54 protein-coding genes and 7 pseudogenes are annotated in these 57,141 nt (G+C 63.9%); 42 read left to right on the top strand and 19 right to left on the bottom strand.

Going from position 1 to position 57,141, the window contains the following annotated elements:
• Positions 1–432: 432 nt before the first annotated feature.
• The 6 genes and pseudogenes from I1A62_RS00865 to I1A62_RS00840 all read left to right on the top strand — a co-directional run.
• Positions 433–1,497 (top strand): 2,3-butanediol dehydrogenase, encoded by a 1,065-nt coding sequence (locus I1A62_RS00865; protein WP_219453504.1) that lies wholly within the window; start codon positions 433–435, stop codon positions 1,495–1,497.
• Positions 1,498–2,165: 668 nt separating this feature from the next.
• Entirely contained in the window at positions 2,166–2,693 is a 528-nt protein-coding gene (locus tag I1A62_RS00860) for a DoxX family protein (RefSeq protein ID WP_219453503.1), read from the top strand.
• Positions 2,694–2,794: 101 nt separating this feature from the next.
• A complete protein-coding gene (locus I1A62_RS00855) occupies positions 2,795–3,607 on the top strand; it encodes a mycofactocin-coupled SDR family oxidoreductase (RefSeq protein ID WP_219453502.1) in 813 nt (270 codons plus the stop codon).
• Positions 3,608–3,736: 129 nt separating this feature from the next.
• Positions 3,737–4,372: a GTP cyclohydrolase I FolE gene (gene folE, locus I1A62_RS00850; protein WP_219453501.1), complete on the top strand. Its 636-nt coding sequence runs from the start codon at positions 3,737–3,739 to the stop codon at positions 4,370–4,372.
• A 321-nt stretch (positions 4,373–4,693) separates the two neighbouring features.
• Positions 4,694–5,570: pseudogene (locus tag I1A62_RS00845) on the top strand (IS5 family transposase).
• Between the two features lie 145 nt (positions 5,571–5,715).
• A pseudogene (locus tag I1A62_RS00840) lies at positions 5,716–5,941 on the top strand (DUF808 domain-containing protein); the annotation flags it as partial.
• Between the two features lie 758 nt (positions 5,942–6,699).
• On the opposite strand, the gene I1A62_RS00835 reads toward I1A62_RS00840, so the two are convergent.
• Positions 6,700–7,542, bottom strand: coding sequence for an alpha/beta hydrolase (locus I1A62_RS00835; protein WP_219453500.1), 843 nt, complete (start codon positions 7,540–7,542; stop codon positions 6,700–6,702).
• Positions 7,543–8,006: 464 nt separating this feature from the next.
• Here I1A62_RS00835 and I1A62_RS00830 point away from each other — a divergent pair, with 464 nt between their 5' ends.
• From I1A62_RS00830 to I1A62_RS46960, 12 genes and pseudogenes are all read left to right on the top strand, one after another.
• Positions 8,007–9,281, top strand: a complete 1,275-nt coding sequence (locus I1A62_RS00830) for an amidohydrolase family protein (protein WP_219453499.1) — start codon at positions 8,007–8,009, stop codon at positions 9,279–9,281.
• 161 nt (positions 9,282–9,442) lie between these two features.
• Positions 9,443–11,839, top strand: a complete 2,397-nt coding sequence (locus I1A62_RS00825; RefSeq protein WP_219453498.1) for a CoA transferase — start codon at positions 9,443–9,445, stop codon at positions 11,837–11,839.
• Complete coding sequence (locus I1A62_RS00820; RefSeq protein ID WP_219453497.1) at positions 11,836–13,080, top strand: CaiB/BaiF CoA-transferase family protein; 1,245 nt, start codon at positions 11,836–11,838, stop codon at positions 13,078–13,080. Before I1A62_RS00825 ends, I1A62_RS00820 begins: the two co-directional genes overlap by 4 nt.
• A 176-nt stretch (positions 13,081–13,256) precedes the next feature.
• Positions 13,257–14,093 (top strand): mycofactocin-coupled SDR family oxidoreductase, encoded by an 837-nt coding sequence (locus I1A62_RS00815; protein WP_219453496.1) that lies wholly within the window; start codon positions 13,257–13,259, stop codon positions 14,091–14,093.
• Positions 14,094–14,281: 188 nt separating this feature from the next.
• On the top strand, positions 14,282–15,619 hold the full coding sequence (gene dctP, locus I1A62_RS00810; protein WP_219453495.1) for a TRAP transporter substrate-binding protein DctP: 1,338 nt from the start codon (positions 14,282–14,284) through the stop codon (positions 15,617–15,619).
• A gap of 17 nt (positions 15,620–15,636) precedes the next feature.
• A complete protein-coding gene (locus I1A62_RS00805; protein ID WP_219453494.1) occupies positions 15,637–16,221 on the top strand; it encodes a TRAP transporter small permease subunit in 585 nt (194 codons plus the stop codon).
• Between the two features lie 163 nt (positions 16,222–16,384).
• Positions 16,385–17,776: a TRAP transporter large permease gene (locus I1A62_RS00800; protein WP_219453493.1), complete on the top strand. Its 1,392-nt coding sequence runs from the start codon at positions 16,385–16,387 to the stop codon at positions 17,774–17,776.
• A gap of 258 nt (positions 17,777–18,034) precedes the next feature.
• Positions 18,035–19,987 carry an MFS transporter gene (locus tag I1A62_RS00795; RefSeq protein ID WP_219453492.1) on the top strand — a complete coding sequence of 651 codons (1,953 nt, stop codon included), beginning with the start codon at positions 18,035–18,037 and terminating at the stop codon, positions 19,985–19,987.
• Positions 19,984–20,556 carry a TetR/AcrR family transcriptional regulator gene (locus I1A62_RS46975; RefSeq protein ID WP_219453491.1) on the top strand — a complete coding sequence of 191 codons (573 nt, stop codon included), beginning with the start codon at positions 19,984–19,986 and terminating at the stop codon, positions 20,554–20,556. Before I1A62_RS00795 ends, I1A62_RS46975 begins: the two co-directional genes overlap by 4 nt.
• Positions 20,557–20,833, top strand: a pseudogene (locus I1A62_RS46970) (putative immunity protein); the annotation flags it as partial.
• Positions 20,834–20,866: 33 nt separating this feature from the next.
• Positions 20,867–21,187: a hypothetical protein gene (locus I1A62_RS46965; RefSeq protein WP_374710703.1), complete on the top strand. Its 321-nt coding sequence runs from the start codon at positions 20,867–20,869 to the stop codon at positions 21,185–21,187.
• Between the two features lie 113 nt (positions 21,188–21,300).
• Positions 21,301–21,696, top strand: a pseudogene (locus I1A62_RS46960) (protein kinase); the annotation flags it as partial.
• 471 nt (positions 21,697–22,167) lie between these two features.
• On the opposite strand, the gene I1A62_RS00775 reads toward I1A62_RS46960, so the two are convergent.
• Positions 22,168–23,385 carry a cytochrome P450 gene (locus tag I1A62_RS00775; RefSeq protein WP_219453490.1) on the bottom strand — a complete coding sequence of 406 codons (1,218 nt, stop codon included), beginning with the start codon at positions 23,383–23,385 and terminating at the stop codon, positions 22,168–22,170.
• 520 nt (positions 23,386–23,905) lie between these two features.
• On the opposite strand from I1A62_RS00775, the gene I1A62_RS00770 reads away from it, so the two are divergent.
• A complete protein-coding gene (locus I1A62_RS00770) occupies positions 23,906–25,579 on the top strand; it encodes an FAD-dependent oxidoreductase (RefSeq protein WP_219453489.1) in 1,674 nt (557 codons plus the stop codon).
• An 837-nt stretch (positions 25,580–26,416) separates the two neighbouring features.
• On the opposite strand, the gene I1A62_RS00765 is transcribed toward I1A62_RS00770, so the two are convergent.
• Both I1A62_RS00765 and I1A62_RS00760 read right to left on the bottom strand, forming a co-directional pair.
• The gene (locus I1A62_RS00765) at positions 26,417–27,457 is read right to left on the bottom strand and encodes an NAD(P)-dependent alcohol dehydrogenase (RefSeq protein ID WP_219453488.1); all 1,041 of its coding nucleotides are present in this window, start codon (positions 27,455–27,457) and stop codon (positions 26,417–26,419) included.
• 107 nt (positions 27,458–27,564) lie between these two features.
• Positions 27,565–28,029, bottom strand: coding sequence for a MerR family transcriptional regulator (locus I1A62_RS00760; protein WP_219453487.1), 465 nt, complete (start codon positions 28,027–28,029; stop codon positions 27,565–27,567).
• A 189-nt stretch (positions 28,030–28,218) separates the two neighbouring features.
• Here I1A62_RS00760 and I1A62_RS00755 point away from each other — a divergent pair, with 189 nt between their 5' ends.
• Both I1A62_RS00755 and I1A62_RS00750 read left to right on the top strand, forming a co-directional pair.
• Entirely contained in the window at positions 28,219–28,665 is a 447-nt protein-coding gene (locus tag I1A62_RS00755; RefSeq protein ID WP_219453486.1) for a hypothetical protein, read from the top strand.
• 536 nt (positions 28,666–29,201) lie between these two features.
• Positions 29,202–29,870 carry an NADPH-dependent F420 reductase gene (locus I1A62_RS00750; RefSeq protein ID WP_219454978.1) on the top strand — a complete coding sequence of 223 codons (669 nt, stop codon included), beginning with the start codon at positions 29,202–29,204 and terminating at the stop codon, positions 29,868–29,870.
• Between the two features lie 296 nt (positions 29,871–30,166).
• Here the strand turns inward: I1A62_RS00750 and I1A62_RS45575 are convergent, their stop codons facing one another.
• Genes I1A62_RS45575 through I1A62_RS00740 form a run of 3 tightly spaced genes read right to left on the bottom strand, consistent with a single transcriptional unit; the run spans position 30,167 to position 31,875 of the window.
• Positions 30,167–30,532, bottom strand: a complete 366-nt coding sequence (locus I1A62_RS45575; protein WP_257890321.1) for a hypothetical protein — start codon at positions 30,530–30,532, stop codon at positions 30,167–30,169.
• A complete protein-coding gene (locus I1A62_RS45570) occupies positions 30,501–30,902 on the bottom strand; it encodes a hypothetical protein (protein ID WP_257890320.1) in 402 nt (133 codons plus the stop codon). The genes I1A62_RS45575 and I1A62_RS45570 overlap by 32 nt, the downstream gene beginning before the upstream one ends.
• A gap of 10 nt (positions 30,903–30,912) precedes the next feature.
• Complete coding sequence (locus tag I1A62_RS00740; protein ID WP_257890319.1) at positions 30,913–31,875, bottom strand: helix-turn-helix domain-containing protein; 963 nt, start codon at positions 31,873–31,875, stop codon at positions 30,913–30,915.
• Between the two features lie 16 nt (positions 31,876–31,891).
• Here I1A62_RS00740 and I1A62_RS45565 point away from each other — a divergent pair, with 16 nt between their 5' ends.
• Positions 31,892–32,344, top strand: coding sequence for a winged helix-turn-helix domain-containing protein (locus tag I1A62_RS45565; RefSeq protein ID WP_257890318.1), 453 nt, complete (start codon positions 31,892–31,894; stop codon positions 32,342–32,344).
• Positions 32,345–32,800: 456 nt separating this feature from the next.
• Positions 32,801–33,046: a hypothetical protein gene (locus I1A62_RS00730; protein WP_219453484.1), complete on the top strand. Its 246-nt coding sequence runs from the start codon at positions 32,801–32,803 to the stop codon at positions 33,044–33,046.
• A 224-nt stretch (positions 33,047–33,270) separates the two neighbouring features.
• Here the strand turns inward: I1A62_RS00730 and I1A62_RS45560 are convergent.
• Positions 33,271–33,366 (bottom strand): annotated as a pseudogene (locus I1A62_RS45560) (DUF4193 family protein); the annotation flags it as partial.
• 181 nt (positions 33,367–33,547) lie between these two features.
• On the opposite strand from I1A62_RS45560, the gene I1A62_RS00725 reads away from it, so the two are divergent.
• The 3 genes from I1A62_RS00725 (at position 33,548) to I1A62_RS00715 (ending at position 36,189) form a co-directional block, all read left to right on the top strand.
• Positions 33,548–33,895: a hypothetical protein gene (locus tag I1A62_RS00725; RefSeq protein ID WP_219454974.1), complete on the top strand. Its 348-nt coding sequence runs from the start codon at positions 33,548–33,550 to the stop codon at positions 33,893–33,895.
• Positions 33,896–34,549: 654 nt separating this feature from the next.
• Entirely contained in the window at positions 34,550–34,720 is a 171-nt protein-coding gene (locus I1A62_RS00720; protein ID WP_219453483.1) for a hypothetical protein, read from the top strand.
• 185 nt (positions 34,721–34,905) lie between these two features.
• Positions 34,906–36,189, top strand: coding sequence for an IS256 family transposase (locus tag I1A62_RS00715; RefSeq protein ID WP_219453482.1), 1,284 nt, complete (start codon positions 34,906–34,908; stop codon positions 36,187–36,189).
• A gap of 60 nt (positions 36,190–36,249) precedes the next feature.
• On the opposite strand, the gene I1A62_RS00710 is transcribed toward I1A62_RS00715, so the two are convergent.
• Positions 36,250–36,864 carry a hypothetical protein gene (locus tag I1A62_RS00710; RefSeq protein WP_219453481.1) on the bottom strand — a complete coding sequence of 205 codons (615 nt, stop codon included), beginning with the start codon at positions 36,862–36,864 and terminating at the stop codon, positions 36,250–36,252.
• A 433-nt stretch (positions 36,865–37,297) separates the two neighbouring features.
• On the opposite strand from I1A62_RS00710, the gene I1A62_RS00705 reads away from it, so the two are divergent.
• Positions 37,298–37,615 (top strand): hypothetical protein, encoded by a 318-nt coding sequence (locus I1A62_RS00705; RefSeq protein ID WP_219453480.1) that lies wholly within the window; start codon positions 37,298–37,300, stop codon positions 37,613–37,615.
• 85 nt (positions 37,616–37,700) lie between these two features.
• Here the strand turns inward: I1A62_RS00705 and I1A62_RS00700 are convergent, their stop codons facing one another.
• The 4 genes and pseudogenes from I1A62_RS00700 to I1A62_RS45555 all read right to left on the bottom strand — a co-directional run bounded on the left by I1A62_RS00700 (position 37,701) and on the right by I1A62_RS45555 (position 40,593).
• Complete coding sequence (locus tag I1A62_RS00700) at positions 37,701–37,994, bottom strand: DUF4193 domain-containing protein (protein WP_219453479.1); 294 nt, start codon at positions 37,992–37,994, stop codon at positions 37,701–37,703.
• 183 nt (positions 37,995–38,177) lie between these two features.
• A complete protein-coding gene (locus I1A62_RS00695) occupies positions 38,178–39,137 on the bottom strand; it encodes a phosphatidylserine/phosphatidylglycerophosphate/cardiolipin synthase family protein (protein WP_219453478.1) in 960 nt (319 codons plus the stop codon).
• 273 nt (positions 39,138–39,410) lie between these two features.
• Entirely contained in the window at positions 39,411–39,932 is a 522-nt protein-coding gene (locus tag I1A62_RS00690) for a hypothetical protein (protein ID WP_219453477.1), read from the bottom strand.
• Between the two features lie 191 nt (positions 39,933–40,123).
• Positions 40,124–40,593, bottom strand: a pseudogene (locus tag I1A62_RS45555) (N-formylglutamate amidohydrolase).
• 248 nt (positions 40,594–40,841) lie between these two features.
• Here I1A62_RS45555 and I1A62_RS00685 point away from each other — a divergent pair.
• The 4 genes from I1A62_RS00685 to I1A62_RS00670 all read left to right on the top strand — a co-directional run bounded on the left by I1A62_RS00685 (position 40,842) and on the right by I1A62_RS00670 (position 42,798).
• A complete protein-coding gene (locus I1A62_RS00685) occupies positions 40,842–41,012 on the top strand; it encodes a hypothetical protein (protein WP_219453476.1) in 171 nt (56 codons plus the stop codon).
• A gap of 240 nt (positions 41,013–41,252) precedes the next feature.
• A complete protein-coding gene (locus tag I1A62_RS00680) occupies positions 41,253–42,128 on the top strand; it encodes a hypothetical protein (protein WP_219453475.1) in 876 nt (291 codons plus the stop codon).
• A gap of 9 nt (positions 42,129–42,137) precedes the next feature.
• A complete protein-coding gene (locus I1A62_RS00675; protein ID WP_219453474.1) occupies positions 42,138–42,341 on the top strand; it encodes a hypothetical protein in 204 nt (67 codons plus the stop codon).
• A gap of 91 nt (positions 42,342–42,432) precedes the next feature.
• Positions 42,433–42,798: a hypothetical protein gene (locus tag I1A62_RS00670; protein WP_219453473.1), complete on the top strand. Its 366-nt coding sequence runs from the start codon at positions 42,433–42,435 to the stop codon at positions 42,796–42,798.
• Positions 42,799–43,116: 318 nt separating this feature from the next.
• Here the strand turns inward: I1A62_RS00670 and I1A62_RS00665 are convergent, their stop codons facing one another.
• From I1A62_RS00665 to I1A62_RS00655, 3 genes are all read right to left on the bottom strand, one after another.
• Entirely contained in the window at positions 43,117–44,133 is a 1,017-nt protein-coding gene (locus I1A62_RS00665; RefSeq protein ID WP_219453472.1) for a hypothetical protein, read from the bottom strand.
• A 96-nt stretch (positions 44,134–44,229) separates the two neighbouring features.
• Positions 44,230–44,664, bottom strand: coding sequence for a hypothetical protein (locus tag I1A62_RS00660; protein WP_219453471.1), 435 nt, complete (start codon positions 44,662–44,664; stop codon positions 44,230–44,232).
• A gap of 629 nt (positions 44,665–45,293) precedes the next feature.
• Entirely contained in the window at positions 45,294–46,097 is an 804-nt protein-coding gene (locus I1A62_RS00655) for a phosphoadenosine phosphosulfate reductase family protein (protein ID WP_219453470.1), read from the bottom strand.
• 195 nt (positions 46,098–46,292) lie between these two features.
• On the opposite strand from I1A62_RS00655, the gene I1A62_RS00650 reads away from it, so the two are divergent.
• Positions 46,293–46,502, top strand: coding sequence for a hypothetical protein (locus I1A62_RS00650; RefSeq protein ID WP_219453469.1), 210 nt, complete (start codon positions 46,293–46,295; stop codon positions 46,500–46,502).
• A complete protein-coding gene (locus tag I1A62_RS00645) occupies positions 46,499–47,164 on the top strand; it encodes a hypothetical protein (RefSeq protein ID WP_257890317.1) in 666 nt (221 codons plus the stop codon). The genes I1A62_RS00650 and I1A62_RS00645 overlap by 4 nt, the downstream gene beginning before the upstream one ends.
• Before the next feature lie 528 nt (positions 47,165–47,692).
• Here the strand turns inward: I1A62_RS00645 and I1A62_RS00640 are convergent.
• Complete coding sequence (locus I1A62_RS00640; protein ID WP_257890316.1) at positions 47,693–48,199, bottom strand: hypothetical protein; 507 nt, start codon at positions 48,197–48,199, stop codon at positions 47,693–47,695.
• 233 nt (positions 48,200–48,432) lie between these two features.
• On the opposite strand from I1A62_RS00640, the gene I1A62_RS00635 reads away from it, so the two are divergent.
• From I1A62_RS00635 to I1A62_RS00620, 4 genes are all read left to right on the top strand, one after another.
• Entirely contained in the window at positions 48,433–48,879 is a 447-nt protein-coding gene (locus I1A62_RS00635) for a hypothetical protein (protein ID WP_257890315.1), read from the top strand.
• Positions 48,876–49,730, top strand: a complete 855-nt coding sequence (locus I1A62_RS00630) for an RAMP superfamily CRISPR-associated protein (RefSeq protein WP_219453468.1) — start codon at positions 48,876–48,878, stop codon at positions 49,728–49,730. Before I1A62_RS00635 ends, I1A62_RS00630 begins: the two co-directional genes overlap by 4 nt.
• A complete protein-coding gene (locus I1A62_RS00625) occupies positions 49,727–50,464 on the top strand; it encodes a hypothetical protein (protein WP_257890314.1) in 738 nt (245 codons plus the stop codon). Before I1A62_RS00630 ends, I1A62_RS00625 begins: the two co-directional genes overlap by 4 nt.
• Positions 50,465–50,692: 228 nt before the next feature.
• The gene (locus I1A62_RS00620) at positions 50,693–51,766 is read left to right on the top strand and encodes a hypothetical protein (RefSeq protein WP_219453467.1); all 1,074 of its coding nucleotides are present in this window, start codon (positions 50,693–50,695) and stop codon (positions 51,764–51,766) included.
• 23 nt (positions 51,767–51,789) lie between these two features.
• On the opposite strand, the gene I1A62_RS00615 is transcribed toward I1A62_RS00620, so the two are convergent.
• Positions 51,790–52,233, bottom strand: a complete 444-nt coding sequence (locus I1A62_RS00615) for a hypothetical protein (protein WP_219453466.1) — start codon at positions 52,231–52,233, stop codon at positions 51,790–51,792.
• 58 nt (positions 52,234–52,291) lie between these two features.
• On the opposite strand from I1A62_RS00615, the pseudogene I1A62_RS00610 reads away from it, so the two are divergent.
• Positions 52,292–53,392, top strand: a pseudogene (locus I1A62_RS00610) (IS630 family transposase).
• 192 nt (positions 53,393–53,584) lie between these two features.
• On the opposite strand, the gene I1A62_RS00605 reads toward I1A62_RS00610, so the two are convergent.
• Entirely contained in the window at positions 53,585–54,535 is a 951-nt protein-coding gene (locus I1A62_RS00605) for a DUF2971 domain-containing protein (RefSeq protein WP_219453465.1), read from the bottom strand.
• A gap of 275 nt (positions 54,536–54,810) precedes the next feature.
• Between I1A62_RS00605 and I1A62_RS00600 the strand changes: the two genes are divergently transcribed.
• The 4 genes from I1A62_RS00600 to I1A62_RS00585 are packed head-to-tail and all read left to right on the top strand — an operon-like array spanning position 54,811 to position 56,571.
• Complete coding sequence (locus I1A62_RS00600) at positions 54,811–55,527, top strand: hypothetical protein (RefSeq protein WP_219453464.1); 717 nt, start codon at positions 54,811–54,813, stop codon at positions 55,525–55,527.
• Positions 55,524–55,892, top strand: coding sequence for a DUF3846 domain-containing protein (locus I1A62_RS00595; protein WP_219453463.1), 369 nt, complete (start codon positions 55,524–55,526; stop codon positions 55,890–55,892). Before I1A62_RS00600 ends, I1A62_RS00595 begins: the two co-directional genes overlap by 4 nt.
• 20 nt (positions 55,893–55,912) lie before the next feature.
• Positions 55,913–56,284: a hypothetical protein gene (locus I1A62_RS00590; protein ID WP_219453462.1), complete on the top strand. Its 372-nt coding sequence runs from the start codon at positions 55,913–55,915 to the stop codon at positions 56,282–56,284.
• A complete protein-coding gene (locus I1A62_RS00585) occupies positions 56,281–56,571 on the top strand; it encodes a hypothetical protein (protein ID WP_257890313.1) in 291 nt (96 codons plus the stop codon). Before I1A62_RS00590 ends, I1A62_RS00585 begins: the two co-directional genes overlap by 4 nt.
• Positions 56,572–57,141 lie beyond the last annotated feature (570 nt).

Here is a 57,141-nt window from a genome sequence, read left to right as displayed (position 1 = left end):
TATTGGACTGCTATTAGATGGATTGAGGAGGCGAAGGACCGACCCTGCGTGCTGGGGTGCAGATGATGAATGTGAAGCCCTGAATTTGCGTTCCTCGGAGCAGCTCCTCGCTCTGTTCGGTTCGGTCAGCCAAGGTTGGGTCTTCCCGCTTGGCCTGCTTCTTCGACGGGACGGGTCCAGTTCCCACAGATCGACAACACATAGGACGAACCAGCATGGCCGAGCCATCGGCGGCAGACATGACGCTGACAGGCACCCGTCCGCTTCCGTCTCCATGTGGACAAGACGGGAAGAGGTGAACAACAGGTTAGTACGCAACTGCAGTCTGAGACCCACGGTCCCGAACAGTTCCCCTGGATGCGCGAATGTGACGCAATGTGAATTCACATCGCGTTTGATAAGCGTCGATATCGAGAAAGGTTGTGCCAGAAAATGCTTACTCTGCGCTTATACAGTGAGCGTGACGCCAGGTTGGAGGAGATTCCTGAACCGGAACTGCGTCCAGGAACGGTGAAGGTCAAGGTTGCGTGGGCCGGTATCTGCGGGTCAGATCTGGCGTTGTTCGAGACAGCACCGGTCCCGCTTGACTATCAGAATCCGATCATGCAGGAGAGCGGTCCTCACGCCCTCGGGCACGAGTTCTCTGGGTACGTCAGTGAGGTTGCTGAGGATGTCACATCCGTGCAGTTAGGTGACCTGGTGGCAGTGCGTCCGAATTTCGCCGATGGAACGTGCCCCACCTGCCGGGCGGGACATCCGAACATGTGCGACAACTACGCATTTATCGGGATCAACGGTGGGGGAGGAGGTTTCAGCGAAAGCGTCGTTGTGCCCGCTGACCATGCTTACGTACTCCCTCAGGACTTCAGTGCGCAAGCAGCCGCATTGATCGAACCGCTTGCCGTCGCCTGGCACGCGGTCAAGGTGGCGAAGATCCCAACAGACGGCACCGCGTTCGTCGTGGGAGCCGGACCGATCGGCTTGAGCGTGGTGCTTGCCCTCCGAGCCCAGGGCGTTTCGAGGATCATTGTCAGCGAACTCAGCGAGGCGCGCAAACAACTCGCTCGGGATTTCGGCGCCCAGCTGGTTATCGACCCGCGCGAGGCAGATGTCGTCGCTGCAGTCCGCGAGGCGACAGGTGGGCGCGGTGTGGATGTCTCATTCGACGCATCCGGCATAGGCAAGAACACCTTGCAACCGGCGATCGATTCGCTCAGCGCCGCGGGTCACGCAGTGATCTTGGCGAACTTCCATGGCGACGTGCCATTGGACGTGATGCCCTTCCTCATGAGGGAGAAGGTGCTCACCGGGAGCTTTGCCTACACAGCCGAAGACTTTGCCGAGGTCCGCGATGCCGTTGTGGACGGTCGAATTGTGCCGGACGCACTCATCAGTAGTCGAATTCCTCTCTCCGAAGTACTCGACGCAGGATTCAAACACCTTCTCGGAGAGGGACGGGCAACTGAGGTGAAGATACTCGTTTCACCCTCTTCCTAACTTAAGGACCAGCGCCATTGGCTGCCGGGGAACTCGAGTAAGGAGTTCCCCGGCCCGGAGTCGCAATACCAGCACAACCGCCGAAGAACCGTTGGCGATCGGCAAGTTGCAGTGGTCAACCCTACTTCTTCTGAACGAGATCCGCGTCGACAGCACTGCCAGGACGGCCGATCATTCGTGGTGAGGTCGAACAAGTGAACGACTGATCGCTGAGCGCATGAGCGACTTCCCGCCTGTCTAAGGCGGAAACAGCCCGCGGCCGTGAAGTTCGCCGGCCCCGCATCAAGTTTGTCGGCGTCGCCGAATTATTCAGTGCGTCGGCTGATCTGTAGCCTGCACGCGGCCATCCGTCCGGACCGCATTGCAACGGTGGTAGCTGCTGTTCGTGGCTCGTGTTCCCTACACTGCCGTTAAGGCACGACATTTATCCCTGTACATGATATGTGTCGTGTTTACGCGCCTTGGCTGTGTTTCTGACTACCTGACGCCCACATGTAGAGCGTTTCCATGCACAGGATTTGCTTGACAATTGGGTCGGAGTACTCCAAAGTGGGGGGTGCCGGTGATCCAGTTCACAACTGACAGAACGGTCCTGGCGCCCACACGACGTGCATGCGTTGTGCTGCACTCGACTTTGAGCAAATTACCTGGACTGAAGGAGTTTCGTTATGGGCTTTACCGTCCGCCGCCGGAACTCGGGCCTCGAGATGGCCGCATTGTTGTTGCGGGGCGTTGTCGGGGGCACGATGGTCGCGCATGGGGCCAAGCATGCCCGCTCGCTCGACGGAACGGCGGCCTGGTTCCGATCCCTAGGATTCCAACGGCCCAAACTTCAAGCGCAAGCGAGTGCGGCCGTTGAGGTCGGGGCGGGTGCTCTATTGATAGCCGGTGCTGCCACGCCGGTCGCCGCGGCGGCTGTCGTCGGCACTATGGCGGTAGCTGCGCGGTCGGTGCACGTGCCCAACGGCTTCTTCATAATCGACGAGGGCTGGGAGTACGTTGCCTCCGTAGCCGCCGCAGCCGTTGCCGTTGCCGGGTTGGGGCCCGGCCGTATCAGTGTCGACCACGCTCTGGGAATCGACCGCACGCTGAGCGGGGCGCGTGCGCTTGTCATCACTGCGGCGGTCGGGCTGATCTTCGCGGAATCCCATCTGGCCGCCTTTTGGCGTCCACCTAGGTCCGCACCCTCCGCCTGACAGCAGCATAATCTCCGGGCTGGAGGTATACACAGTCACCGGCGCGCAGATGCTGTGATGAATTGCTCTGCTGCACAGAATGTTTACGAGAGGATCCCAAAATGGGAAAGCTTGACGGACGGGTGGCGTTCGTGACAGGAGCCGCGCGTGGCCAAGGTCGCGCCGAAGCGGTGAAGCTGGCGGAGGAAGGCGCAGACATAATCGCGCTGGACATTTGTAGAAGGCCGACCCCCACGGACTACCCAGAGGCCACGGCGGACGATCTCGCTGAGACAGTCCGCCTGGTCGAGAAGACTGGACGGCGTATCTTGGCATCGGAAACCGATGTTCGTGACCTCGCTGGCCTCACCAACATCGTCGACGAAGGTGTGCGACAGTTCGGTCGGCTCGACACAGTGGTCGCAAACGCGGGCGTCGTCTCTTGGGGCCGGTTGTGGGAGATGGATATCGAACGTTGGACGGATATGATCGACATCAACCTCACGGGTGTGTTTAACACCCTCCGCGCAGCCATCCCTCACATGATCGAGGCAGGTAACGGCGGATCGATCATCGCTACGAGCTCAAGCGCAGGGCTTCAGGCCCTGCCCGGTCAATCCCATTACACCGCCGCGAAGCACGGGGTCACGGGGCTGGTGAAATCCGCGGCCATGGAACTTGGCCCGTACCGTATTCGGGTCAATTCGTTGCACCCATGGGCCGTTGACACCCCGATGGGCACCCTCGGTGAGGATGGTAAAAAGGTATTCGCCGACAACCCTTCCTATATGAACGCAATGAGTCAAATCCTGTACGAACCCTCGAGCAGCACCCCGGACGACATTGCCAATGCTGTTCTGTTCCTGGCGAGCGACGATTCGCGCACCATTACGGCCGCACAGTTCACCGTCGATCACGGCTGCACACGCATCTGATCTCGATCTCTGCGTCATGCAGGAGTCTTGTTTCGGGGTTTCCGCTCACCCGTTGCGGGTCCGCTTCGTTTCGAAACGAGACATCTCCCGAGGACGCGGACCCCACCACAAACCAGGAGATATAGGTCCATGCTCACCGGTGTCGGCCGGCTCAACGAAAGACCGCCTACCGGCACATCGCAGAGCGTAGCGCAGAATGATTACGACACGATCCGAGCCGAGGCTGCTGTTCGCGAGTTGTTGATAGCTGTCGGCGAGGATCCAGATCGCGAGGGTTTGCGCGACACGCCGGCACGAGTTGCGCGTGCCTACCACGAGATGTTCGCTGGTCTTCACACCGATCCCGATTCGGTGCTCGATACAACGTTCGACGAGGGTCACCGGGAACTTGTTCTTGTACGAGACATTCCGACCTACTCGACGTGCGAACACCATCTTGTTTCGTTCCACGGCGTTGCGCACGTCGGATACATTCCGGGTGACTCAGGTCGAGTAACCGGGCTGTCCAAGTTGGCGCGCGTTGTGGATCTTTACGCAAAGCGACCTCAAGTGCAGGAGCGGTTGACCAGCCAGATCGCGGACGCGTTGATGCGCAAACTCGCCCCGGCGGGAGTGATTGTGGTGATCGAGGCCGAGCATCTGTGCATGGCGATGCGCGGCATCCGTAAGCCAGGTGCCCGCACGATCACCTCTGCAGTACGGGGGCTGTTCCAGGACACGTCGGCCTCACGGGCCGAGGCACTCGGTCTGATTCTTCGCCGATGAACAACTCTCCCGATTAGGCACCGGCTGAACCGTATTCCCAATCAACCGATTGGTTTGCCAATTGCTCAGCGGAAAGGTGAGTGCAAGTCGGGACGAAGTTGTTTCGCTTCGGAGCCGTCCGGTAGAAATTTGCCACTCACCATCGCAATTTTCGTCTCACCACAGTCACCTGCGTGGCAGATAGTGTCGCCGGATCGGATTCCACACTTTGCCGGACTGCACGATGAAGATCGAAATGGTCGCGTCGTCGAATGCCAACCTGCAGTGGACTAGAGAGCGTGTCTGCCAAATATTGGTGGTCGGATGCTCGAGACTGTCGCTGTGTTGCGTGCCAACGAGATTTCCGATGCGCTGTGGACTGTGATCGAACCCGTCTTTCCTTCTCTGGCGGGACGGAGGGGACGTCCGTGCAACGATCATCGGTTGACGCTGGAGGGAATCGTCTGGCGATTCCGTACCGGGTCACCGTGGCGCAATCTGCCCGAATGCTTCGGCCCGTGGCAGTCGATCTGGGCACGACATCGCCGCTGGTCGGACGACGGCACCTACGTGCGGATGTTCGCGGCGGTGCGGGCGGCAGCGCCCGAACGAGAAGGACAGATCGAACGTCTGCTGTCGATCGACTCGACCGTCGTCCGCGCCCACCAGCACTCCGCCGGTGCCCTGACCGATGCCCACACAGGGGGCTCGCTCGAATGACAAGAATCTGGCAGGCGAACCCGCCGACCACGCACTCGCCCGCTCCCGAGGCGGTTTGAGCACCAAGATCCACGCTCTCACCGACACCTTGTGCTTCCCGTTGACGCTGCTGCTCTCGCCGGGACAGGCGGGCGACAACCCGTACCTGGCGCCGCTGCTCGACGCGCACCGCGCTCACGACACCGAAGCGTTCCGGCTGCTGGCCGACAAGGCGTACTCGCATCCCAGCACTCGAAAGAAACTGCGGGAACGCAGAATCTCGCACACCATTCCCGAACGCAGTGACCAGATCCGGCGCCGCAAGGCGAAAGGGTCGGACGGGGGTCGGCCGCCGGCGTTCGACAAGGACCTCTACCGCGAACGCAACACCGTCGAGCGTGGGTTCGGGCGTCTGAAGCAGTGGTGTGGCATCGCCACGCGCTATGACAAGTACGCCACCACCTTTCTCGGTGGCGTACTCCTCGCCGCCTTCGTCATCCATCACCGCGTCCGCAAATAGCAGACACGCTCTGGCATTTCGATGCCAGGATCGACAAGTCGAGTCTGAGCACGTCCGAGGTGAGAGGCTACGGCTTCCCATCCGTCCAGAATGTCGTCGATTTCCGGGGCCATATAGGTAACGTCAGCCGTTGGTCCCGCACGTCGGCGATCGCCTGCTCGTCGACGTCGGTGAGGCCGGATTCCATTGGCCGGCCGATCGCCTCTACGATCTCGAGCACTGGTTCGGCGAATCTCGTGCGCGGCGGCTTCGAGGATGCGCTGTCCTGGACTGCCCGGACCGTGGTATCCGCACTCGTCGGGCTCTTCGTCGGCGCGATCGTCGTCCTGCTCGTGCACCTGATTCCGAAGCGGAGGAAACGCGCGGCCTGATCGAAGTGGCCGACACCGCCCGCCGTGTCGCCTGCGCCTCGCTCCGTTCGACCATGGATTCGTTCCGGACACTGCCCGGGCGCGCCGATCCCTGCCACACGGGCAGCGCACCGCGATCGTGCTCACCGACGCGCCCGCGACGGCCGGTCAGCCCATCACCATCAGTCGCGCCGACAGCAACCTCACCGGTCCATTCCGGCAGCCGGGATAGCACCGTCCTTGCCGTGACCGCCGCGCTCGGAGCATGGCCGTCTGTCGCCGGCGGCGTGCTCCTCGTTACGCGGTACTCACATACGTTGCTCAATCGAACCGATTGCGGCCTGGGAACATGAATGGAACCTGTTCGACCTGCCACTGAGATGACCCGGTCTCACTGGACCGGCTACTCCCGCCCTGGTGGCGGCGGGGCGCACCGACCGCAGCACCCCGGATGGTCGTCGTGTCAGCAATCTAGGTGGGCCTCGCTCGGCCTCTCCGTGGATGGGAAGATGTGTATCGCTGACCTGCTCTGGTAGGTCGACTGCACTGGCATGGGTAGCGGGTGAGATTCGCTTCTCCGGAGACTTTCTATCTGGCTCTGGTGTGCTCTGCTTAGACGATATCTGCCTCCTCACGATCGGCTCGGTCGTTGTGGGGGAGTTCGTACTCGTTCGGTGACACACCCGCGAGAACGGCCTGGATCCTGCGCGGGTTGTACCAGTGTCGGCATACCGGAACAACACTGACTCGCCGCTATTTGACAGATCATTCACCTTGCGTTAAGTCGTAACCCACACAATCAATGCTTGCCACAGATTGCGTCTCGCCGGTGAAAAATTGTGGCAGTGGTGCGAATTTTCGAGAACCTCGAGCTGTACCTGGGGAGCGTTGACATAGGCGCTCGGCTCCTCCCATGGGTCACGCACAACATCGCGTTCCCCGAACCCTAGAAGGACCGGAACGTCCAAAGCTCGGATCTGTTCGGCGACCGCCCCCGGACGGCTAACCCAACTGCCCAACTCGTCGGGTACCGGCGTAGTCACATTGCGCACGGCCGTCAGTAGCGGACCTTCGAGGTGCGGACCGACATTCGTGTAAGCGAGATCTTGTCGCGAATAGTTAGCGTCGCTGTCGGTGAACAACCAACGGCTGCCGTCTGGGCGCCACATGACCAACTCACGAGACGGGTAGCCGAGAAGAGCCAATCGCGGGAATGGGGAAATCATTTGCTGCTGGAGAAGCAGAGCGGCCCCCATTGAATGGCCAACCCCTGCCGCCGGCACATCGGCTAATCCGAGTTGGTCGATAAACGATGCCGTTGCCTCGGCGTTCGCCTGTGCGACGGCGGCGGGCGACAGATCGAGAACCTCCCTCGCACTGTCGCCTGTTCCGAGATGGTCGATCGTGATGACAGCTACTCCGGCCGTCGCAGCGAAGTGCGAAAAGCTGTATGAGCGAGTCTCATCGCCGCTGACCCGCAGATCCCAGTAGAACCGATCCAATCGTCCTCCGGGAAAGCAGACAACCACAGCGCGGGGAGCTGGCGGAAGGTAGGCGCTGCCTGCCACCCAACTGCCATCCGCCCGTTCGCAACGAAGTTCGATGTGTTCGATAGCGCGCATCGGCGTCAGTTCACCTCTGATTCGAGTCGGCGACCGAGTCCGGGTTCGGCACTGGCGGCATCGCCTCTGACCGTCTTCAGTATCGCCTCGCCATAGCCGAACTTGTTGGCGGCAGTGCGAACCTGCGCCCGGCGATGAACTCGTTCATCGGGGCTTTTTCGCCTTACGAGGGTCTGTGCGGGACCAGAGGACACTACCGGACTGCTATGTGGTCTGAATCACTACACTATGGCCCGTTTCGTGCGCGAAGTCAACTAAACCAGGTACATGTATGAGAACTTGCATCACACGTTCGCCGTGACATCGGTAACAAATACCCCTTGACAGAACGCCGGTGCCGGTACATCGTTGTACACGAAAACCTGTACAGGGTTGGCCGCTCCTGCTGTCGCCTATCTGGCAGCTGCAGCGAACTCCGACACAAAAGCGGAATCGCCGAGCGGATCAAAACGAGAGGACAATCAATGACCGACACTCTGACGTCGACGACCGATGACGTGAAGATCATCGACTGCGACGCACATCTCACCGAACCGTCCGATTTGTGGACGTCGCGTGTCCCGGCGTCGATGAAATCGAAGATGCCGCAGATGGAAACGCGTGACGGTTTCACTGCGTGGTACATCGATGGTGAGATGTGGGCAAGTATCGGCGGCAACACGATCGGACACGGACCGAAGAAGGTATTGGGAACGAACTCGCTCCAACCCTTCGAGGAGATTCATCAGTCAGCATGGTCGACTCGCGAACGCCTAGAAGTTCTTGACGATCAAGGCGTTCTCGCGCAGGTTCTCTACCCCAACGGCGTGGGGTTCTCGTCCAATCACATCTTCGCGGTGCCGGACCTCGATCAGCGCAGTCTGATCCTTCAGACGTACAACGACTTCCTCGTCGAAGTGCAGCACGAATCGAACAACCGACTTCTACCGCAAGCGATGCTTCCGATTTGGGACATGGATCTGACGGTCAAGGAGATGACCCGCATGATCGACCAGGGCATCACTGGGTTCACGTTGTCCGACAAGCCCGAACTGCTGGACCTCCCGGAGCTGCCGGAACCGTACTTCGATCCGATGTGGGACGTGTTCAACTCAACCAATACAGTGGCGAATTTCCATATCGGAGCAGGCGGCACCAAGGAAGAGGTGCTCGACCTCCGCAAGACCATGCGCGAACAGCGAGCCGGCCAGTCTCCGACTCCAACCGCCACGACGCTAACCGGCAAAAAGGTTGCATCGCCGAGCTGGCGAAGCTTCGGGCCGCAGCGATGGATGGCAGTGATGGCGACCCAGATGTACATGAGCAACGTTCGAATCGTCACCAATCTCTGCATGAGCAATCTGTTCGATCGATACCCCAACCTGAAGGTCGTCTCAGCCGAAAGCGGTATCGGCTGGGTGCCGTTCCTGCTCGAAGCGCTCGAGTACCAGCTCGACGAGATGGTTACGACAAACGACGAGATGTCGCTGCAGAAGCGCCGTCCGACCGAGTACTTCCGTGACCATCTGTACGTGATGTTCTGGTTCGAGTCTTCGGCACCACAGAAGCTCGTCGAAGAGATCGGAGCCAAGAACATTCTGGTGGAGACCGACATTCCCCACCCGACGTGTCTCTACCCCAATGCCAAGGGTCACTTCGACCGTGTCCTCGGTGGACTCGATGACTACAGCCGTCGTCGGATCCTGCAGGACAACGCAGCAGAGCTCTACGGCATCGACATTCCGGCGCTTACCAAGTAGCAATTGAGCGTTAGATTCCCGGCTGCCGTCCACACCGCGGGACGGCAGCCGGTATTCGGACTGGGATAACAGGCCAACCGCAACGGTCGCCGCGCCAGGCACGGTTAATCGATCCGTCAGCATCAATGGACATCGTCGGCGAATCTTTAAGGAGAAACAGTATGCAAGGCATTTTCGAGGGTCTGCGAGTCGTGGATCTGACCGAGGGGATGCTGTCGATGACGTCCGCAGTGTTGGCGGACTTCGGCGCCGATGTTGTGAAGATCGAAACCGAATCCGGGGACAGCGAGCGCGGACGTCCGGGGTTCAACTTCTGGAACCGCGGTAAACGCAGTCTTATTGCCAATCTCGACTCGGTCTCCGGCCAACGGCGAATCACCGAGCTCGTTGACCGCGCGGATGTGTTCATAGAGGCGCTCGGTTCGAGAAGTGAGCAGCTGGGCCTCGATCCCGACTCGACTCGAGCACGAAACCCGCGGCTCGTGCATTGCAGTCTGACCGGCTTCGGTGAAGCGACCACTCTCGAGTCGTTCGGGCACAAAGACGAAATCGTGATGGCAAAGGTCGGGCGCCTGATGGGCAACGACCCGCTCAGCGGAGCGCACGAAGATACCGATCACCCGATCTACCTCGCGGCTCCCACGAGTACATATGGGTGCGCAGCATTGGCGCTGCAGGGAATTGTCGCTTCGCTGTTGCAGCGAGAACGGACAGGACTCGGGCGGGCCCTATCGACAAGTCTCCTCGACGGAATATCGGCTGCGACGATGCGTTTGGCCTTCGAGCGGCGAGGTGACGACGTAATCCCGGTTCGGTCAAGAGGCGACGGCACAATTCCGATCCTCATGCGCGGAATCCGACTGTGTTTTCTTGCCGTGGAGACGTCGGACAGTCGGTACATTCAGATGTGCTGCCGCCAGCCACGTCTCTACCGTAACTGGATGAATTGCATCGGGCTCGGCGACGAACTCGAGACGGACAGATGGAGCGGGCTCCCTCTCGGGGTCAAGTCGCATGCGGACGCCGACGAGTGGGAACAGCGAGTGCGTGAGCGGATGCGCACGAAGTCACAGGCCGAGTGGATGAACATATTCCGCAATCTCGATATCGGGGCTGACCCATTCTTGACCGAGGACGAGTTCTTGCGGCACCCACAGTTGGAAGAGAACGACCGGCTCGTTACGGTCGACGACCCGGAGCTCGGCCCGATCCTGCAGCTCGGCCCGTTAGTGAAGGCCACAGCCACTCCTGCACACGTTTCGGGTCCCGCCCCTTCGCTGAACTCAGGCCGGGACTGGGCGGGCTGGGAGCCGCGATCCGAACCGTTGCAGTCGGCCGAGCCCACCACCCGACTGCCACTCGACGGATACACCATCTTGGAAATCGCCTCCTTCCTCGCCGCCCCGCTCGGCCCGACACTCCTCGCAGAACTCGGTGCTCGCGTGATCAAAGTCGAGCCGATCGACGGTGACCCATTCCGGAGCAGCGGTTTGGAATTCGTCCACATCGCAAACGGCAAAGAAAGTATCGCGGTCGACTTGAAGACCGACGAAGGCCGGGCGATACTGCACCAACTGATCGAGCAAAGCGACGCGCTCATTCACAATTTTCGTCCAGGCGTACCCGAAAAACTTGGGTTCGGATACGAGGAAGCGAGCAAAATTCGCCCTGACCTTGTCTACCTGTACGGTGCGTCCTATGGGAGCAACGGTCCGGAATCGCACCGCGCGGCCTTCCATTCAACTCCGAATGCACTATGCGGCGGCGGCATCCTGCAAGCGGGCAAGTCAAACCCACCGGTGAACGATTCGTACGCAGATCCCTGCTCCGGTCTGGCAACCGGCGTTGCCCTCGCCCTCGGGCTGTTGGCGCGTGAGCGCTATGGCGTTGGCCAGTACATGGAAACCAGCATGCTCGTCAGCGCGGGTTGGGTGCACTCGGCGCGCATGGAGTCATACAACGGCCAGCCCCCGCGGCCCCAACTCACGCAAGACCAGCTCGGGTACTGCGCCTTTCGCAGACTCTATGAATGTGCGGAGGGTTGGATCATGCTCTCCATCGACGACGCTGACTGGCCATTGCTCATCGCGCTAGTCGGCGCAGGCGAGTTGTCCGAAGACCGGCGGTTCAAGGACCCATCGTCACGGGTGGAGAACGATCGTATGCTCCAGTGGCTACTGGAAGACCGCTTCAAGACGAACACGGCAGCAGCGTGGGAATCGCTCGGGCGACAGCAAGGCCTCGTGATCGCATCGGCTGCCGAAAGAACCCTCGAGGAGTTCCTCGTTCATTCCGGACTGCTCGAGAGTGCCGAACACCCAGCCTTCGGAAGCTACTGGCGCCTGCAACCGCGAGTGCGTGTCACAGGTTCGGAACGCGCGCACGGTCTGCCCTGCGAAGTCGGCGAACACACGGACTCGATCATGCACTCCCTTGGCTACGAGCCGGCGCAGGTCGATGCACTCGAGTCCGCAAATGTGGTCAAGCGAGCTGCGACGGAGCGGCGTCACCCGTTGGGCACAGGGGTAGCTCATCTTCAAATGGATGGAACCAGATGACCGAGGAACGCATCGTGATCGATGGTGGAGGTGCAATTGAGCCACCGCCTCGAACGCTCCTCGGTGGTGTCCGCGTAATCGAGGTCGCGATTCTTGCGCCGAGTGCGCTCGGTGGATATCTGGCCGAACTGGGCGCGGAGGTGATCAAGGTCGAGTCAGGCGCGGGTGACTACGTGCGGTCGGTGATGCGCAGACCGAATCAGGACGCGTCCGACATGCACCAACTGTGGAACCGGGGCAAGAAGAGTGTCGTGCTGGACCTCGACGAACAGTCGGGCAAGCGGGACTTTCTCGACCTGGTAGCGAGCGCGGATGTAGTGATCGAGGGGCGGCGCCCTGGGTACCTCGACCTGAAAGGGCTCGGCTACCAACGCCTCCGCGAGGTCAACCCATCGATTGTTTTCGTGTGTTTGTCCGGTTTCGGGAACACCGGCCCTTATCGTGCCCTGCCCAGTCATGGACCGGCGTTCGATGCCTACGCCGGCGTCAACCCGCCAGGGGTAGACGATGAAGGACGGCCGCGAATCCCGCGTCCAGCACATGTCGGTGTTGGGGTTTACACCGGTGCGCTCCATGCCGGGATTGCTGCCTTGGCGGCCGTTCTACACGCCCGCGAAACGGGATCGGGAACATATCTCGATGTCGCGCAGGCTGATACTGCGGCATATGCCCGCGCCACAACCGACCTGGCAAAGCTGCGTGGGCGGGCGTTGTCGTCTGAGGTTGTCGCGTTTCGGGATGATGAACTGTCAGCCACAGGCGCCGTAGATGATCTCTTTGGCGAGTCGTGCCTGGTCCAGTACTACCGGACGACCGATGGGCATATCCTGTTCCAGGCGATGGAACGAAGACTGTTCGAACGGTTCACTGTTGCCGTGCAACGGCCTGAACTCATCAAAGAGTTTCCGCCTGACCGTGAGGTCGACTGGCTGTACGGCCGCGACGACATCCGCGCCGAATTGTCGACGATCTTTGCTAGAGAATCCTCCGCATACTGGGTCGACCTCGCCCGCGAACATGGGTTTCCCTGCACGCCGGTCAATGATGCAGCGCGTTTGCTGGACGACGAACACTTCGTGGCGAGAGCAAGATGGCTCCCAGACCACCACGGTGCCCCGACGGTCCCAGGCGTGCCCATCCACTCGGTCCCCGGACTACCTCTAGTACCTCCCGCGCCGTACCTGGGCGAGCACACCGAGGAAATACTGAACGCGCTTCCGGCCCGCGAGCGGTCTCGGTGAACTAATTTTTCTGTACAAGTGCGGTTTTCACGGAAATGCCTCGAATGGTTGCACCGAGACCTGTTGCACGATCCACCTTCAGAGGCGGTTTCGCTGAGTATTTCTACCGTGCGGTGGCCGTCCGGACTGCATCCCTATGAGCACAGATAATCTACTTCGTCACTCTGGAGGGTCTTGTGGGAAAACTCGATGGAAAAGTTGCGTTCATTACCGGGGCTGCACGCGGCCAGGGTAGAAACCATGCAATTCGCATGGCGGAGGAAGGCGCCGATATTATTGTCGTGGATATATGCAAGCAGATCGACAACGTTCCTTACGCGATGCCCTCTGCCGCCGATCTCTCGGACACCGTGCATGCAATCGAGCGTGCCGGTGGCCGAGTAGTGGCCAGAGAGGCTGATGTGCGCGACGTCGCCGAACTCGTGAGCGTGGTCGATGAAGGTGTACGCCGTTTCGGGCGGCTGGACATTGTGTCTGTGAACGCCGGCGTTTTCGGACCACTGGAGGATGTGCCGGACATTGCGGCGCGAGTCGCGAATTTTCGAATGGTTGTCGATGTCAACCTCACTGGAGCTTTTTGCACCGTTGAGGCAAGTCGTCAAGCTCTTATAGACTCCGGTGGCGGTTCGATAATCGTCACTAGTTCACTAGCCGGAATCCGACCGCTTTCCGCGGGAGGTGGATACTCGGAATCGAAGCATGGCGTGGTCGGCCTGATGCGGTCATACGCACAACAACTCGCACCCTTCAGCATCCGGGTCAACTCGGTCCATCCGACGAATGTAAATACTCCGATGATTATGAATGACGCCGTATCTCGCGCTTTCTGCCCTGGTATCGACGATCCCAGTGAAGATGATGTGAAACGCAGTCTCAGCTTCCTCAACATGCTTCCCGTTCCGTTCGTCGAGTGCGACGATATAACCAACGCCGTGATGTGGCTGGCGTCGGACGAGAGCCGTTACGTGACAGGAGTTACCCTCCCGGTCGATGCGGGCGGAGCGCTCAAGTAGCGGACGCGGTCGATCCTTTGGTGACAATTGCCATCTCCGACATGCTAGTTGCATGTTCGAAGATCACTGTTCATCGCGCATAATGTTTCGGGAAGAATTAGAAAAGCGGACGACATCAAGAGTGGGACGGGTTAAAAGCCCTGTTCCTATTCGTCACTCGGCACGCAGCCGTCGAATTGAATTATGTCGTGAAATACAGTTCAACCCTTTGCAATGTCTACTCCGGCGTAGCCGAGGAAGTGAGATCGTATATGGCCGCGCTTTCGATTCATACATCCGACGATTCGCCGGTGCGGGATCCGCGTCGTCGTAGAGCGCGAGCGTTGTCCGTCGCGTTGGTGTCGGTGATGTTGACTGCTGCGTGCAGCTCCGTTGGGGGCGGTAGCGTCGCAACATCAATCGACGAGATGGACCCAGCGGTCCTCAAGTTCGCCACAACGGGTCATGCGCAAGACAACATGAGTACCGGATTTGCTGCTTTCCAGGAAGCAATCAATGAGCGTACCGGTGGAAAAGTAACTTTCGAGCCATACTTCTCCAGCTCATTGCTGGGTGGCACCGACATGCTGTCCGGTGTATCAGATGGGGTCGCGGACATGGGGTTCCTGGTCCCCGCGTATTACCCGGAAGAGCTGCCGGTGAGCGCGTGGATGGGTGGTCTGGGTAACCTGGTCACCGGCTCGACGGTGCACGACGTGGTAGCGGGTGGGGCTGCGTCTTACGAGTCGACTCTGTCGTCGGCAGCGATTCATGACCAGTACGCCCGCCAAGGTGTGGAGCCCCTTCTCTCTGTGTCGTCGACTGCCTTGAACCTGTTGTGCAACAACATTATCGAGACTCCAGCTCAGGCCAAAGGGGTTGAAACCCGGTCCTTCGGTTCAATCAACACTGCCCTTTTGAAGGACCTCGGCATGGTCCCTGTGGACGTGGCTGCAAGCGAAGCGTACGAAGCCGTACAACGTGGCGTTATCGACTGCCTTGTGAATAGTCCGTCAGGGGCTGTCGATCTGGGTCTCACCGAAGTTGCCAGTGAGTACATCCCAGTGAATTTTCCTCAACAGCAAGAGCTGACGATCGTGCTCAATTCTCGAACATGGGAGGGGCTCCCCGGTGATGTTCAGGACATTTTCCGCGAAGAATCCGCAAATTGGGCGAAAGTCGTCTGGGGCAAGTATCTAGAGGCGCATGCCGGATTCGGGGCGTTACTTTCGGGCGCGAACTCCAAGATTCGAATTGACGACGTCTCGAAATTTGCACCCGCCCTGGATGCGGAGCGACAGGCGTGGTTGGACGATATGCCAAACAATGCTCCCGCGGCGATCGAGAATCCCCAGAAAGTCATCGATGCCTATCGAGCGCGCGTCGACTACTGGACCCAAGCCCTGGAGCAGGAAGGCTACGCGCTCAACGTCGGAGTTGATCGGGAGGGAGTGCTCAAGGGCTTTGCGCAGGTCGAAGACTTCGATATCAATCCGTTTTTCGACAGTCATAAGGCCGAGCTCTTGAGCGCGACCACGCCCAAGTAGCCATTGACCGTGGTCCGGTGCAGGACAAGATTGGTGCACGGTCCTTTCGAGAGTTGGATTCATTGAACGAGATACAGCCACTGTGGGTGCGCGCCGTCACTGGTGTGTCTGTTTGCGCAGCCGGGGCAGGCGGTGCTTTGTGCCTCGCGATGGCAGTGGGAATTGCTGCTTCGGTAGTCGGTAGGCAGGTGGGCGTTCCGATCAACGACATGATGGACGTCGTCACATACCTGTTGATGCCTGCCATCGCCGTTCTGGCGCTCGGCCAGGTACATCTTCGGGACCAGCACGTTCAGGTGTCGGTTGTGATGGAAGCGGCCCCCTTACGGACAAGACGCGGAATATCGATGGTGACCCAGTTGATAACGGGACTTGTGGCGGGATGGGTTGCGATCCTGATCCTGGACGAAGCTCTCTACTCGTACGAGATTGGTGATCGTGCGACGGTAGCGCCGTGGTTGCCCATCTGGGCTGGGCGGTTCGCCGTCGCCGCCGCATGGTTGATACTCACCGGATCTATCGTTGCCCGGTTCTATCAGTCGCTTCGGGAACGTCCGTCGACGAAACAAGAGTCGAGCGAGGAGCCCCTGACAAATGCATGACAAACCCGGTACTGCCCCGACCTCACAGCACAGTGCTGTGCCATCCGCTATTAGATCCGCACCGAAACGTTTGGCTCCTGCGGATGTCGGGGGCCCCCGTGTCCGATCTTCTCGACTGCACGCTGACTCTGGCGCACTCTTCGTACTTCTGCTGGTGGTGACCGTGGCATCGACCGCGGTTCTGATCTTCGTTCCGATGGACGATCGACTGGTCGGGGCCGCGGTCATCGTTCTGCTCTTGCTGCTCATGGCGCTCGATCTGCCCGTAGGCATTGCAATGCTGGTGGCCTCTATCGTTGGGCTGACCGCGATGGATGGATTGGCCGTGGTGGAAACATCGCTGCGAAACATCACGTTCGACGGCGTCGCTTCGTGGTCACTCAGCGTGGTGCCGATGTTTCTGCTTATGGGTTTGGCGTTGTCGTATGGAGGTGTGACCACCAGGGTTTTCGAGGCTGCCGACCAATGGCTGGGGAGATTGCCGGGAGGGCTTGCGGTCACTACAACTGCGGCTGGCGCCGGACTGGCAACTGTGAGCGGAAGTACGATGGCGACCTCGATGGCCATCGGCAAGATGGCCATTCCCGAGATGATGAAGAGCGGATACCATCCTGCCATCGCGACCGGATCGGTCGCGATGGCAGGAACGCTCGGCCAGATTATTCCTCCGAGCGTTCTGCTCGTCATCTATGCCGGTGTGGCACAGGTGCCTGTTGGTCCGCAACTGCTAGCAGGGATGATTCCCGGACTGTTTCTTGCGTTGTCGTACATCGCTGTGGTGACCGTGTGGGCCCGCGTCAAGCCACAGGTCGCACCGAGAAGCGATCGCTCCGGAGTGACATGGGGTACGCGACTGCGGTCGGCTTCACGATTGGGTCCGCTTCTCGTGATCTTGCTTGTCGTGCTCGGAGGGCTATATACCGGCTACTTCACTGCCACCGAGGCTGGAGCAGTGGGTGCGGTGGTTGCAATCCTTGTGAGCCTTGTCAGCCCGGAGCGCAGGCAGAAGGACGGCTCCAATAATCTTACGTATTTGCGCACCATCGGTACGGAGACGGCGACGTCAGTTGCAAGCATCTTTCTCATCGTCGTGGGTGCATTGATGCTAAATCGAGCGCTGGTCTTGAGCGGGCTTGCACAAGACCTTTCCTCCTGGCTGGCCGGACTGGAACTCGACAGAGTCACGCTTCTGCTGTGCCTTATCATCGTCTACATCGTTCTGGGAATGTTTCTGGAATCGCTTCCGATGATCCTATTGACCGTGCCGCTTTTGCAGGCGCCGCTGGAAGCGGCAGGCGTGGACATGATCTGGTTCGGAGTGTTCCTCATCGTCCTCTGTGAGATAGGTATGGTGTTTCCTCCTATCGGGTTACTGACCTTCGTGGTTCACCGCCTGGCACAAAACCCGCAGGTGAACCTGGGTGTCCCAATCAGTCTGCAATCGGTATTTGCCGGCGTCATGCCATTCGTAGCGGCCACGATCGTATTGCTGGGGGTCTTCATCTACTGGCCTGACCTTGTGCTGTGGTTGCCCGGTTCGTCGAGCGCAGAATAAAAATCAGACCGCGTGGCGCTGACTCTCTCCGGGCTGGGAGACAAGCCGCGCGGTCTATTTTCTGTGACCCGTTTCGGGCGCATCTGCAAAAACCGGAGCGTGCGGACTAGATCGGCCAGTTCGACGCCTCGCCCCAAATGGCCTCCGCTACTGAGGTGGGGCGATGGTGCAGGTCAACAAGATCGCGGCGCCTTTCGGCAACTGTTATCCCCAAGTTCACCAATCGCGCGCTTCTGTCGCGCAGGTCGGAGTTCGCCGATGTCCGTTCACACAAGCTCCTCGCCGACCACTGTGCTGACGACGGTGGTCTGTTTGTCGGGCATCGTGGTCGCCCTGCAGCAGACCCTGGTCATCCCGCTGCTACATGAGTTCCCGTCGATCCTGGGCACCGATTACGCGACTGCATCCTGGCTGGTGACCGTGACGCTGCTCACCGCCGCCGTCGCGACGCCGATCGTGTCTCGGCTCGCCGACATGTTCGGCAAGCGCCGCATGGTGCTCGCGTCCCTCGCTGCAATGGTGGCCGGTTCGCTGCTCGCAGCGGTTGGCGGAACGCTGGTCACCGTGCTGATCGGGCGCGGGCTGCAGGGTCTGGGCTCCGCGCTGATCCCGGTCGGTATCGGCATCCTGCGGGACGAGCTGCCGAAAGCGAGGGTCGCGGGGGCGACGGCGATGATGAGCGCGAAGCTCGGCATCGGGGGCGCGCTGGGGCTGCCGCTGTCGGGGGCGTTGTACGAACAACTCGGTTGGGACTCGATTTTCTGGCTCTCCGCTGCCGTCGGTGCCGTGCTCTTCATCGCCGTTCGCATCGTGATCCCCGAGTCGCCTATCCGCACCGCCGGCCGCTTCGACTTCGTGGGGGCGGTCCTGCTGTCGCTCGCACTTTCGTCATTGCTGCTTGGCATCTCGAAGGGCGCGACCTGGGGATGGACCAGCGAGCGGACCGTGACCGCACTGGTGGTCGCCGCCGTCGCGTTCCTGCTGTGGTTCCCTTACGAGTTGCGGGTAGGACAGCCGATGGTCGACTTGCGGACCTCGGCGCGCAGGCCTGTGCTGCTCACGAACATCTGCTCTCTTTTCGTCGGAATCTCGATGTACGCCAACATGTTGTCGACCACCCAGCAGTTGGAAGCATCGACCGACACGGGCTACGGACACGGGATGTCGGTACTGACTGCGGGGCTGTGCATGATGCCTGCAGCGCTGATGATGGGGGTGTTCGCGCCGATTGCGGGACGACTGATCGGGCGGATCGGTGCTAAGTACACGCTGATGATCGGCACCGCCGTCCTCACCCTTGCCTACGTCGCGCGGGTGTTACTCACCGGATCCGTACTGCTGATCGTGCTCGGTGCGATGCTCGTCACCGCGGGCACCGCGATCGCGTACGCAACCATGCCGATGCTCATCATGGGGTCGGTCCCCATCACCGAGACCGCTTCGGCGAACGGCCTCAACGCGTTGCTGCGTTCGGTCGGCACGTCGATGTCCAGCGCCGCCGTATCCGCCATCCTGACGGCGGTCACCATCGAGGTCGCGGGGCACGCCGTGCCCGCACTGGGCGCCTTCCAGTTGACCTTCGTGATGGCGGCCGCGACCGGTCTCGTGGCGACCGTCCTCGCGGCGTTCATCCCGCGCTCTGGTGGGGGCCCGCGGGTCCGCGCAGATGTCGACGAGTATGCCCCGGCGGAGCTCGTCGTCTCCGGCGCCGTGTTCAGTGCTGAGGATCGGCCCATCCGACAGGCCGTTGTCACCGTCCTGCGCACCACCGGCGAGCCCGTCGACTGGAGCAGAGCCGACAATGCCGGGGAGTTCTCCGTTGTTCTCCCGGATCCGGGCACGTATCTCGTGATCGCCAGCGCCGACGGTTGGGCGCCGCGATCGCACGTGATGGACTTCGCCGACGGGGCGGACGGGCACCGGGTGACGCTCATTCAGCGCCTGCGTCTACGTGGTCGCGTCACCACCGCGGGCCGCCCGTGCGCGGACGCTGTGGTGAGCCTCGTCAAGGCCACCGGCGAGTACGTTGCGACGACGACCACCGCTGTGGATGGCAGCTACGAACTTGCGCAGCCGCCCGGCGGCCGGTACGTCATCACGGTGCTCGGCCCCGGCCGCCGCACTGCGACCCGGCAGCTGGTGGTGCTAGCCAAGCCGGCGCAGGTCGACCTCGACCTGGCTGGTGACCTGCGGCCGGCAGGTGCGCCATGACCGCACCGTCGACTCGGGAGACCGTCGTCGCGGCCGCCAGGGACTTGTTCGCGCGTCGCGGTTACACCGCGACGACGATCAAGGACATTGCCACCGCCGCGGGATGCTCACCGGCGCTGGTGATGAAGTTGACTGGGAGCAAGGCGGAACTATTCGCGGCTGCCGATCCGTCGGCGGCCGTGCTGGACGAGGCGGGAGCCGGGGCAGTGGTCGAACAGCCGCTCGCACCCGAAGAGCCGGTCGGGTGGCAATTGGTGCGCAGGCTCGTCGGCCGCCGCGACGGTGACCAGCCGGAGCCGTGGGCGATGGCTCCGATCTTCATCCGGGAGTCCGCGGATCCGGAGGCGACCCGCACCGACATGCGTGGCCGCTATCTCGATGCGATCGCAGCCCGCATCGGCGACACCTCTTCGGAGCGGCTGCGCACCCAGCTCGTGCTGGCCGAACTCCTCGGTCTCGCTACCGCGATGCGCCACCTTGACCTGCTCGGGCCCGACGTGATGGACAGCGAGACCCTGATCCGACGCTACGGCACGGTCCTGCAGTCAATCATCGACGGCACGGTGTGACTGGCGTTGTTGGCGGTGTCGTGTGTGGAGCACGTCCTGGGCCTGTTCGAGTCGGTGCGGCCGGAGGATCGGCGTCCGTGTGAGGCGATCGAGCATGCCCGCGCGTGGGTGCGGGGGGAGGTGACGATGATGGCCGCCCGCGCGGCGGGTGGCCGTGCGATGGGCCCGGCAAGGGATCGGCGCGGACCGGCCCGGCACGCCGCCTACGCTGCGGGGCAGGCCGGGGCTGTGGCGCATGTGGCGGCGAAATGAGCTCGGTGCTGCCGTGTATGCGATCAACGACATCCACGAGGGGAAGGAACTGCTCGTGATGATCGTGGACGACTGGCACCGCATCACCGACCCGACCACACTCTGCGCCATCGATTTCCAGCTCACTAACAGTTGCCATCACCGTCAGGTCGTGGTGACCAGCCGCAGCCGCTCCGAAGTGCCGCACATCCGGTTGCGTGTCCGCGACGAACTGGTCGAGATCGATGCTACAGCCCTCCGCTTCGACGACGAGGAAGCCCGATCCTTCCTCGTTGGCATCCGACGCATCGCCCGGCTGCGTTCGTTCACCGACGGATGGGTGGCCGCCATGCAACTGGCACACTGTCGCTGCGCGGCCGGGACGACCCCACCGAGCTGATCGCACACCTGTCCGGCCGGCATCGCGCGATCGGCGACTACCTCGTCGAGAACGTCCTCAACACCCTCGAACCCGACATCCTCGATTTCCTCCTGCGCACCTCGATCACCGAAAGACCGTCGGTGTTTGTCGAGAGCATCGACCTCGAGGCGGCGGAGCAGGTTTGCGGTGAGGGGCTGACATCGGAGGAACTACTCGACCTAGTGACCGCCTTGGTGGACAAGTCCATCTTGGTGCGGGAGGAGCACGGAACGGCCGTGCGTTTTCGGCTCCTGGAGACCTTGCGTGATTACGGCAGGGAACAGGCGCAACATGCCGGCGAGTATCAAGACCTGCGCAGGCGGCATCGAGACTGGTACATGCGGCTTGCACTCTCCGGTGAGGCGGAGTGGATCAGCTCCCGGCAACTCGAATGGATTGCCAAGTTCGATCGGGAGCAAGCGAACTTGCGTGAGGCGATGGAGTTCTGCGTATCGGACAATCCCGAAACCGGACTGACGATCGCCAGCTTCGCCGGAGTGTGCTCAGCCGAAATCCGGCGAAGCAAGCGAGAGGTTGACGCCTGCAACTTCTTGCCGCATCGGCGCCTCCGATGCCCGCCGCTCGTAGGCGCGTTCATGTTGTTGCTCTTGGGGATTGACCAGACTGCCCCACATGCACCGGAAATCTGTGGATCGTCTGACCGGGATGGGGCGCGATCGCCGATGTCCCGGTGCAAACTCGTACACGGTGCTCTCCGCTCGCCAACATCGGTGGTGGCGACGCGTCTCGCAGACCCATGCCACGATCTCGGGTGAGGTTCGTTTGGCCAGAGATCGTGGCATGGGAACTCGTCCAGATCGGTCAGGCCCGCGGATTCGTATCAGTTGCGCCATGTGGCGTCCCCACAATGTGGCGCGCCCACAATGAATTCTTTCAATCGCCGTGGGGGTGCTGGTGAGCTATCCGTCCGTTCCAGGCGTTGCCGGCAGGACGCCGTGTCAGTCTGTGGGCCATTCCAAGTTGAGTTCGTGGAGTTTCAGTGTGAGCCCACTCGACATACGCGGGGCGGGGCCGTCGGCGATCCAGAAGTCTGGAATTCGGCTGAACCATTCCTCGAGGAAAATATTGAGCTCGAGTTTCGCAAGCCGCATACCGATGCACGTATGCGCGCCCTGGCCGAACGTGGTGTGGCGAGCTCTACGCCGGTCGAAGTCCAACCGCATTGGATCCGGATTCACCGTTTCGTCGAGACCACCGAGCGACGTGACGGCGAGGATGAGATCACCCTCGCGCAGGGTAGCGTCACCGAGCTGGGTGTCGCGTCGCACTAGGCGAGCGATGGACGAGAGTCCGAATCTACGAGCGAATTCCTCGACCGCGACGCCATACAGATCCGGGTTGGCGGCGAGTTCCTCTCGGCAGCTGCGGTCTTGGGCAATGTAGCGCGCAGCAAACGCGGTCATCAGTGCGGTTGTATCCAGCCCTGCGGCAAGGAGAAGAAGACACATTCCCAGGACTTCTTCCGGCGTGAGTGGTTGGCCATTCACCTCCGCCTGGACGAGCGAACTGATGACGTCGTCACGCGGCTCGGCTCGGCGCTCCTCGATATGACCGCTCAGATACGCGGCCATCTGGGCCCATGCCTCTGCTGCGCCGGGCGCGGCCGGATCGGCATCCCTCAGCATCGTGGCCAGACGATCGGCGTCTTCGATCGGGAGGTCGATCATCGTGAGGAAGGCGATGATCGGCATTGCGCTCGCGAAATCAGCCACGAAGTCGCATCGACCCTGTGGTCGCACCCGTTCGATAATTTCGATCGCGATCGCTCGTGCGTTGGCAGCTACTTCGTTGAGCTTGCCGGGCGTGAAGGCCGGCGCCAACAGCTTTCGGTAGTCCGCATGTTCGGGCGGATCGAGCTGAACCGGGATGAACTTGGGAGCGACACCGGTGGGAATGACCAGCTCACTGCTCGAGAACGTCTCGTGTTCGGTCAGGACGCGTTGCAGGTGTTCGTAGCGAGTAGTGATCCAGTGGCCACCGTATCGCGGCGTCCAGAATACGGGCGGGTAGGTGTCCTGTACGTTCTTCCACAGCTGGTGGATATCTTCTTCGCAGTATTTGTCGTGCATGCCCGGAATGTTGTAATGGTCGATATCGTGGACCAACTTGTCATCGACGTGATCCGGAACTGACCCAACGTAGTCGACCGTCGTCATTGGTGAATCTCCTTCTTGGCTGTGTATCGGCTGGGATCGAAACACACCTTTCACACAGGCGTGCGTTCGGTGCATGTCGGGCGACCGATGTCGAAAGGTGGCGCAGTACATTTCGGTACTGAGACGCGCCGGGAGTAGCAAGACAGAATTCCGGTGTCGTGGCCCAGCACCTAAGTGCGCAATTGGGTGGGTTCTGTTCGGCGACTATATAGTTCGAGAACATCGAGTCCGCTACTTGTTGCCCGCCAGCGTGCACGCACGTGTGCGGTGTTGTTCTCGTCGTGCTGTTTGGTGTGACTTGCATCATCTGATGGATGAACTCTGGCCGCCGTCGCCCTCCCTGTCAAGACGATGAGCCCCAGGATGTGCGCGGAGAGTCAATTGGGGCCCTATTTAGTGAATTTAATCGGGCCCTATTTAGTTGATGCAGGCACCGTCTGTTGACTGCTCTGAACTTTCTCTAAATAGTGGGGTATCACTCCCTCTCAATCCAAGTAGTCCCGTCAGGTGGGTATTCGCAATGGTTTACGTCGTCACTCAACCGTGTTGCAACGACGCGTCGTGCGTCGAGGTTTGCCCGGTCAACTGCATTCATCCCACTCCAGACGAGGCCCCCTTCGCTGTGAGTGAGATGCTCTATATCGACGCGCAGACGTGCATCGACTGTGGAGCGTGCGTCGATGCGTGCCCTGTCGATGCGATCACGTCGGGTGATGAGCTACGTCCGGATCAGGACCCTTACTTGAAGATGGCGGAGAACTACTACCAGCGTTATCCGCTCGAGTCTGATGTCCGCACTGAACCTAGCCGTGCCAGTATCTCCGCAGGCAGCGGGAGTTTGCGCGTCGCTGTCGTCGGTTCCGGACCGGCCGCTTGCTATGCGGCTCTCGATTTGACTGCTCGCGCAGGTGTCGAGGTCAACGTGATCGATCGGCTGCCCACGCCATATGGTCTTGTCCGCGCCGGTGTGGCTCCCGACCACCAGCAAACCAAAGCTGTCGCGGATATCTTTCGGGCTGGGCTCGGGCACAAGCGTGCCCGGTGCTGGTTCAACGTCGAGGTGGGCGAGCATGTAAGCCACGAAGAACTCCTCGCACACCACCACGCGGTGATCTACGCGGTCGGTGCGCCCAGCGCCCGCAACCTCGACATTCCCGGAGAGGATCTGCCGGGTTCACACGCCGCGACCGAGTTCGTAGCCTGGTACAACGGCCACCCTGATTACGCTGACCTTACATTCGACTTTTCCGGCGAACGCGCTGTGATCATCGGCAACGGAAACGTGGCACTCGACGTCGCCCGAATTCTGGTCACCGACCCGGAGGAGCTCGCGAAGTCGGACATCGCCGATCACGCAATCGCCGCTCTGCGCGAATCCAAGATTCGGGAGGTAGTCGTGGTCGGGCGTCGCGGTCCCGCGCAGGCTGCATATACCAACCCGGAGCTGCTTGCCCTCGGCCAGATCCCCAACGTCGATATCGTCGTCGAGGGACTCGAGAGTGCCCTCGATTCAGCAGGCGGTGCACTCCTCGACGATCTTGTCGTCGAGCCGCGGATTGCACTGAAGGTTGAGCAGGTCGCGAACTTCGCGAAGCGTCCTCTAACCAAGGGCAATAGACGAATTGTTCTGCGGTTCTGCAGCGTACCTATGGAACTCGCTGGCGATGGCCGCGTGGAGGCCATCACCTTCGATCGCGCCGAACTGGTCAACGCCAATGGTCGCCTGGAAGTGCAGCCGACCGGCTTTGTCGAGAGAGTTCCTACCGGTCTCGTATTGCGGTCTGTCGGGTACCGGGGGAACCCGGTCCCGGATCTCCCCTTTGACGATCAGCGCGGAATCATTCCTAACGAGGCAGGCCGCGTCGTCGACCCTGTCACGGGGGATCCACTGGTCGGCGTATACACCGCGGGATGGATCAAGCGCGGTCCTACCGGAGTCATCGGCACCAACAAGGTGTGTTCCGAGCAAACGGTCGACAACCTTGTCCAGGATTTCTCGGCGGGCCGCCTCACCGAGCCCGTCGCGGATCGAGAGTTCGGTGACCTGGTTTCGCGGCGCCAGCCCAACTACATCGATTTCCGCAGCTGGCAACGGATCGACAAGCAGGAAACGGCCCGCGGGCGTGAAGCGCGCCGTCCCCGCGTCAAGTTCGTCGCCGTTGCTGATCTGCTCAAGGCATCGGCTGCTGTATAGCCGGTGTGGTCACCTGCCGGTCGGTGCGATCGTCTGCGGCCGCCAGGCGCGAGAGCCTCGATCCATGGGGAAAGTTTTTCGGAGAACCGGCATCAGAGCGCACACCGCGCCGGCGGCGTAGAATTCGAGCCTCCAAGTGCCACATGGAGTTGTCGGCGGCCGCAAACCCCGGCAGATAGATACGCCGCCCAGCAACGGAATCCACGATCCCGTGGCCACCCTCGACCATCCTCCGACAATGACCCACAATCAGGCACAGGTTCCCGTTCGGTGCGGTTGGTGACGAGGCCAGGCTGACCGTCCTGGTACCGAAGATGGCACCGTCAACTTGAGTGATAGTCGCAGTGGTGCAGTATTTTTGGGTTCGCCGTATCCCGGCGGTTCGACGACGCCCACGGGTAGGCGCTCGAGGAGAAGGGCAGGCCGGCGCCTCGGTCGGTTCAGGGTTGGCGGCTCGGATGCCGCGGGTTGCCGAGCTTGTTGCCGGGGTCTGACCAACATGCAGATCGTGGACCAGCCCGTCATTTCCCAACGCACCGCCCGGGGGCATGTGAAGCACATCCTGTCCAAGCCGGGGTTCACCGCGCGTACCCAGATCGCGGCCAGGGTGATCGAGTAGAGACAGGGAAGCAGTCGTGGCCGCCCGCCGTCCCGGTTCAACAAAAACGTTCTTGCACAGGGTGATCGGACTCGTGGTGGGTTTTCGGGTCTTATGATGCCCGAGCTGACAGTCGCGAACGCATCGCGGTTAATCGGAACTGGTTCCCTGGGAAAGTTTTGCGGTGTGGTGGTGGGTGAACGCCCGCCGGAACCTGTGTGGCGGGCGTTCACGTGGGGTCAGTTGAGTGTGGTGGTGTCGATGACGAAGCGGTAGCGGACGTCGGAGGCGAGGACCCGTTCGTAGGCGTGGTTGATCTTGTCGGCGGGGATGATTTCGATGTCGGATCCGATGTTGTGGGCGGCGCAGAAGTCGAGCATTTCCTGGGTGAGGGCGATGCCGCCGATCATCGATCCGGCGAAGTTGCGGCGGCCGCTGATCAGGGACATGACGTTCACGTTGAGTGGTTCGGCGGGGGCGCCGACGTTGACGAGGGTGCCGTCGACGGCGAGCAGGCTCAGGTAGGCGTTGAGGTCGATGCCGGCGCTGACGGTGTTGACGATGAGGTCGAATCGGCCGGCGAGTTGCTCGAAGGTGGTGGGGTCGGAGGTGGCGTGGTAGGCGTCGGCACCGAGGCGCAGGCCGTCTTCCTGCTTCTTCAGGGTTTGGGAGAGCACGGTGACGTCGGCGCCGAGGGCGTGGGCGATCTTGACGGCCATGTGCCCGAGGCCTCCGAGGCCGACGATGGCGACCTTTTTGCCGGGGCCGGCATTCCAGCGGCGCAGCGGGGCGTAGGTGGTGATGCCGGCGCACAGCAGCGGGGCTGCGGCGGCGGGGTCCAGGCCTTGTGGGATGGACAGGACGTAGTCGGCGTCGACGACGACGTGGGTGGAGTAGCCGCCCTGGGTGGTGGTGCCGTCTCGGTCGGGGCCGGCGTAGGTGGGGATCATGCCGTTTTCGCAGTACTGTTCGTCACCGTTTCGGCAGTGGGTGCAGTGACCGCAGGAGTTGACCAGGCAGCCGACGCCGACGCGGTCCCCGATCTGGTGGCGGGTGACGTCGGCGCCGGTCTCGGTGACGGTGCCGACGATTTCGTGGCCGGGGACGAGGGGGAAGGGTTGTGGTCCCCAGTCGCCGTTGACGGTGTGGATGTCGGAGTGGCAGATGCCGGCGTACTGGATGTCGATGAGGACGTCGTTGGGGCCGACGTCGCGGCGCTCGATGGTGGTGGGGGCCAGCGGCTGGCCGGCGGCGGGAGCGGCGTAGGCGTGGACACGCATGGGAAATCTTCCTTCTTCTGGGGTGGTCACTGCGGTTGTGAGCGGGGCAGGGCTGAGTGACCGGTGGCGCATCAGTCGAGTGGCGCACCGGGCGTGGTGGGTGGGGGTTAGCGCCTCTTGGTGTTGTGGAGCTCGTCGGCGAGTGCGCTCGCCTCGGCCGCGAGGAGCGCGGCCCGGGGCTCGTCGCCGGCGTCGATCGCGTGCCAGTAGTCGATCTTGATGTCGACGTAGCGTTGGCGGAGCACGATGTGCTGGGCCTCAAGCTCGAGTTGCTGCCGGCGCTCGGTCAGCAGTTCGATCTGCGCGGCGGCGGCCGCGGCCCCATGTTGGCTGTTGGCGACGTACTCCTTCATATCGCTGACCGACATCCCGGTGGCCGCCAGGCATGCGATCCCCAGCAGCTGGCCCAGGTCGTCCTCGTCGAAGACCCGATGCTTACTGCTCTCCCCACGGCTGATCGGCGGGATCACCCCGACCGATTCGTAGTAGCGCAGGGTGCTGGCCGGGAGTCCGGTCAGGGCGGCCGCGTCCTTGATGGTGTAGTCGCGGGGGGTAGTTCGTACAGCACTCACGTCATCGACGCTAAGAACTTCAAGTACTTGAAGTCAAAGGTTGGGTGAGTCACACTCGCGCTCGCGGTCTCCGGTAGATCGGCGCCCACTCCATGGGTGCCTTCACTTCCCGCCGTCGCAACCGCCAATCGGGGTGCCCTCCACAGGGGTGATACCGTTTTGTATAACTGCAGTTGGAGGTGGTGCGCGGTGGCGTTGGCGGATGTGGAGCGGGATCTGCGGGCGATCCCGGCGGAGAAGGAACTGCTGCAGATCAAGTTGCTGCGGGCGGTGGCGCACGCGACGGACAATCAGGTTCCGCAGCGGGTGATCGCGCAGAACCTTGCGGTCACCCAGCCGGAGGTCAGCCGGATCGTGAAGAAGCTGCGGTTGAACCCGTCGGCCCGTGACCGCTCCCCGCGGGAGGTGCTGCTCGAGCACGCGGCGAAGCGGATCGACCACGACCGGATGATGGCCGAGCTGGTGGGCTGGGAGTACACCTTCGGGCACGTGCCGGGCGATGATCCGCTCGGGGAGAGCTATGTGCGGGGCACGTGGGATCAGATCGAACGCTCCCGCGACCTCATGGATGACGACGATTACCGGGTGCTGCGCGCGGCCACCGCGGAGCGGCGTACGCAGGCGAATGCGCGCTGACCCCGCCGCTGTCGCCGCCGACCTCGAGCGTGGTGCCGGCCCGGTGGGATCCTCGACAAGGACGGCCCCTCCGCCTCGATCCACCTGTTCGACCCGGCAGCACGTCGTCGAACCCGGGATGCGATCGTCGACGCCTACCTGGCCGAGCAGACCGACGTCGGGATCGGCCGTCATACTGGCAAGGCTGGCGAACGGAACCGTCGGAGTTCGCCGGAATCTCCTCGAATTCCAAGGGATCGAACTTGGTGCGGGTGGATGAAGTGAGACCTGCCCTGTTCGCGTTGACGCTTTCACCTGCTCGACGGTGACTCGCCAAGATTCGGTTCGGCCACCGTGACACCTGCCGACTGGGCAGATTCGCCGCGGGTCCGACGTATGAGTTGCGCGGCATACCCGGCCGTCTGAGCCGAACTGTCAAGTATTTGAATCAGTTCGAGCTGAACGTGCCCGCGCGGAACTATCCGACGGTGCCGGTTGTTGACGCTTGCAGCAGTTGCGGAGTATCGCGGCACTACGGCGAAGGAGCACAAGGGAACATGCGCATCGGAATCATCGGAGCTGGTCAGATCGGTGGCACGCTGACACGCAGGCTGACTGCGCTCGGTCACGACCTGCGCGTGTCGAACTCTCGCACACCGGACACCCTCGCAGACCTCGAAGCGGAGACCGGCGCGAAGGCGGTGCTGAACACCGAAGCCGCCGAGGGTGCAGACCTGGTGATCGTGAGCATCCCACAGAAGAACGTCGTGGACCTTCCCGCCGACATCCTCGCCGGCGCTGCCCATGGCGCTCCGGTGATCGAGACCAACAACTACTACCCGCAGCAGCGAGACGGATTGATCGCCGGCATCGAAGCCGGTCAGGTGGAAAGCGAATGGGTGCAAGAACGCCTCGGGGTGCCGGTGTTCAAGGCGTTCAACGGAATCTGGTGGAAGCACCTTCTCGAGAAGGGCCTACCGGAAGGGTCGAGCGGCCGGATCGCACTCCCCGTCGCCGGCGACGACGCACTGAAGAAGCAGGTGGTGTTCGATCTGATCAATCAGCTCGGCTTCGACCCTGTCGACGCCGGCAGCGTGGAAGATTCCTGGCGTCAGCAGCCGGGAACCCCGGTCTACGGCAAGGATTTTGATCGGGAAGCGACGTTGCAGGCGCTGGCGCAGGCAACGCCTGAGCGCACTGCGGAGTGGCGTGCTGTGGCGGAGTGAGCGGCCGGTCCGGGCGGCGGTGCCCGAATAGGAAGTCGTCGCTCGGCCAGCTAGTTCTGGTGCGACGCGCGCCGAGGACTGCATCGGTATCGAGACGGCGGGCGCTCGGGCGCCCGTGCCGGTGCACGGTCGGCCGCTGGGCAGCGTGCGGGCGGTACTCATTTCGCGGCGTTGAACGCTCTCTTCGGGTGGTAAACCTGGTCGACAATTCGGTCCCGCTGATTTGGGGTGGGCCTGCCTGGACAACACCACATGACGACCGGCGCTGACCTCGTCAATCACATGATGTGGCGACGTTAGCGTTGTGTCGCGTCGGTCACCAGTTCGGCGACCAGGTCGAGGTCGTCGGTGGTGATGTCGCGCCCGCCGACTGCATGGATCCGTTGAAGCGATTGTGGGCGTTTGCGGGTGAACCACAGATCGACGTGGAGGGCGATGTCCTGCGCGGTGGCGGCGTCGACGGAGCGAATCTGGGCCAGGGCCGCCCGGCGGGTGCTCTCGTCGAGCATCAGGTACACGATGTCGAGCAGGTCGGTGCCCTGCTTGTCCGCCGAACGATTCATCACCGATTGGAGTTTCATCGCGATCAGCGGCCCGGGCTCGGCGACCGGAGTGGTCACCGTAATGCGGTCACCGCTGGCGCGGAGCACCTCGATGGTCATGTCGGTTGCGGTGTCGTTGGCCCAAGCGTGCGCCGAGGCATGAAGGCGGGTCTCCGGGATCGTCGCTGGGGTGGTCGAGTTCGACCTGCCGAACCTCGAGCACGTCGACCTTGACTGCTCCGTACCGGGTGGGCAGCAGGACGGCGGCCGGCTCGACCGGTTCCGCGCCGTCGGCGGCGCGCAGGACCTCGAGCTGGGGGAGGTCGCCGAGAAGTCGGTCGACGAGGTCGAGGTCGACGGTGGCGCGGTAGGGGTTCGACAACCGTGACAGCACGGCGAGGCCGCCGACGATGACCGGTGCCTGGCCGATGAGTATACGAACCTCGATGACACCCGCGGCGACGGCGGCCATCGCATCGCCGACGAACACGACATGGCGGCTACCAGACACGGGTCCACCGATCACCGGGTGTCCAGGCATCGAGGATTTCCCGGCCCCGCCCGAGGTCTTGGGCGAGATCGAGCGCCACGAAGAGTGGATGCGTGAGCGGCCATTCGAGCGGGCTGGTGTCCAGCTCGATCCGGGACTGGACGACCGCGGGAACCGGGGCGACCCGCACGGTGGCGTGCGCGTGCCGGGCGGACTCCGCGGTCCCGAGCAGGGTGCTCGCGCGCCGGAGGATCGAGGGGTCGGGGACGAAGAAGTCGAGGGTCTGACCTTCACGGAATGCGAGGGGTGCACCGTATGCGGCGGCGGCGGAGTCGGTCAGTGCCCACCCGGGCCCGTCGAGCGCGTCGAGACCGAGCCGGAGCGTTCGTTGCAGGTTGGTATCGCCCGGGGTCGGGGGCTGCGCCAGATGAACCCGCGGGCCCGTCCACCGGTCGGCGACCTGCCAGAACAGGTCGGTGCCGACCAGAGCATTCCTCTTGTCGAGGAGGCCGTCTCGTCGCAGGGCGGCGAGAATCTCCGAGACCGTGCTGGGGGAACGGCCGACCTCGCGCGCCAACCCGCGCACCGTGCCGGCTCGTTCGGGGTGCAGCAGCATGGCGGTGGCGACCTCGAGCCCGGCCTTGCCGACGAGCGCCTCGGACCGTGCAGCGCGTTCTGTGACCGGCCGTACGTCGGCGTCGATCACCAGGCGGCCGGTGCGCAGCGCGAGTCGGCCACGCAGGTCGAGGTAGCCGCCGTGGTGGCGGATAAGTACGGTGCGGGCCGCGTCGGTCACCCGGTCGGCCACAACAAGCAACGGTGTGGACGCGGCCGAGGTAGTTGAGGGCGGGACTTCGGTGAGCAGTCGCTCGGCAACGTCGTCGGTGACCAATGTGCGGAACTCCACCCGGATCGGCACCGCCACGCCGTCCGGATCCACGACAAGACTGGCGCTGCTCCCGGATGCAGTCACGGGCGGGCGGACCTCGATGTCCAACTGCGCGAAGGCATCGAATTCCGCGCGAGAGCACCTCCTGCGGCTGGACCGGCTGCGGCTGATCGACAAGGCGCAGAACGAGGGTTTCACGCTGCGCCAGATCGCTGATCTGCTGGAAATCTCGGCAACGCAGGTCCACCGGCTCGCGCAACGGGTCCTGCAGCAGCCCGCCGAACTCGAGTACACCCCGCGGGAGGTGATTTACCAGCGCTCGGCCGGGGTGATCACCGATGACGAGATGATGGACACGCTGGTGCACTGGAACTACACCTACGGCTCCGTACCCACCGACGGCGGCCAGCAGGTGGACGCGTACGCCAAGGGCAGCTGGGACGACGTGCGACGGGCGTATCGGCGGGGTCTGCTCACCGACGACGAGTGGGACATCCTGTTCGATGCCACCCGCACCGCACGGCAGGCGCAGCGCGCTGCGGCCCCAGGGTGAGCGTGGCCGGAGAACCACTGCGCGACACTGTTTCTCGGCAATTGGTGCACCTGGGGGAGCACGGGCAGCCGCTGCACCCCGACAGCGGCCTCAGCACCCTCGACCTGTACGCGAATGATCGCCGGCGATGGCACCAAGGATGAGGGCGGCGACGGCGAGACCGGATCCGGTGTCTATTCGCGTCCGCCGGTAACCGGCCGCCGACGACCCGTTGCCGAGTGGTGGGGTGGGGTCTCCGGCCGCGGCGCGCAGCCGCGGTCCGCGGGGGCCGGGTTTGTGGACCTCGCGCGGTGTCGGTGACGACCTTTACGCTGACGGTTGCACGATGGCAGTTGGTGGCGATGAAGTGACGCGGACGCTGTGTCCACGGCCGTGGACGGTTGCCACCGGTGCCGGATCAGTTGAGGACGGGAGATTGGCATTCATTCGCACAGCCAGGGCCTTTATCTTGCGGAGATGACTCGTGCCACTGAGAAGGCTCGCACGCTGGAGCGTGTGCAGTGGGCGTTCGTTGCCGTCGCCGGTGCCTGTGCGGTGCTCCATCTCGTGTTCGGCGCGTGGTGGTGGTATCTGGCGATGGTCTTCGCGGCGGTGTCGGTTGTGGCGGCGATTTTTCACGTCCGGGTGGTGCGAAGGGGGTTGAAGGCGTCCCGCTCCTTTCGTGCGGTCGGTTCGACGGATTCGCAGCACCTGGAGGGCTGAAGTCGGCCTCGTCAGAGGTGGTGAAGGAGATCCGAGCATCCCCAACCGGAATCCGAACCCGGGCCCGGGTTCGGCTGCGCGGGCACCGGGTCGAACACCGGGGAGAGTGACGGCGCCGCGCCGCCGGGCGGATGAGTTCTGCCGGATGTCGGGTGTGGGGATCGCTTGTGGTGAGGTGCCCGGAGGGATGAGGGGTCCCGGCAGGCCCGGGTGGGTGGCCGGGTGCAGTACCGGCAGAATAGCTGCGCCGGGTCGGCAAGGAAGCTTCGATGGTGGACGAGGACGCTACTGGTGCAGGTGAATTCGTCCGTCTGTGTGGGATTAGGTCCGGAACGTGGCTGCTGGACATCCCACTCACCGCACGGCTGCTGTCCGGGCGTGCGCGAGTGGTGACGTGGCCGGTGCCGGTCGATTGTGCGCCGGTGATCCGGGTTCTTCGCCATACCGCCCGTGATGACATTTCTGGCTTACGGTGTCGGTATGAGAGGTGACGAGGCTCGCGTGGCCCGGGCTTTTGCGGGGTGGTTGTCGTCTCGGGGGTGGACGGTGCGTACGGAGGTGGATGTCGTCGACATCGTGGCCGAGAGGAACGGCTACCGGCTCTACGTCGAGGTGAAGGCTGCGTCTACGGCGCCGGGGTTGGATGTCGATACCGCGATCGGGCAGTTGGTTCGGCGGATGCCGAGTGAGGCGGATCGGTCGGTGTCGTTTGCGTTGGTCGTGCGGGACGAGCCGGGGTCGGTGGAGGCGGCGGTGCGGGCGCCTCAACGGGTGCTGGATCTGTTGGGGATGGCGCTGTATGCGGTCGATGAGGACGGTGGTGTGCGGCAGCTCTTCGGCCGCGTGTGACGACTGCCCTGGGCACGATCGGGACGGTCAGCGGTGTGGAGAGGTCATCGCCCGGCCCGGGAGGGCGGGTCGTGCCGTGGATGGACGGTAGCTCACCTACTGGGGCGGTGAGGGGATGGTGAGGCACCGGTGCCCCATGCTGGTTTGCCGTTGCCGTTGCCGTTGTCGTTGTCGTGGGCGTCCCGGTCGTTCATGCGGTCGGTGCCCGTGTGTTGGTGCACGCGCTTGCTCGCGTGCTCTACCCGGGGCCGGGGGCTGGGAGACTTCCTTCCATGCAGCAGCTTCTCGCCGATCACGAACCCCTCGTCACCGTGGTGATGGTTGTGGTCGTGATCGCGCTCGCCGCTGCCGCGGTGTGGACGATCTTTTGCTGACCGGCACGGTGCCAGGCGGTGTCGGTGCGGTGCGGTGCGGTGCGGTGCGGTGTGGCCGGCTGGGTGTACGCCGACCATCTGAGGTGGCGACGGTGATCCGGGCGGCGGGGGCGCGCGATGCGGCGAGCGGTCGTGCCCTGGCCGCTGCACTGTTGACCAGCGGAGACGGCATGCCCCCTTCCACGAGTCATGTGGTCGCGCATGCTGCGCGGCGAGCGGCCGTCTCGACGTGCCGGGGTGGCACGATTCCGACGGTGGCTCGCTCGGGCGGGATGAGATCGTGAGCGACCGGACGGCAGCCGACCTTGAGCGTGAACTCGCCATGCTCGCCGTCGTTCGTCATCGTCTCCGGGCCTCGGAGGGCGAGAATGTCCGTCTCTCGACCACCGCCGTCGATCAGGTTCTCGACGAACTGGGCAGCCTCGCACGATCGCCGCAAAATCCGAACTGATCCGCGCAGTAGGCGGGCGGGCCGAGACGACACGTCGTCCGCTGGTGCCTCGAACGCAACGGCGCTCGACCATCATGCCGGCACAATGACCGCCGGGTGCTGTGGTCGGTCTGCCCCAACAGTGGAGGGAGTACGCATCGGGACTGTAAGAACAACGGTGTAACTCTGAAAGGAGATGCACCATTATGACTGATGTGATTGATCGTGAGGCCGAATCGAACTCGGCACGTGTGGGTGTCAGCGATGCGCGGCTGCAGGAGTTGGTGGATCAGGCCCGGGCCGACGGCTTGCAGCTCACCGGTGAGGGTGGGTTGCTGGCGAAGTTGACCAAGCTGGTGGTCGAGTCTGCGCTCGAGGGTGAGATGGACGATCACCTCGGCTACGGCAAGAATGACTCGGTCGGGCGGGGAAGCGGCAACTCCCGTAATGGCAGACGCGCCAAGACCGTGTTGACCGAGGCCGGGCCGGTCGAGCTGGAGGTGCCCCGCGATCGGGAGTCGAGTTTCGAGCCGAAGATCGTGGCCAAGCGGCAGCGGCGGCTGACCGGGGTGGAAGACATGGTGATCTCGCTGTCGGCCAAGGGACTGACGACGGGTGAGATCTCCGCGCACATGGCCGAGGTGTACGGCGCCGAGGTGTCCAAGCAGACGATCTCGACGATCACCGAACGGGTGATGGACGGCATGCTCGAGTGGCAGAACAGGCCGCTGGACCCGGTGTATCCGGTGCTGTTCATCGACTGCATCCACGTCAAGATCCGCGACGGCAACGTGGCCAACCGGCCGATCTACGTCGTGATGGGGGTGACCGTGGACGGCACCCGCGACATCCTCGGATTATGGGCCGGCGAGCACGGCGACGGGGAGGGGGCGAAATATTGGCTCCGGGTGTTGTCGGAGCTGAAAAATCGTGGTGTGCAGGATGTGCTGATCGTCGTGTGCGACGGTCTCAAGCATCTGCCCGACTCGATCGCACAGGTGTGGCCGCAGACCATCGTGCAAACCTGTGTGGTCCACCTCCTCCGGAACACCTACGCCTACGCCTCCCGCAAGGACTGGGCCGAGATCGCCAAGGACCTCAAACCGGTGTACACCGCGCCGTCGGAGCAGGCCGCGCTGGACCGGTTCGCCGAGTTCAGCGACAAATGGGAGAAACGTTATCCCGCGATCATCCGGATGTGGACCAACGCCTGGGCCGAGTTCGTGCCGTTCCTGCAGTTCGACCACGCCATCAGGCAGGTCATCTACACGACCAACGCCATCGAGAGCGTCAACGCCCGAATCCGCAGAGCTGTCAAGGCCCGCGGCCACTTCCCGACCGAGGCGGCGGCCCTGAAATGCGTGTTCCTGGCCATCATGAGCCTCGACCCCAAAGGCACTGCCCGCCAGCGCTGGTCCAACCGTTGGAAGGCAGCACTGAACGCCTTCGAGATCACCTTCGACGGACGCCTGTCCGCCGGACGAAAGTAGCTAAAAATCAACCAGTTACACCGTTATCTGGACAGACCCTACGCATCCCGTCGCGCGAGGCTATCTCGGTGGTCTGTCGAACTTTTTCCACTCGTGTGCCCAGTGCCGCAGCCGGTTTCGGTGGAACAGGGTGTGTGCGAGTGCGGCGGTGAGGAGGACGGTGCCGGCGGTGAGTGCCCAGAGGCCGCAGGCGGCGGTCACCGCGAGGACGGTGTTCTCCCGGCTGTCGGGGATGGGTCCGGTGAGGTTGCCGTCGGCGTCGACACTGATGGTGACGGTCTGGCCGGCCTTCGCCGGGGTGTCGGTGGGGACGGATCCGGTGCGTTCCCCGTGGGGTGTGGTCCAGCGGGCGCGGGCGGTGTTCTGGGTGCCGGCAGGGCGAATCGCGTACTCGGGAATGTCGGGGGCGAGGTAGGTGTCCTCGACCAGGACCGCGGGGACGTGGTGGACGGCGGCGCGCAGCGTCTGGGTTTGCTGTTCGAGCCGGGTGTGGGTCGCGGTGCCGAAGGCGGCGGCGACGGGGATCAGCAGCAGAACCACAGTGGCGGTGAGCAGCATGAGGGTGGCTTCGACGCGGTCGCTGGGGCGCATCAGGTGGTTGCGGCTCCACGGGCGCAGCCGCCACCACCGGATCGGTGCGGCTACGGGCACCGGTGCCGGTTCCTCCCGACGCATGGTCACCTCCAACGCGATTGCACTTCCCCATTCCTTCGATTGTGCGTCGGAATCCGACGCGGCGTTTCTGACGCGTTGCTCCGCGAGCGCAGGAAAGGCTCACCCGGGTGTTTCAGCTGGAATGCTCGCGGCTGTAATCCTCGAATTGCTCTGCGTGTTGTCGCGGGGCTCGCGGTGCTGGCGCTGCGTGAATTCGTCGAGTCTGTTGTTCAGTGGCAGTGGCAGTGGCAGTGGCAGTCGGACTTACCGTTTGGGGGAGGCGCCGCTGACGCAGGCCCTGCGGCGGGCGCCGGCCCTCTCGTGCAGGCTCGGCCCGTCTCGCGGCGTCGTTGCGGTGTATGACGGTGTGTTCGTGCAGGTCGGGTCACGTACCGGGCCGGTCGGTGCTTATGCTCGATGTCGGGAGTTTCGCCGAGCGAAGAGGTGCATCAGCATGGCCCGAGACAGCGGCAACCGGCCGGTCGATGGCCCGGTGTTGACGGTCGGGGTTCGGGTCCTGGTCCGCCGAGGTGCGGCGGCCGACGTCACCGGCGAGATCATCGAGGACTACGCGGCGGTGACCGAACCCGGCGGTGGTGGGCACGCGTGGGCGCCGGTGCATCGGTGGGCGGTCGCGGTCGACGACGGGCGACTGGTCTTCGCCGACACCGAGGACCTGACCATCGATCCGAGTTTCCACCACCCCGCCCCGGACCCGGGCCCGGACAGCGATCGGGCTGTGCGCACCTCCGGCCGGCACCGGGGAGAGTGACGGCGACGCACCAGGCCGCCCGCGAACGGATCCCGGCCCGCGAGTCCTCGGGATCCGAGGTGCCCGGCGGGGGCCGGTGTTTCGGTTAGGTGCAGTCCCGGCAGATCAGCTGCGCGGCGTCGGCGAGGCAGCTGCGGTGGTGGACGAGGAAGCAACTGGTGCAGGTGAATTCGTCGGATTGTTTGGGGATGACGCGGACGGTCAGTTCTTCACCGGACAGGTCGGCGCCGGGCAGTTCGAAGGATTCAGCGGTGTCGGTGTCCTCGACGTCCACGACGGGGGACTGGGTGTCTTTGCGGCTGGCGGTCAGTTGTTCGAGGGACATGTCCGTCGACTCGTCGGATTCGGTGACTCTGGGTGCGTCGTAGTCGGTGGCCATGCCTGCGTTCCTCATGTTCTGCGTGTGAATGCCGGTGTGTTCGGCCCGCCAGATTAGAGGGCCGGCTGGTGTGACACACAACCGGGGCGGGGATGGATCGCCGTCGACTCCGCGGCAGGAAGAGGATTCGCTGATCGGCAGAGGTCAGCCACCGATGGATGCCGGCCCGAGAAGGGGATAGCTTCAGAGGTTCCAGAGCCGGAGCAGGGCGGCCCGCAGGCCGGCGGAGACGACCCGATGATCGGTACGCAGGCGGGGATGGGTGTGGCCGAGGTCGGCGAGCCGGGACTCCGCGTCCGAGATCGCGATCGGCTCGAGGTCGACCCGGGTACGCAGCAGATACGCCACCGCCTTGCGACTGTGGGGGACCGGGATGGCGTCGGAGTCCACGACGGCTGGTGGGTGCAGCCAGTGGTCGTCGGCGGTGACCTGGAGCAGGACGTCGCCGCGTTCGAGGCGGCCACCCCGGCGGCCGCCGGGGGTGTCGAGGCGGAACCACTCCAGCACGTATCTCGTGGCCGGCCCGGCCGCCGAACGGCGCCTGGCGGTGTGCGTGTCCCGTTCCTGCAGCTCGTCCGCACTGGGTTGATAGTCGGTGATGTGCCACAGGAACATTCGGGTCACCGGGGTCGGCAAAAACTCAGGCTCGGCGCGCACCCGGCCGCCGATCCCGGGCAGGGGTACGATCCGCCCGATCTGCCAGATCGCGTTCGCGTTGTCGAGGAAGGTCTGGTCGACTTCGGTGATCTCGTCGAGGCCGTCGATGAACCTGCGGGCCTCGGCGATCGCGTCGGGGTCGTCGGTGACGAGAACCGCTTCGTCGGCGATGGTCGAACTCTCCGAGGCGCCGGCGGATCCGACGATCGCCCGCCGGCTGGTGACGAGGACATTGGCGTGCAGGTTCGGGGTGGACAGCACCCGCACCCCGGCCCGGACGTAGTGGGCGAGGGCGGCGGGGGAGGTGGCATGGGCGCGAAGCGCGGCGCGGGCGGCGTTGACGACCAGGACGTCTCCGGCACGCAGTGGCAGCAGGGTGGGGGCGTCGGCGTCGAGGTAGGCGATCGCCGCATACCGCGGGCCCGCCGCCTTGAGTGCGGCGGTGATGTGCGGCCATGGGCTCGGCCCGTGGAATGTCGTCGCCATACCTGCACGGTAGTGGTCATGCCCACGTCCGATCAGGCAACCGGCGTCCCGGGGTGGGATGTGTCTGGGCTACCTGTTCGCCGACCGACGTCCGCCGGGGCGGTCTCCTCGGGTTGTGCGATGTCCGTGGGCGGTGGTGGTCCCCGCCGGCGGGGTGCGGCGGTGTTGAAGGTGGTCCGCTTTCCATGGCATCATGGTGGTGCCCGGGACAGTAGTCCTGGTGAAGTGGACCCGGCAGCCTTCCGGACGGTAGGTGAGCCGGGTTTCGCGTTTCTATCGGACGTCGACGGTCTTTGCTACCAGCGGCCGCACCCGGGCCGGCCATTCGCCGCCCTTGGCCAGACACCAAGCCACGGCGTCGGGGATCCACAGCATCGGTTCCTGCTTGGCCCGCAGATGGTGGTAGCTGAGTCGGTCGCGGAGTCCGTGTTTGCCGACGGCGTCGTAGAGCACCCGCCGGTCCGCCTTCATCGTTGAATCGTCTTGTTCGAGGACCAGGCGCGTCGCCGACAGCTCGGCGAGATCCGCCACCAACAGTTCCAGGCAGCGCGGCCGTCCCTGCTTCGGGGTGAGTGTGGCGGCGTGGTAGATGTACACGGATACGTCCAATGTCACCAGCGCGGAGCAGATCTCCCGCCTGCGGGAGTCGCGTTCGGACTTGAAGTGCAGACGCTCTTGGCCTTTCATGCGTAACTCGGTGAGCACTTTCCGGGCGGAGCCGAGTGCGCGCGGATCGGCGATGGCTGCGGCCACCATGATGCCGCGAACGGTGTTCTCGTCGACGAATGCTTGCACGACCAGTCAGCTTAGAACCACACACCCCGCCGGGCTGCGTGCGTGGTTGACCAAGGTCTGGCGGGATGAGCCCAGACGTCGGCGGTGTGCATCGTGACCGCCGCAAGAGCCGGCCGCGTGCAGTGGCTGTGGGGGCATGTCGTCGAAGCAGGTCAAGTCCGGATTTGGCTGCGCCGCAGTGACGGTGATCGTCAGCCCGTGGTGGGAAGGGTGATCTGCTCTCCGCCGTCTACGGCGGGGAGCAGGTAGTGCGGGCAGGTGAGCACCTGAGGAGGCACGGGAATGGCGTGCCGGTCGGTGTCGAGGTAGAGGCGGTAGACGAGCTGCCCGTGCCGGTGGGTGCCGGTGTCCGGGTCGACGGCTCAGAGGAAATACCCGTGGGTGGAGTCGGCGGTTGTGAAGATCGTCCGCGCCCACTCGGCGGGCTCGGCGGGACGGCAGATATCGTGGCCGACCCGTCTGCATGTCGACGGCGTGAACGAGGACCGTGACGGCGAACCCGGCCGGTGCGGGGAACCACTGTTCGGCTGCGACGCCGAACGGTGTGATGGAGGTGGGGATCAGTAGCTCGACGTCTACTCCGGTGCGCGCGGCCGCGGTGATGGTGTGCGGACCCAGCCGAGGCATCGCCGGTGGGCAGAGACGGCAGCACCCACCGGATCTGGGGTTTCCGGGTGCGGCCATGGGGCCGGGGGTACGGTCCCACCGAATGCTCAGCTGCCGCGGCGGCGGCGAACCGCCCTGACGATGACGGTCCGGCAGATAGCGCTCCGAACTGTGGGAACGGCATGTCCCCTTGTGATGGATCGTGGGCAGCAACTGCAGCGACAGCAGCATCGCCGGCCCTCCTTTCCGACGCCGCCGAGCGACACAACTGGGGACGCCCCCCGCTCCAGGCAGGATGAGACGATGAGCGACCGAACCACCGCAGGCCTCAAGGATGAACTGGTCATGCTCGCCTCCGTACGCGACCGCCTCCGTGGGTCGGAGGGCGAGGACTTCCGTATCCCGACGACGGCGGTCGATCGGGTGCTCGATGAGCTGAACAGTCTGGAACGGCCGCCGCGCGATCTGACGTGATGCCGGTGAGTGTTGGTCGAACTGGGCCGGTACGTTTCGGTAGTGTGAGGTGCGCGCGGCCGTAAGGCCGGCAATACGCGTGGGAGCACGTCACTGGTTTGGTCACCGGTACATGCCGCTCCCGCGGTTGACCCGCCCTTCGGGGTTGGGTCCGAGCGTGGCAGGCCGTCAATTGGGAAACTCACGCCTGCCACGCTTCGCCATCTCGGGGGTGTGTTCGACACAGGGGGAGGGGATCTGGTGGCGTACAACCTCAGTCCGGATGCGTCGGCCGCCCGGTTGGATCCGGAGGCCGGCACCAGTACCACGCCTGCATCGAAGTCGGCTGGCTACCGGCCGGCGGCCACCTATGACGACCGGGCCCGGGAGCGGGATTCGGCGCGGGATCTGGACCGGATGGTCGAGGACGCCGAGTTCACCCGCGCCCGCAAGGACCTCGAGCGTGCCTTCCCCCGGACCACTGTCCCGGAGTTCTCCGAGCGCAAGCGTCGGGGGTTGCCGATTCCGGATTCGATTCGCCTGCCGCCGAGTTCCCGCCAGCGCAAGGTCCGGTCGGTCAACAAACGTAGGGCGCAGTCACTGTTGCCGAAGGTCGGGTACACCGCGGTGCAGAATCTGGTCGACGACCCGGTCCGCTGGGACACCGTGGGCGAGGCATTGTCGGCGGCGGGCGGGGACGCGCAGCACCTGGAGGAGAATATGCGCTCGCAGGTGCAGCGGGTGGACCGGGCCATTCAGACCGCGGAACGGTTCAATGACCGCGGCCACATCCTGTACTGCGCGGTGACCCTTCCACACGAGGTGCCGCAGCAGGCGGTCAACCTGCCCTCGACGCTGCAGCCGGGCTCACGTCTGGACTTCGACCGGTACACGATGACCGCCCATGCCGTCCACGAACTGGACGGCACGCTGGGGGAGCGGGATGTGGTGTTCGAGATCGTGACCGGCCGGGGCATGTATCTGGGCCGGTCGGACTCGGTCGACGACACCGCGCACCTGCTGCCGCGGGGGATGCGGTTCGAGGTGGTCTCCTGTGGGGAGGGGCGCTACCGTCGCCCGGATGGGGGTATCGGCCGGCGAATGATCGTGCAGCTACGGGACATCACCGAGGATTAGGAGGTTGCGATGGGACTGTTCACCGATGACAAGGGCCGCCCCGAGCTCGTCGTGCACCCGGATATCAAGCTGGGGCGGGCGCGGTTCCGGCCCGTTGAGGAGTGTGAGCCGGCGGAGGAGACACCGAAGCAACGGGCCCGTCGGGAGTTGAAGAAGAAGATGACCGAGGAGCGGCTGGCGAAAGAGAAAACCGGAGGCACCGACCCCGAGTAGGGGTGAACGCCTCCGGCTCATCCAGTGCATCTTCAGTAATCGAATTATAGCGTGGAATTGCGATAACCCTAGAGAGGAAGGCGACTGTTACGTGTACACCCGACCGGCGACCGAGGACGAGATCCGCGACCAGGCACCCGGCCTCACGGTCAGCTATAGCGGCGGCGCATTCGACGAGAACGGGAACGTGATCGGCGGCACCATCGAGCACACCATCACCGTCGCCGAGCCGCGCGACGACTGGTGTACCCGACAGGAACTGCTCGATTGGGGATACAGCGACGCCGGGATCACCCGGTTCTTCGGACCGGAAACCGAAGGACCGCAATCGATCACCGGGTGGACCTGGAAGCACATCCACCACATCGAGGAGACAGTGGTCCTGCCCGTCTTGCGGATGGTGGACGAGTCGTTCGCCGACTTCGCGGCGGCCGCCGACATCCTCGCCAAGGCATAGACCGGACACACGTCCGGGGACGTGTCGTCTCCCCAGGCCACCGAGGGTTGGCCGTGCCGGTGCATCGGCCGGTCAGGCGAGTTGCCGGATCCGGGGCAGGGCGACTGCGATCTGCTGGAAGAGGGCGGGCCATCCGCGACGAAGCCAGGTCAGCGGGCCCGGCACAATGTGCACGCCTGTCGGTGACCGGTCATCGACCCTTGAGCAGATCTGCCTGGGTTGTTCGGTGATTCGCCGAAAGGGTGGCTGGGCGGTGGCCGGCATTCGAGAGTTGAAGCAGACGGGGCGCAACCTTTCGGATTTCGTTGGGGAGAATCGTCAGGTGCGGCGTGTGGGGAACTGGGGTGCGGTGGCGAGGCTCTGGTGGTAGGCCGCGTCCGTAACCGCCGCCATCCGTTCGTAGGCCGACTGCCAGCCGCCAAGGCGGATCCGTTCGGAATCGCCGTCGCCGGTGTCGCCGAGCTCGATCTGAGGGGGGAGCGACTTCGTGAGCGCGAATCCGGTGACGAGAGTCGGGATGACGGTATTGCTGACGTGTCGGTACAGGTGATCGAGCTCGCGGGCGGGGGCGACCCACACCGCACCGTCCGGGCGCAGGACGTGAACCGCCATGGAGGCGTCGACCACTACCGGGGTTCCGGGGCGCGTAGTCGTCAGAACGTCGCCGACCTCGATCGGCCGCATACTGCGGTCACTGTCGAAAAACGGCTCGTCGTGTCGCTGGACCACGCCGCGAGCGGCTGCCATGCGGATCGCATGATGCTTGTCGGTATTCGAGTACTTCTGCAGGAGCACCATCGGGTGTGCGTAGTGCGGTTGCACCCCCATCAATGCGGCGAGTGCCGGATCGATTGACGGCACCGCGGACTCGTCCGCACAGGGCTGAAGGTGCGCCACCCGGTTGCCGAGTTTCGTTCCCGCGGCCAGTTCGACGATTCCCCTCCTTACCACCTTGGTCTGCCAAACTTCGAGAGCTCGTTGTTCCTGGTAGACGGGCATTTGTATCGCCAGGGCCTGATTGCCGGTGATCTCCGCGCCGCGCGACGACTCAACCAGGTGAAAGAGCGTGTTCTCGATGGCGGCACGGAGGTGATGGACAGCCTCACTGAACAGCATCGGTACCAGCGGGGGAATCGGACGGATACCGGCGACGACAAGGTCGAGGTTCCCGGCATCCGTCAGGACCTCGACAAGGTCCAGCGCGCCGCGATCCTCGGCTCCTCGCGACCAGTTCAATGTCAGTTCGCTCAGCTGATACGCGGCCTGGTCGGCCCGCGCGAGCCGCAGGGCCACAGGCGCCAACTCCGCAGGCAACCAGGAGGTCTCATCTTCCACGATCAGGAGTATATGCGGCTGACGAGGCCTCCGAGACTGTCGGTGTCGCTCCTGTCTTGAGCCGTTGCCCAGGGACGGAGCGGTTCCCGAAAGTACTCAAACGGAGAAGACCCCCACCATTCCTCCGTCGAACATCTCGACGGTGTAACCCAGATCACGGAGCCAGGACTGCAGTACCCACCGGATGCGATCCGCGTGCGCAACAAGTTCTTCTGCGGGTGCGGGGGTGAGCGCATCGGGTGCGGCCAACAACGATTCCATCACTTCGACCGGGACGAGTCCGTCCCGGCGCAGGGCCGAGGAACGAGGCAGGCGGTGTACTGCGGCGACCGGATCGGTTACGCCGGCTGCAGCGAACGCGTACGCCAGCTTCTCGCATAACGCCGGAAAGCGCCCCAGGACATGCTGGGCCACATCACCACGGGTCTCTCGCAGTGCACGCACGAAATCGGTCCCGAAGTCCGCGTAGTCACCGATGTAGTCGACGTCCTGAGGCCAGGTGCGGCACAACGCCCGCTCCACGATGCTCATCGAGGGTGCGCCAGGCCCGAGTGCTCCAGAAAGTTCGGTCGGTGTCCCCGGGTGTGCTCGGCTCACCTCTCCTCCGAATTCCCGCGTGCAGGAACTCGTGTGCGAGGAAACGAGGGGCACTCCCGGACATCCCGCCGACCCGCACTCTGGTCAGGTCCGGGGTGAGAAGGGCCCGGTTGACGATGATGTCGGAGCAGTTCACCCCGCGCGGGGATGTCATCGTCTTGGCGACGGTGAGTCCGGCGCCCCCGCGATGAGTACTGCGAAACGCACGATCAGGCGAGGCCAACCGGTCATTCACCGAGCGGTCGAAGTTCCCGCTGAAGATCACCTGCGTTACGGTGGCATCCTCTGCCCGTGCCGGGGCCAGCGCCGCCTTGACGAAGTGCTCGTACGGTTGCCGATCAGAGGTCTGGTTCGGGTATTCGAAGTGCAACGTCAGGCTCACGTGCTGCGCTTCTCAGAGGACGGTGACATACCTCGAACCGGCACACGCGTGCCGGTGATGATGGCGGTGACATACCTCGAACCGGCACACGCGTGCCGGTGATGATGGCGGGTTGCTCCGGCCGCGGCGTGCAGGAACGAGCCCGCGGATCTGAGTCCGCAACATACCGGGCGAACGTAATTCAGGGCAGTTGCCGAATCCGGGGCAGAGCGTCACTAAGTTGTTCGAAGAGAGCGGGCCATCCGCGGCGCAGCCACGTCAACCGTCCACGGTCGAGATGATTGCCGTCGATCAGGTGTGAGAGACGATGCTGGCTGTCGGGGACCCCGAGCTGGGTGAGCCTGTCGTAGACCGGATTCACCGGCAACTGGTGTCGGGTGATGTGTGCCCAGACATCGGCGGTGGTCCAGTTCCAGATCGGCCCGTACGCGATCGTGCCGTCGGCGCGGGCGATGGTCCCGTCCCGGCGGCCGCCGCGGGTGTACAGGTGTCGGCGGGCGGCGGATTCGTCGGCACGCACACCCCACAGCTCACCCGGCCCGAGCAATGCGTGGGCGCGGCGGGCGGGTTCGGTGATCAGCACCTGCTGCAGATCCACCCGCGCGGCCGCGTCATCGGTGGGGACGGCATGGTCCCAGAGACCAGAAGCTGCCAGCACGTCGAGCAGTGGCGGATCAGCCGGGATGCGGTGCAGATCCAGTTCCCACCGGTCCGCGAGGTCGGTGAGGTAGTCGTAGGTTTCGGGGTAGTCGAGGCCGGAGTCGAAGAACACCACCGGCACATCCGGTTCCACCCGGCGGACCAGGTCGAGGACGACGAGGGAGTCCTTGCCGCCGGAGAACGCCACGTACCCGTCACGGGCGGAAAGGTGCGCCTCGATCCGGGCGGTGATGTCCGCGACGGCCGCGGCACAGGTTTTGACCGACGGCGCCCGGAGCCCGCGCAACGTCGAGATGTCCAGGCCGGGGTCCGGTGTCGTCACCACAGCGGCCAGGCTACGACCCCGCCTCCGCACGGTGCCGAACAGCTCCACTCCCGCGTCGACATGAGGACCCTATAGCCCATATGGGTGCTCATAGCCGGTAGAGCGACACACGATGGTGCCGGGTGCGGCGCCGAGATGCGACATGGCCGGTGCCGATCCTCGGCACCGACGGTGTGCTGCGGTTGAATAGACGGCATGGGGTCGTCCGCGGTGGAGCAGCTGTGGCAGACGTTGTCCGAGAACGAGTTGGCGTTGGTGTGCGTCCGGGGCCCGCAGTACGAGTGGGCGGATCTGATGACGGCCGCGGACCATCCGGCGGGGGAGCTGACCTGGCTGGCCCGGGAGACGAGCGAGGTCGCCGAGCAATACCCCAGAGGCGCCAGCCACCGCACTTCGGCGCTGTGACGGCGCCGAACCTGACCGCGGCACCATCGGATGTGGTGTGGGCCGCCTACACCGCCGCCGTCGGCATCCCGGAACACGCCGAGCCCGCGGATCGGGTGGCCGGGTGCGCGCGGTGCGGGCACGCCACGACGGTGATGATTCCGGTCGGGCAGGTGATCTCACGCCGGTTCACCGGGTTTGAGTCGTGGACGAACTTGGCCGGCCGGCGCCTGTGTCAGGTGTGCGTGTGGGTGTACCGGCGCCGCCCGCTGCGTGTCGACGCGCATGTCGTCACCCGGGACCCGGCGACAATCCGGGCGGCCAGCCCGGCACTGCTCCACCAGGTGCTCTCCACCCCGATCAATGCGGACACCGCGGTGATCGTGCCGCTGCGGCCCGGCCGCAAACACCTCCTGCCCGACGCCTCCTGGGGTCAGGTCACGGTCGACGACGCCGGGCTGACATGGGCCGCCGCGGATGCGGACCGGCTGACGGTGATGCGGCGACTGCGCGGTCACGGCTTCACCGAGATGATGCTGCGGCAGGACACCCCGGCGTACCCGGTGCTGAGCCGGCTGCCGGCCGAGCAGTGGCCACAGCTCCTCGACGACTGGCACAGCCTCGGGGTGTGGCGGCAGGCGGGGCCGTGGTTCGAGGTCGGCCTGCGCGCCAGCCGCCGGTAACGGCGCCCGCGCCGTCGGTTCGGGGTACGCCGGATCCGAACGTATTTCCGAGTGGGGACTGTCCACGAGGCGATGCCAACGAAACTGGGAGTCGGGGACTGTCGTACGCGGATGGCACCGGATCCGTTCGCCGTTCGTCGATGCACCAACACGGCCCTCCTCGGCACCGGGTGCCGGCCCGATCGCGGGTGCGGATGTCCCGGCAGGCCGCCGTCAGGCCGCGGAAGGTGGGACGCAGCCGACGATCCCCGGCCGGTCCGGCCGACGTCTGGGGGCACCTCGACCGGTACCGCCGGCAGCCCACTCGATCGCGTTGACGTGCGGGTATCGGTGTTGTGGTTGCGTCGACGCAACGTCGGCCGACATAATGTGGGTGCCCGAGGCAGTAGCCGAGGGAAGCGGTTCGTGTAGGAGGTCTCCGGGGCGTAAGTACCCCTCGTAGGCAGCCCCACCCAGAGGTTTCCAGCCTTGCGCGCCCACCCATATACGACGAACGCCCCTCATAGTTGGAGGGGCGTTCTCGTGTTTTCAGATCCGTACAACGGTGATGCGGTGCGCGATCTTCGCCCGCATGCTGCCACCGCGCCCCCAGGCCCAAGCATGCACATCGGGCAACCATAAGAGGGAGTTGGTCGGCCGGTCGTGGGTGTACCGGAACGGGACCTCGGCGCCGAGTTCGTCGCGGATGACCCGGTTGTCCTCCCGGTCCTGATCGCACGACTCGATGACCAGGTTCGTCACCGCCATCTGCGCGAGATCCCGCACCGCGGCCGCGAGGGTCGCATCCCGGGCCTGGCGTTCGTTGACCTTCTTCGAGCTCACCAGGTAGAGCCGGCTGCTCGCCTCCAGTCGTGCGACGTCGGAGACGATCTTCGGCGCCAGCTTCTTCCCGACGCTGGTCATGTGGATGCGGGTGTGCCCGGGTGGGCGGAGGGCGTTCATCTGCTTGCGCAGGGCGGTGAGGTCGCCGGACGCGACCGTCACAGCACACAGGGCGTACTCGCCCCGTTTGGATTCGTCGATGAACGCATGCACGCGGAGAAGTCTCCCACCCGGAAGCGACAACCTTCGCAGGCTGAGGCCCTCCGAACGCCGAGCCGAACCCGGTCACCCGCAGGCCAGGGAGCTCAGGGCACCCGGAAGATTGTTCCGCACCACAAGCGCACCGTGCGAGGTAGGAGGCGGTCGGTTCCGCATCCCGGCGGCCGGGGCGTCTCTCGGATTTCTCGACTCGAGAAAACGGCTCGTCTTCTCTAGGATCAGCCGCGATGAACATCTCGGGGAAGCAGACGTTTTCGGTGACAGAGAGCTGGCTGGCCACGGTCCCACAGTTGCCGGCGCTGGCCGATCCGGCCGCGCAGGTGGCGGAGCGGTTGGTGTTGTTGCTGCACTACGGAATCGACTGGTCGGGCAACAACTGGGTGGGTGCCCGTCGCGGTGATTACTGGGACACTTTGCTGCCCACCCGGATCCGGTTGGCCACCTACAACAGCATCAACCTGCATCAGTGGTGGACCGCGTCGGCGGCCCGCCTCGGGGCGAGTCCGCGCACCGACGAACAACGCGCGGAACTGGCCATGCTGCTCACGAGTGAGGCGCGGCCGGTGCTGCAGGTGATGCGCGATCAGACAATCGCCCTGACGTTGCGGACCCGGATCGTCGCGGATGCGGTCCGGGCAGCCCGCACCGGCGACGTCCGGGGGTTGGCGTCGTGACCGTGACGCGGATGTGGGAGCTGGAGATGACCGCGCGGTCTCCGATCTCGCACCGCGGGGAGCTGATCGGCACCACCGCGATCGGCCGGCGAATGAAGGTCCTCCAGCCTGATGGGTCGGTGGAGCTGGTCCCGGTGATCTCCGGGAACTCCTTCCGCGGCGTTCTGCGCCGGATCGCAGAGGGGATGCTGCGCGACGTCCTGCACTACGAAGGCCGGCTCCCGCTCGCGGTCGCGCACGCGCTGCGCAACGGCGGCGCGATTGTGAAAACGCAGGCCGAGCCGATTACCGGCCGCCGCCTGCATCAGCTCCGGGAGTTGGTTCCGCTGCTGAGTGTGTTCGGCGGCGCCATAGGGGCGGCGCCGATCGACGGGTGTCTGCGCGTCGGGCATGTGGTTCCGATCGTCACCGAAGCGACCCCAATCCTCCGTCGAAGCTACGAGGGGCAGCCGATTCCGTCCCGGTTCGACATCGAAGCCCTCGAGTCCTATTCGCACCTTGACGACGTGATCGCCGGTCATGCCGGCACCACTGTCGACCCGGAAGCCGCATCGGGTGGGTCGGGGTCGCCGGTGATGCGGTACGACATCGAAACCCTCGCGCCGGGGACCCGGTTCGAGTCGTGGGTGCAGCTGGTCCGCGGTTCCGACCTCGACTACGCGTTCGCTGCGGGCGTCCTGGCAGAGTTCACCCGGTCGGGGTGGCTCGGCGGAAGGTCGGGGATCGGGCACGGCCAGATTGCCACCACCATCACCGAGCATGCTGAGGGTGGCCCGGTGGTCGATTGGCGGGAGATCGTCGGCGCACGGCGTGATGAGGCCCTGGAAACCCTGCTCTCACTCCCCGCGTGACCCTCGAAGTTGCTGCGGGGATGGTGCCGCTGGTGATCCGCGCCCGGATGGCCGCCGGCGTCGCGCACGGGGCGCCGTGGGGCATCAGCCTCGACGGACTCCTCGCCTCCGAGATCCGGGAGAACACCAAGGCCGCGGCGTTGGAGGCTGGTATCGACTACGAGCCGTACAGCCCGGACACCGTTCCGGAGGATCTGGACCTGCCGCTGGCCCGCTGTACCGGCGACGGCGGCGAGGGGTGGCATTGGGCGGCGACCTTTGCTTTCCCGGAGGACGAGGTTCCGGGCCCACACGTGCAGTACTGGTCCGCCCGCCCGGATCAGCAGGCCCTCGAACAGATGTCGGATCAGTTGCCGGCGTTGGTGTCCGAACGGCAGGGCCGCTACCGCTCCCGGGTGATGCCGCTGCCGCTGACGGTGTGCCGGCACCTGGTGTGGCGGGCCGTCGGGGACTCGGCCGCCGTCACTGAGCTGCTCGCACCCGTGGTCTCGATCGGGAAGAAGCGCAGCGCCGGCCACGGCCACGTCTTGTCCTGGGAGATCACCGAAGAACCGGCCGCCGACCGGTGGGAGTTCGCGCACCTGCACCCGGACGGCTGCCTCGGCCGTACCGCACCCGCGGCCTGCCTGCACGGGCGCGGCGACCTGCGGACCGGTGGGGAGGGGCAGATGGGACTGAGGCCGCCGTACATACACCCCGCCCGCCGTGCAAAGGTGCTGTTGCCATCACGCTAAGTAGTCGTTGGGTGGCGTGTATGCGCCGCTAGTTCGGTGCTCGGGGTGGCGCTGCGGTACCCGCGGAGGTATCTGCCGAATTCGGGTCGGGGCGGGAGAGTTCTGCTCGATTGGACAGGTGCCCCACACTGCGCTGGAGCAAATGTGTCAGGGTCGCGAGGTATCGTCCGCCGTCGCGAATACGCAACTACCGCTCGTCCTTGGTCGGTTATGAAAGAAGGGGCACGCATGCCTGAAGTGTTCGACTGGCTTTCACAACAGCCGAATTGGATCTGGCTCTTTGCGGTGGCCCTCGTAACCCACAGGCTTACACTCCGGCGCGAGAAGTGGAACCGCGAACAGGCCCGGCGTACCGAGCAACGAAAAGCGGTTGCCGACTTCTCCGCAGCGGTCAACGGTGCCGCTCCACAGGCTGGAGAACTCGCAACCTGGCTCGAGCGCCGCAGGGCAGCACGGGACGATGCCGAGTTCGACGACGCAAACAACAAGTGCGATGAGCAGATGAGCAAGTTCGCCGACAAGATCTTCGAGATCCACCGCGCCGCCGACCTGCTCAAGATGAGTCTGGTCGACTCTGAGTTGAACTACCGGGCATCGTTCGTGTTGAAGCTCGCGCAAGACATCTCGGAGCTCGGAGGTGACCGTCGGACGGAACCGAGTTCGAAGGAGTTCAGTCTCGCACTCCTTGAACGGCGATGCACCGAACGAATGAAGCAGCTCATGATTGCCACGGACGACTTGCTCAGCGCGGCCATCTACCGGATCCCACCACAGACGACGTGGCTCCACCGGAAAGTCTCGATTGTCCATTTCAAGAGCAAGGTCGACGAGCTCACAGCCTTCTCGGAAAAGGTAAATGCTGACACCGAGGCTGTCTTCAAGGCGACGGTCGGGGATGTGCAACGACCGACGTTCACCAATAGCAATGGGGCTATCGAAGCGCTTCGGATACGCACCGGCGCTCAGCGCATTGATACACCTGTCGAGGAGAACGAAGCTGAAATTATCGGCGGCCCGTCTGGTAAGGGACAAGTGCGGCTGACACGCGTCGCCGGGCGCGACCTCGACCGGTCTTCTATCGGGCGGTACGTCGGCCGAGCCAACGGCGGCTACAACCAGCTTGGCAAACTCGTAGATCTTGTCCCCGTCCTCACCGACCCTCGAGGGCTTTGGTTGGCCACGATCGCTTGGGGTGAAACACCGACCGAGCGGGCATCCACTCAGAAAGTGAAAATTCCATTCGACACGGTAGTTGAGTTTGTCGAGCTTACAGTCGACGCCAACGCGGGCGGAGAAATGTAAGAACTGCTGGCGATCTCCGGCGCCTAGCTGCGCCGGGATGGTGGTGCTTCCACCCATGTCTGTGATTCATTCGCACGGTGGCCGGCACGAGGCGTCCAGGTAATCGTGATGTCTCCACCCCAATTCCCATCGATGTCGGTGGCGGCAGCGAACCGACGTGACTGGCCAGCACCGATGAAGACCGGGTCATCTGGCCCAACATCTCCGAGCTTGAACGCAAGTGGGTGGTACGCACCTTCCAAGGCGACGGCCTCGGCATCAACCGTGCCCGTGTTCCGCAATACGAAGCAGAACAGCGGGTCGTCGTGAGACTCGATTCGCCATCCGTATTCCCTCTCATGTTCGGCCCGGATTGCCGCGTCAGCGGAGTCCCGTGACGCCTCAGCCGAGCGCTTTGAATGGAGAAGAGCCCATCCGGACACGATCGCAGCGAGACCCGCGATGACTACGGCGACGATATCTGTCATGAGCTGAAATGCTAGTGGTCCGTCTGCGAATTAGTCGAGCGTTTTATATAGTCGACGCATGGTTGCAGCGGCGTTGTCGGTCAGTGACGAACAGCGGGCGGAGTTGAGGCGGATGGCGGCCTCGACGACACTGCCGCACCGGAAGGTGGTCCAGGCGCGGGCCTTGCTGTGGGCAGGCGACGGGGTGGCCAATGCCGAGATAGCCAGACGTTGCCAGGTGACTCCGGAAGCGGTGTGGCGCTGACGCTCTCGCTTCACAGAAGAGGGAACTTCCGGGGTCGGGACGGTCGCGAAGGGGCGAGGCCGCAAACCGAGTTTGCCGGCGGGCACAGTCGAAGAGGTGCTGCGGTTGACCCATCAGGAGCGTCCGGCGGACGGCTCGACACACTGGAGCACCCGGACGATGGCCGCCCGCGTCGGGATCGGGAAGGACTCCGTCGCCAAGATCTGGGCTGATCAAAATCTCAAGCCCTGGCGGGTCGCGACGTTCAAGATCAGCAACGATCCGCGATTCGAGGAGAAACTCGTCGATGTCGTTGGGCTGTACCTGAACCCGCCCGCGCGGGCGGTGGTGTTCTCGTTCGACGAGAAGACGCAATGCCAGGCGTTGGACCGCATCCAGCCGTCGCTGCCCATGAAGCCAGGACGCGCCGGGACGATGACCCACGACTACAAGCGCAACGGCACCATCGATCTGTTCGCGGCGATGAACGTCGGCACCGGGGAGGTCCTCACAGACCTCCGCAAGGGCCACGCCGGAGCCGATGTGCTGCGGTTCTTCAAGCAGATCGACGCCAGCGTCCCGCGCTCGCTCGACGTTCACGTCGTGCTCGACAACCTGTCCGCGCACTCGACCCCGGAAATCAAAGCGTGGTTGGCGCACAAGAACCGTCGCCGGTGGCACCTACATTACACCCCAACGTCGAGTTCCTGGCTGAACCTGATCGAACGCTGGTTCAAAGAACTGACCGACAAGCGGCTGCGCCGCGGCGTCTTCACCAGCGTCACCGACCTTGCCGACGCGATCACCACGTGGGCACAACACTGGAACGAGGAACCCAAACCCTTCGTGTGGAAAGTGACCGCGGAAGACATCATCGCCAAAGTCCAACGCGGCCGCACCGCCCTCCACAAGATCAAATCGCAGACAGACCACTAGCTGCGTATGTTGTGGGAGGTTCGTCGCGTGGTCGCGGGATAGTGGGGCATCGACCAACACCGCTGATCGTGCCCACAGCACAAATGCATTGCCGTCCTGTGGTAGGGCACCGGGATTTGGCCGACGACGGATATCACTGCCTCCGCGCGACTGGTTGACCAACGGTTGCTGCCTTGGGGCGGATGAAGGTGATCAGCCACGGAATGGAACTGATGATGGAACCACGTCGACGTCGGAGTACCCGTTGACTGCAAGGAACTGATTGACGGCGCTTATCCGAAGTTTGGTGTGTCTACCTGGTCCCACCACGATTGTTCGGATGGCGTCCTTGGGAAAAGACATTTCAACGTAGGGCAAGAGGGAAAAGGTGCCGCTCGGCTGGAACTTGATGTCTCTTTCCTGGAGCAGGTCCGATGCGATTAGTCGCCACTCGGCTTCGTTCTTGAATCCGGGGTGCTTGACGAGAGCGGCGGCGCGAAGCGCTAAGCCGACGGCCCGGACAGTGTAGAGAGCGAATTGCTCCACGTATTCTCCGGATCCGTCGACAAGTGCCTCGATGACGTCGTCGACGAGTTTCGCCCGAGCTTTCCTCCCATATTCAACCTTGATGGGTTGTGAGGTGGGGCTGTCCGTCCATTCGTTGCGGTGGTGGTCCCACTTTCGATATGTGACCTTGTGCAACATGTCTTGGTCAAAACCGATCGCGAAGCCGTTCCCGTTGTTGCCGTATCCCTGCCATTGGCTGAGTGAGTCCGCGTGCCTGGTGAGGCTGACGACGTAGCTTCCCATCAGGTGCTCGCCGAATTGCAGGCCCAGTCCGTCCAATGTTTTGAGGGCCGTTTTGACGCTGTTAACCATCACGTACTTCGGGACTGTGGCGTCGGGACGGATGTCCTGGCCGGTGCGAAGGGCTTCGAAGTAGTCGGCGCACGCGACCCGAGCATCCGACGAGAGCGCGCTTGATGACTGCTGATCAGCGACCTCTAGGGCGTTGACAAGGCCTTTCATTCCGTACTTGAACTCGCGGGAGTCATTCAAGTACCTGATATCGGTCCCCCAGAAGACGGTGTCTTCGACGATGCCCTTTAGCCCTCCAGCGTCGGTGTAGTGAAACAAGAGTGAGGGACTATCGCTCAGCGGCATAGCCAAGAAAATACCTGGCCCGTTGCACCTACCCATCCCGTGCCCCGGCACGGGATGGGTAGGTGGTGTTTTGGGGGTCTGGGGGCTTGATTTCGGGGTGGGTTTGTGAGTGGCGTGTGGTTCGAATTCGTTTGTTGTGCAGTGTGTTTCGGTTTGTTTGTGTCGGTGGGGTGGGCTATGTTTTCGGTGTTCCCAATTGATGCGGGGCGGAGGGGGTTGACCACCCTTCCGCTCCGGTGAGTCCCAGGGGTGATCTCTGGGGGTTTGGAGTTGTGATGTCTGTGGATGTTGCGGTTGTCGAGAACGCGGCTGTGTCGAGCGGCAGTGGTGGTGTGGTGTCTGCTGGTGGGGTACTCCCGGCGGATGGGGTGTTCGTCGAGGTGCGCTGCGGTGAGGCGTGGACGTCGGGGTGGTTGGTCGCGGACCGCGCCGAGGTGTCGGCGTTGTCGGCGGCGGGTGCTTCTGCTGTGGGGGAGCGGGTAGTGTCGGTGGCGGTGGTGCCGCTCTCCCCGGAGGCCCCGGTGTGGGAGGGGCGGGTGCGCCCGGATCAGGTGGTGATCGCGTCGTTGCAGCGTCCGGTGCCGGTGTTCTGGGATCGGGTGGCGGGTTCGCTGGCGGCGGCGATGGTGGCGCGGCGGGAGGCGGCGACGCTGCGGGAGCGCCTCGAGGGGGCGCAGGCCGAGCACCGGGAGTGGGTGGACGCGGTCGCGACCTCAGCGCATGCGTGGGCGGACGAGAACAACTTGTGCGGCGAGTTCGATCGGTTCATGGCCGAGCACGATCTGCCGCCGCGCCGCCGGGAGTTCTCGGTGGAGTGCGAGGTGACGATCACGACGCGGGTCGGTGTGACGGTGGAGGCGCGGTCGGCGGAGTGCGCCGAGGACGACGTCGATCGGGAGATGGTGGCGCGGGCGGTGGGTCGCCGGATCGGTGGGTTCCGCCGCCACGATCTGGAACTCGACGACTTCACGGTGCGCGGGGTGCAGGCATGAGTGCGGTGACCGTGCAGGCGGTGCGGGTCGGGGTGGACGGCTGCCTGGAGGTGATCGACCTCGGGGCGGCCCCGTCCACGGGTGCGGCGATCCGGTCGGCGATCGGGTGCCGCTGGTTCGATGTGGTGCGGCTGACCGACGTGTTGGACATGTGGGTCGATGACGAGGGCGCGATCGTGGCGGACGCGGAGGTCAATGTGATGGCGACGGCGATTGCACGCGCCCACGGGGCGATCTGGCAGCCGTTCTGCGGCGTGGTGGTGTTCGCGGCCCACGACGGCAACGGCGAGACGGTGGGCCTGTCTGACGCCCAGAAGGACGCCCTGCTGACCGGCACGGTGTTCGCCCCGATGGTCAACCACTGAACGAGGAAGGGACTCCCCACATGACAACCACGACAACGACCGCAACGGCGAACATCAACGTCCCCACCCCGGCGGGGGTCTACCTGTCGCAGGGTGAACGCGCCCTCGCGCGCGGCACTCACTACATCGAGGAATCGATCTGGGTCTACCTGATGCGGGACTGGGACGGCGTCGATCGGTGGGTGTTGGACCCGGTGGCGGTGGACGGCTGCGGTCTGGATTCGGGCCTCGAGAACGGTGCCCGCAACAGCGAGTGCATGTGCGAGGACCGGGAAGCGTGTGACGCGATCCGGGACCGGATGGACCGGGCACCGTTGCCGTCGGCGGATGATCTGTTGCACCTGCTCGCGGACTCGCTCGGCTACACGCTCACCCGGGCAGACCAGCCGTGACGGCGCTGGTGGAAGCCGTCTTGGTTCGGGACCCGGACGGCCCGACCGACGCGTGGGTGTTCGTCGACGGCAAACCCGTCGATGCGGTGGTGAGCTGCGTCGATGCCGGAGCGGGCTGGGACTGGGACTGGAAACAGCACCGCGACGAAGTGCTCGCGCAGGCATCCCCGGCGGCGCGGGAGTTGCTGCGTACGGTGCTCGACGGTCCGCCGGGCGGGGTGTATGTGGAGGGCCGGGACGGTGCGCCGTGGCTGGACCCCGAGCCGGTGCCGGAACCGACCCCCTAGAACCGCCCGACCCACGAACGTACGCGGCCCGTACCCGACCCTCGGGGTGCGGGCCGCGTGCCCACGGTGGGCTGTGATGGGGCTGTGACCTGGTGTGATGGCATGTCCCCGGTTTGTGATGTGTGGGGGCCGGCGACCTCGGTGGGGAGTGCCGGCGCCGGGGGTGTGGGGGCGGGGTGCCCGTTTCGCCCCGTTTTGAGGGAGTTTTGAAAGGTGTTGTTTCGCAATATATTTGGGTAACCAACTGTTATTGAGATTGTTTCGATGACTATGCACAGCAGCGACACTTTGATGTGTGTAATCTGTTGTTTAACAATCTATTTAGATGATTGAGGATTTGTATTGTGTGGGTTTGCCTCCTGGGGTGGGTGGTATGCTGTGGGTATGACGATGGGCGGTGCGGGAAGGCGAGCGGGCGATGGGTCCGGCGCACCCTCCCGCCTCCCCAGCCTCGTTCGGGTGTCGGGTACCGAATCGAACGGAACGATGGAAAGAGCAGGTGAGAGCCTAATATTCGAAACCCAGAGGAGCGAAGCGACTCGATCAACGGCAACGGGAACAGGCCCACTG

Origin of the sequence: Rhodococcus sp. USK10 (assembly GCF_019378875.1) — a bacterium.
Classification (GTDB): Bacteria; Actinomycetota; Actinomycetes; order Mycobacteriales; family Mycobacteriaceae; genus Rhodococcus_F; species Rhodococcus_F pseudokoreensis.
The sequence above is the reverse complement of the archived record's forward strand: the minus strand, read 5'-3'. Positions and strand labels throughout refer to the sequence as shown.

Coding starts and splice junctions, on each gene's coding strand:
- I1A62_RS00865 (WP_219453504.1), top strand. CDS start 433: ATGCTTACTCTGCGCTTATACAGTGAGCGTGACGCCAGGTTGGAGGAG.
- I1A62_RS00860 (WP_219453503.1), top strand. CDS start 2,166: ATGGGCTTTACCGTCCGCCGCCGGAACTCGGGCCTCGAGATGGCCGCA.
- I1A62_RS00855 (WP_219453502.1), top strand. CDS start 2,795: ATGGGAAAGCTTGACGGACGGGTGGCGTTCGTGACAGGAGCCGCGCGT.
- folE (WP_219453501.1), top strand. CDS start 3,737: ATGCTCACCGGTGTCGGCCGGCTCAACGAAAGACCGCCTACCGGCACA.
- I1A62_RS00835 (WP_219453500.1), bottom strand. CDS start 7,542: ATGCGCGCTATCGAACACATCGAACTTCGTTGCGAACGGGCGGATGGC.
- I1A62_RS00830 (WP_219453499.1), top strand. CDS start 8,007: ATGACCGACACTCTGACGTCGACGACCGATGACGTGAAGATCATCGAC.
- I1A62_RS00825 (WP_219453498.1), top strand. CDS start 9,443: ATGCAAGGCATTTTCGAGGGTCTGCGAGTCGTGGATCTGACCGAGGGG.
- I1A62_RS00820 (WP_219453497.1), top strand. CDS start 11,836: ATGACCGAGGAACGCATCGTGATCGATGGTGGAGGTGCAATTGAGCCA.
- I1A62_RS00795 (WP_219453492.1), top strand. CDS start 18,035: ATGTCCGTTCACACAAGCTCCTCGCCGACCACTGTGCTGACGACGGTG.
- I1A62_RS46975 (WP_219453491.1), top strand. CDS start 19,984: ATGACCGCACCGTCGACTCGGGAGACCGTCGTCGCGGCCGCCAGGGAC.
- I1A62_RS46965 (WP_374710703.1), top strand. CDS start 20,867: ATGATCGTGGACGACTGGCACCGCATCACCGACCCGACCACACTCTGC.
- I1A62_RS00775 (WP_219453490.1), bottom strand. CDS start 23,385: ATGACGACGGTCGACTACGTTGGGTCAGTTCCGGATCACGTCGATGAC.
- I1A62_RS00770 (WP_219453489.1), top strand. CDS start 23,906: ATGGTTTACGTCGTCACTCAACCGTGTTGCAACGACGCGTCGTGCGTC.
- I1A62_RS00765 (WP_219453488.1), bottom strand. CDS start 27,457: ATGCGTGTCCACGCCTACGCCGCTCCCGCCGCCGGCCAGCCGCTGGCC.
- I1A62_RS00750 (WP_219454978.1), top strand. CDS start 29,202: ATGCGCATCGGAATCATCGGAGCTGGTCAGATCGGTGGCACGCTGACA.
- I1A62_RS45575 (WP_257890321.1), bottom strand. CDS start 30,532: ATGACCATCGAGGTGCTCCGCGCCAGCGGTGACCGCATTACGGTGACC.
- I1A62_RS45565 (WP_257890318.1), top strand. CDS start 31,892: ATGTCCAACTGCGCGAAGGCATCGAATTCCGCGCGAGAGCACCTCCTG.
- I1A62_RS00730 (WP_219453484.1), top strand. CDS start 32,801: ATGACTCGTGCCACTGAGAAGGCTCGCACGCTGGAGCGTGTGCAGTGG.
- I1A62_RS00715 (WP_219453482.1), top strand. CDS start 34,906: ATGACTGATGTGATTGATCGTGAGGCCGAATCGAACTCGGCACGTGTG.
- I1A62_RS00710 (WP_219453481.1), bottom strand. CDS start 36,864: ATGCGTCGGGAGGAACCGGCACCGGTGCCCGTAGCCGCACCGATCCGG.
- I1A62_RS00705 (WP_219453480.1), top strand. CDS start 37,298: ATGGCCCGAGACAGCGGCAACCGGCCGGTCGATGGCCCGGTGTTGACG.
- I1A62_RS00700 (WP_219453479.1), bottom strand. CDS start 37,994: ATGGCCACCGACTACGACGCACCCAGAGTCACCGAATCCGACGAGTCG.
- I1A62_RS00695 (WP_219453478.1), bottom strand. CDS start 39,137: ATGGCGACGACATTCCACGGGCCGAGCCCATGGCCGCACATCACCGCC.
- I1A62_RS00685 (WP_219453476.1), top strand. CDS start 40,842: ATGAGCGACCGAACCACCGCAGGCCTCAAGGATGAACTGGTCATGCTC.
- I1A62_RS00675 (WP_219453474.1), top strand. CDS start 42,138: ATGGGACTGTTCACCGATGACAAGGGCCGCCCCGAGCTCGTCGTGCAC.
- I1A62_RS00660 (WP_219453471.1), bottom strand. CDS start 44,664: ATGAGCATCGTGGAGCGGGCGTTGTGCCGCACCTGGCCTCAGGACGTC.
- I1A62_RS00650 (WP_219453469.1), top strand. CDS start 46,293: ATGGGGTCGTCCGCGGTGGAGCAGCTGTGGCAGACGTTGTCCGAGAAC.
- I1A62_RS00635 (WP_257890315.1), top strand. CDS start 48,433: ATGAACATCTCGGGGAAGCAGACGTTTTCGGTGACAGAGAGCTGGCTG.
- I1A62_RS00620 (WP_219453467.1), top strand. CDS start 50,693: ATGCCTGAAGTGTTCGACTGGCTTTCACAACAGCCGAATTGGATCTGG.
- I1A62_RS00615 (WP_219453466.1), bottom strand. CDS start 52,233: ATGACAGATATCGTCGCCGTAGTCATCGCGGGTCTCGCTGCGATCGTG.
- I1A62_RS00605 (WP_219453465.1), bottom strand. CDS start 54,535: ATGCCGCTGAGCGATAGTCCCTCACTCTTGTTTCACTACACCGACGCT.
- I1A62_RS00600 (WP_219453464.1), top strand. CDS start 54,811: ATGTCTGTGGATGTTGCGGTTGTCGAGAACGCGGCTGTGTCGAGCGGC.
- I1A62_RS00595 (WP_219453463.1), top strand. CDS start 55,524: ATGAGTGCGGTGACCGTGCAGGCGGTGCGGGTCGGGGTGGACGGCTGC.
- I1A62_RS00590 (WP_219453462.1), top strand. CDS start 55,913: ATGACAACCACGACAACGACCGCAACGGCGAACATCAACGTCCCCACC.